General features: G+C 64.8%; 57 protein-coding genes, 3 tRNA genes and 1 pseudogene (1 of these 61 only partly in view). 12 read left to right on the top strand and 49 right to left on the bottom strand.

From position 1 onward, the window contains the following. Window positions 1-41 precede the first annotated feature (41 nt). Both DFO68_RS11555 and DFO68_RS11560 read left to right on the top strand, forming a co-directional pair. The gene (locus DFO68_RS11555; protein ID WP_208107418.1) at window positions 42-1,244 is read left to right on the top strand and encodes an ISL3 family transposase; all 1,203 of its coding nucleotides are present in this window, start codon (window positions 42-44) and stop codon (window positions 1,242-1,244) included. An 18-nt stretch (window positions 1,245-1,262) separates the two neighbouring features. After that, a pseudogene (locus DFO68_RS11560) lies at window positions 1,263-1,682 on the top strand (IS5 family transposase); the annotation flags it as partial. A 92-nt stretch (window positions 1,683-1,774) separates the two neighbouring features. On the opposite strand, the gene DFO68_RS11565 reads toward DFO68_RS11560, so the two are convergent. From DFO68_RS11565 to DFO68_RS11580, 4 genes are all read right to left on the bottom strand, one after another. Further along, window positions 1,775-2,815, bottom strand: coding sequence for a TRAP transporter substrate-binding protein (locus DFO68_RS11565; protein ID WP_133483799.1), 1,041 nt, complete (start codon window positions 2,813-2,815; stop codon window positions 1,775-1,777). Window positions 2,816-2,877: 62 nt separating this feature from the next. Then, the gene (catA, locus tag DFO68_RS11570; protein WP_133483800.1) at window positions 2,878-3,852 is read right to left on the bottom strand and encodes a catechol 1,2-dioxygenase; all 975 of its coding nucleotides are present in this window, start codon (window positions 3,850-3,852) and stop codon (window positions 2,878-2,880) included. A 68-nt stretch (window positions 3,853-3,920) separates the two neighbouring features. Then, the gene (gene catC, locus DFO68_RS11575; RefSeq protein WP_133483801.1) at window positions 3,921-4,211 is read right to left on the bottom strand and encodes a muconolactone Delta-isomerase; all 291 of its coding nucleotides are present in this window, start codon (window positions 4,209-4,211) and stop codon (window positions 3,921-3,923) included. A gap of 63 nt (window positions 4,212-4,274) precedes the next feature. Next, on the bottom strand, window positions 4,275-5,396 hold the full coding sequence (locus DFO68_RS11580; RefSeq protein ID WP_133483802.1) for a muconate/chloromuconate family cycloisomerase: 1,122 nt from the start codon (window positions 5,394-5,396) through the stop codon (window positions 4,275-4,277). Between the two features lie 106 nt (window positions 5,397-5,502). On the opposite strand from DFO68_RS11580, the gene DFO68_RS11585 reads away from it, so the two are divergent. Further along, window positions 5,503-6,384, top strand: a complete 882-nt coding sequence (locus DFO68_RS11585) for a LysR family transcriptional regulator (protein WP_133483803.1) — start codon at window positions 5,503-5,505, stop codon at window positions 6,382-6,384. 20 nt (window positions 6,385-6,404) lie between these two features. On the opposite strand, the gene DFO68_RS11590 is transcribed toward DFO68_RS11585, so the two are convergent. The 22 genes from DFO68_RS11590 to DFO68_RS11690 all read right to left on the bottom strand — a co-directional run bounded on the left by DFO68_RS11590 (window position 6,405) and on the right by DFO68_RS11690 (window position 26,041). Continuing rightward, a complete protein-coding gene (locus DFO68_RS11590; RefSeq protein WP_133483804.1) occupies window positions 6,405-9,323 on the bottom strand; it encodes a conjugative transfer ATPase in 2,919 nt (972 codons plus the stop codon). After that, window positions 9,323-9,790 (bottom strand): TIGR03751 family conjugal transfer lipoprotein, encoded by a 468-nt coding sequence (locus tag DFO68_RS11595; protein ID WP_432206842.1) that lies wholly within the window; start codon window positions 9,788-9,790, stop codon window positions 9,323-9,325. The genes DFO68_RS11590 and DFO68_RS11595 overlap by 1 nt, the downstream gene beginning before the upstream one ends. After that, on the bottom strand, window positions 9,753-11,195 hold the full coding sequence (locus DFO68_RS11600; protein WP_133483805.1) for a TIGR03752 family integrating conjugative element protein: 1,443 nt from the start codon (window positions 11,193-11,195) through the stop codon (window positions 9,753-9,755). The genes DFO68_RS11595 and DFO68_RS11600 overlap by 38 nt, the downstream gene beginning before the upstream one ends. After that, window positions 11,192-12,064 carry a TIGR03749 family integrating conjugative element protein gene (locus DFO68_RS11605; protein ID WP_133483806.1) on the bottom strand — a complete coding sequence of 291 codons (873 nt, stop codon included), beginning with the start codon at window positions 12,062-12,064 and terminating at the stop codon, window positions 11,192-11,194. The genes DFO68_RS11600 and DFO68_RS11605 overlap by 4 nt, the downstream gene beginning before the upstream one ends. Beyond that, window positions 12,061-12,708: a PFL_4703 family integrating conjugative element protein gene (locus DFO68_RS11610; protein WP_133483807.1), complete on the bottom strand. Its 648-nt coding sequence runs from the start codon at window positions 12,706-12,708 to the stop codon at window positions 12,061-12,063. Before DFO68_RS11610 ends, DFO68_RS11605 begins: the two co-directional genes overlap by 4 nt. Beyond that, window positions 12,705-13,088, bottom strand: coding sequence for a TIGR03750 family conjugal transfer protein (locus tag DFO68_RS11615; RefSeq protein WP_095623367.1), 384 nt, complete (start codon window positions 13,086-13,088; stop codon window positions 12,705-12,707). Before DFO68_RS11615 ends, DFO68_RS11610 begins: the two co-directional genes overlap by 4 nt. Further along, complete coding sequence (locus tag DFO68_RS11620) at window positions 13,088-13,450, bottom strand: TIGR03745 family integrating conjugative element membrane protein (protein WP_133483808.1); 363 nt, start codon at window positions 13,448-13,450, stop codon at window positions 13,088-13,090. The genes DFO68_RS11615 and DFO68_RS11620 overlap by 1 nt, the downstream gene beginning before the upstream one ends. A 59-nt stretch (window positions 13,451-13,509) precedes the next feature. After that, window positions 13,510-13,725 carry a TIGR03758 family integrating conjugative element protein gene (locus DFO68_RS11625; RefSeq protein WP_095623369.1) on the bottom strand — a complete coding sequence of 72 codons (216 nt, stop codon included), beginning with the start codon at window positions 13,723-13,725 and terminating at the stop codon, window positions 13,510-13,512. Then, a complete protein-coding gene (locus tag DFO68_RS11630) occupies window positions 13,725-14,087 on the bottom strand; it encodes an RAQPRD family integrative conjugative element protein (protein ID WP_133483809.1) in 363 nt (120 codons plus the stop codon). Before DFO68_RS11630 ends, DFO68_RS11625 begins: the two co-directional genes overlap by 1 nt. A 194-nt stretch (window positions 14,088-14,281) precedes the next feature. After that, window positions 14,282-14,974, bottom strand: coding sequence for a TIGR03747 family integrating conjugative element membrane protein (locus tag DFO68_RS11635; RefSeq protein WP_133483810.1), 693 nt, complete (start codon window positions 14,972-14,974; stop codon window positions 14,282-14,284). 1 nt (window position 14,975) lies between these two features. Then, window positions 14,976-15,266 (bottom strand): hypothetical protein, encoded by a 291-nt coding sequence (locus tag DFO68_RS11640; RefSeq protein ID WP_089689194.1) that lies wholly within the window; start codon window positions 15,264-15,266, stop codon window positions 14,976-14,978. Then, window positions 15,235-17,526 carry a type IV conjugative transfer system coupling protein TraD gene (traD, locus tag DFO68_RS11645; protein ID WP_133483811.1) on the bottom strand — a complete coding sequence of 764 codons (2,292 nt, stop codon included), beginning with the start codon at window positions 17,524-17,526 and terminating at the stop codon, window positions 15,235-15,237. Before traD ends, DFO68_RS11640 begins: the two co-directional genes overlap by 32 nt. 9 nt (window positions 17,527-17,535) lie before the next feature. Beyond that, window positions 17,536-18,105 (bottom strand): integrating conjugative element protein, encoded by a 570-nt coding sequence (locus tag DFO68_RS11650; protein ID WP_133483812.1) that lies wholly within the window; start codon window positions 18,103-18,105, stop codon window positions 17,536-17,538. Continuing rightward, window positions 18,098-18,268 (bottom strand): hypothetical protein, encoded by a 171-nt coding sequence (locus tag DFO68_RS15525; RefSeq protein ID WP_166637563.1) that lies wholly within the window; start codon window positions 18,266-18,268, stop codon window positions 18,098-18,100. Before DFO68_RS15525 ends, DFO68_RS11650 begins: the two co-directional genes overlap by 8 nt. Before the next feature lie 14 nt (window positions 18,269-18,282). Beyond that, window positions 18,283-18,882, bottom strand: coding sequence for a transglycosylase SLT domain-containing protein (locus DFO68_RS11655; protein ID WP_208107416.1), 600 nt, complete (start codon window positions 18,880-18,882; stop codon window positions 18,283-18,285). Continuing rightward, window positions 18,879-19,595: a TIGR03759 family integrating conjugative element protein gene (locus tag DFO68_RS11660; protein ID WP_243726503.1), complete on the bottom strand. Its 717-nt coding sequence runs from the start codon at window positions 19,593-19,595 to the stop codon at window positions 18,879-18,881. The genes DFO68_RS11655 and DFO68_RS11660 overlap by 4 nt, the downstream gene beginning before the upstream one ends. 52 nt (window positions 19,596-19,647) lie before the next feature. After that, window positions 19,648-20,409 carry a hypothetical protein gene (locus DFO68_RS11665; protein WP_133483814.1) on the bottom strand — a complete coding sequence of 254 codons (762 nt, stop codon included), beginning with the start codon at window positions 20,407-20,409 and terminating at the stop codon, window positions 19,648-19,650. Continuing rightward, window positions 20,402-21,046 carry a PilL N-terminal domain-containing protein gene (locus DFO68_RS11670; protein ID WP_166637565.1) on the bottom strand — a complete coding sequence of 215 codons (645 nt, stop codon included), beginning with the start codon at window positions 21,044-21,046 and terminating at the stop codon, window positions 20,402-20,404. The genes DFO68_RS11665 and DFO68_RS11670 overlap by 8 nt, the downstream gene beginning before the upstream one ends. A 207-nt stretch (window positions 21,047-21,253) precedes the next feature. Beyond that, the gene (locus DFO68_RS11675; RefSeq protein WP_133483816.1) at window positions 21,254-21,787 is read right to left on the bottom strand and encodes an STY4534 family ICE replication protein; all 534 of its coding nucleotides are present in this window, start codon (window positions 21,785-21,787) and stop codon (window positions 21,254-21,256) included. A 101-nt stretch (window positions 21,788-21,888) separates the two neighbouring features. Further along, complete coding sequence (locus DFO68_RS11680) at window positions 21,889-22,164, bottom strand: hypothetical protein (protein WP_133483817.1); 276 nt, start codon at window positions 22,162-22,164, stop codon at window positions 21,889-21,891. An 811-nt stretch (window positions 22,165-22,975) separates the two neighbouring features. Further along, complete coding sequence (locus tag DFO68_RS11685; RefSeq protein WP_133483818.1) at window positions 22,976-24,868, bottom strand: DNA topoisomerase III; 1,893 nt, start codon at window positions 24,866-24,868, stop codon at window positions 22,976-22,978. A 252-nt stretch (window positions 24,869-25,120) separates the two neighbouring features. Continuing rightward, window positions 25,121-26,041: a LysR substrate-binding domain-containing protein gene (locus DFO68_RS11690; RefSeq protein WP_133483819.1), complete on the bottom strand. Its 921-nt coding sequence runs from the start codon at window positions 26,039-26,041 to the stop codon at window positions 25,121-25,123. Window positions 26,042-26,156: 115 nt separating this feature from the next. Here DFO68_RS11690 and DFO68_RS11695 point away from each other — a divergent pair, with 115 nt between their 5' ends. The 3 genes from DFO68_RS11695 to DFO68_RS11705 are packed head-to-tail and all read left to right on the top strand — an operon-like array spanning window position 26,157 to window position 29,795. Then, on the top strand, window positions 26,157-27,386 hold the full coding sequence (locus tag DFO68_RS11695; RefSeq protein WP_133483820.1) for a M20 aminoacylase family protein: 1,230 nt from the start codon (window positions 26,157-26,159) through the stop codon (window positions 27,384-27,386). Between the two features lie 53 nt (window positions 27,387-27,439). Further along, window positions 27,440-28,852, top strand: a complete 1,413-nt coding sequence (locus DFO68_RS11700; RefSeq protein WP_243726502.1) for a YfcC family protein — start codon at window positions 27,440-27,442, stop codon at window positions 28,850-28,852. Between the two features lie 4 nt (window positions 28,853-28,856). Next, window positions 28,857-29,795, top strand: coding sequence for a glutaminase (locus DFO68_RS11705; RefSeq protein WP_133483821.1), 939 nt, complete (start codon window positions 28,857-28,859; stop codon window positions 29,793-29,795). 241 nt (window positions 29,796-30,036) lie between these two features. Here the strand turns inward: DFO68_RS11705 and DFO68_RS11710 are convergent, their stop codons facing one another. The 16 genes from DFO68_RS11710 to DFO68_RS11785 all read right to left on the bottom strand — a co-directional run bounded on the left by DFO68_RS11710 (window position 30,037) and on the right by DFO68_RS11785 (window position 43,282). Then, a complete protein-coding gene (locus DFO68_RS11710) occupies window positions 30,037-30,471 on the bottom strand; it encodes a single-stranded DNA-binding protein (RefSeq protein WP_133483822.1) in 435 nt (144 codons plus the stop codon). Between the two features lie 18 nt (window positions 30,472-30,489). Continuing rightward, window positions 30,490-30,945, bottom strand: coding sequence for a DUF3158 family protein (locus tag DFO68_RS11715; RefSeq protein WP_096654986.1), 456 nt, complete (start codon window positions 30,943-30,945; stop codon window positions 30,490-30,492). A gap of 382 nt (window positions 30,946-31,327) precedes the next feature. Then, the gene (locus DFO68_RS11720; RefSeq protein ID WP_133483823.1) at window positions 31,328-32,077 is read right to left on the bottom strand and encodes a PFL_4669 family integrating conjugative element protein; all 750 of its coding nucleotides are present in this window, start codon (window positions 32,075-32,077) and stop codon (window positions 31,328-31,330) included. A gap of 112 nt (window positions 32,078-32,189) precedes the next feature. After that, window positions 32,190-33,518, bottom strand: coding sequence for an STY4528 family pathogenicity island replication protein (locus tag DFO68_RS11725; RefSeq protein WP_133483824.1), 1,329 nt, complete (start codon window positions 33,516-33,518; stop codon window positions 32,190-32,192). Continuing rightward, window positions 33,518-34,120 (bottom strand): DUF2857 domain-containing protein, encoded by a 603-nt coding sequence (locus tag DFO68_RS11730; RefSeq protein WP_133483825.1) that lies wholly within the window; start codon window positions 34,118-34,120, stop codon window positions 33,518-33,520. The genes DFO68_RS11725 and DFO68_RS11730 overlap by 1 nt, the downstream gene beginning before the upstream one ends. Then, a complete protein-coding gene (locus tag DFO68_RS11735; protein ID WP_133483826.1) occupies window positions 34,117-36,021 on the bottom strand; it encodes a ParB family protein in 1,905 nt (634 codons plus the stop codon). The genes DFO68_RS11730 and DFO68_RS11735 overlap by 4 nt, the downstream gene beginning before the upstream one ends. 75 nt (window positions 36,022-36,096) lie before the next feature. Continuing rightward, window positions 36,097-36,333, bottom strand: coding sequence for a hypothetical protein (locus tag DFO68_RS11740; protein ID WP_031217487.1), 237 nt, complete (start codon window positions 36,331-36,333; stop codon window positions 36,097-36,099). Next, the gene (locus DFO68_RS11745) at window positions 36,326-36,706 is read right to left on the bottom strand and encodes a DUF7673 family protein (RefSeq protein ID WP_133483827.1); all 381 of its coding nucleotides are present in this window, start codon (window positions 36,704-36,706) and stop codon (window positions 36,326-36,328) included. Before DFO68_RS11745 ends, DFO68_RS11740 begins: the two co-directional genes overlap by 8 nt. After that, window positions 36,703-38,106, bottom strand: coding sequence for a replicative DNA helicase (gene dnaB / locus DFO68_RS11750; RefSeq protein ID WP_133483828.1), 1,404 nt, complete (start codon window positions 38,104-38,106; stop codon window positions 36,703-36,705). Before dnaB ends, DFO68_RS11745 begins: the two co-directional genes overlap by 4 nt. Next, window positions 38,093-38,959 (bottom strand): ParA family protein, encoded by an 867-nt coding sequence (locus DFO68_RS11755; RefSeq protein WP_133483829.1) that lies wholly within the window; start codon window positions 38,957-38,959, stop codon window positions 38,093-38,095. The genes dnaB and DFO68_RS11755 overlap by 14 nt, the downstream gene beginning before the upstream one ends. 138 nt (window positions 38,960-39,097) lie before the next feature. Next, window positions 39,098-39,173 (bottom strand) — tRNA-Thr (locus tag DFO68_RS11760). Between the two features lie 43 nt (window positions 39,174-39,216). Further along, window positions 39,217-39,291, bottom strand: a tRNA-Gln gene (locus DFO68_RS11765). A 6-nt stretch (window positions 39,292-39,297) separates the two neighbouring features. Next, window positions 39,298-39,373: transfer RNA gene (locus DFO68_RS11770), tRNA-Phe, on the bottom strand. 91 nt (window positions 39,374-39,464) lie between these two features. Continuing rightward, on the bottom strand, window positions 39,465-39,737 hold the full coding sequence (locus DFO68_RS11775; RefSeq protein ID WP_133483830.1) for an oxidative damage protection protein: 273 nt from the start codon (window positions 39,735-39,737) through the stop codon (window positions 39,465-39,467). A gap of 21 nt (window positions 39,738-39,758) precedes the next feature. Next, the gene (gene mutY / locus DFO68_RS11780) at window positions 39,759-40,850 is read right to left on the bottom strand and encodes an A/G-specific adenine glycosylase (RefSeq protein ID WP_133483831.1); all 1,092 of its coding nucleotides are present in this window, start codon (window positions 40,848-40,850) and stop codon (window positions 39,759-39,761) included. 86 nt (window positions 40,851-40,936) lie between these two features. Continuing rightward, a complete protein-coding gene (locus tag DFO68_RS11785) occupies window positions 40,937-43,282 on the bottom strand; it encodes an AsmA family protein (RefSeq protein WP_133483832.1) in 2,346 nt (781 codons plus the stop codon). Between the two features lie 252 nt (window positions 43,283-43,534). Between DFO68_RS11785 and hisB the strand changes: the two genes are divergently transcribed. From hisB to hisF, 4 genes are all read left to right on the top strand, one after another. Next, on the top strand, window positions 43,535-44,128 hold the full coding sequence (gene hisB, locus DFO68_RS11790) for an imidazoleglycerol-phosphate dehydratase HisB (protein WP_133483833.1): 594 nt from the start codon (window positions 43,535-43,537) through the stop codon (window positions 44,126-44,128). A gap of 31 nt (window positions 44,129-44,159) precedes the next feature. Further along, window positions 44,160-44,801, top strand: a complete 642-nt coding sequence (gene hisH / locus DFO68_RS11795; protein WP_133483834.1) for an imidazole glycerol phosphate synthase subunit HisH — start codon at window positions 44,160-44,162, stop codon at window positions 44,799-44,801. A gap of 76 nt (window positions 44,802-44,877) precedes the next feature. Continuing rightward, window positions 44,878-45,639 carry a 1-(5-phosphoribosyl)-5-[(5-phosphoribosylamino)methylideneamino]imidazole-4-carboxamide isomerase gene (hisA, locus tag DFO68_RS11800; protein WP_133483835.1) on the top strand — a complete coding sequence of 254 codons (762 nt, stop codon included), beginning with the start codon at window positions 44,878-44,880 and terminating at the stop codon, window positions 45,637-45,639. Between the two features lie 3 nt (window positions 45,640-45,642). Then, the gene (hisF, locus tag DFO68_RS11805; protein ID WP_133483836.1) at window positions 45,643-46,416 is read left to right on the top strand and encodes an imidazole glycerol phosphate synthase subunit HisF; all 774 of its coding nucleotides are present in this window, start codon (window positions 45,643-45,645) and stop codon (window positions 46,414-46,416) included. Here hisF and DFO68_RS11810 read toward each other — a convergent pair. Together DFO68_RS11810 and DFO68_RS11815 are read right to left on the bottom strand one after the other, a co-directional pair. Beyond that, window positions 46,413-46,994: a YjaG family protein gene (locus tag DFO68_RS11810; protein WP_133483837.1), complete on the bottom strand. Its 582-nt coding sequence runs from the start codon at window positions 46,992-46,994 to the stop codon at window positions 46,413-46,415. The two genes, hisF and DFO68_RS11810, sit on opposite strands and share 4 nt — an antisense overlap. Window positions 46,995-47,020: 26 nt before the next feature. Continuing rightward, window positions 47,021-47,314 carry an MGMT family protein gene (locus tag DFO68_RS11815; protein WP_133483838.1) on the bottom strand — a complete coding sequence of 98 codons (294 nt, stop codon included), beginning with the start codon at window positions 47,312-47,314 and terminating at the stop codon, window positions 47,021-47,023. Between the two features lie 56 nt (window positions 47,315-47,370). On the opposite strand from DFO68_RS11815, the gene DFO68_RS11820 reads away from it, so the two are divergent. Beyond that, window positions 47,371-48,069, top strand: coding sequence for a type 1 glutamine amidotransferase (locus tag DFO68_RS11820; RefSeq protein ID WP_133483839.1), 699 nt, complete (start codon window positions 47,371-47,373; stop codon window positions 48,067-48,069). A gap of 4 nt (window positions 48,070-48,073) precedes the next feature. On the opposite strand, the gene mnmH is transcribed toward DFO68_RS11820, so the two are convergent. From mnmH to DFO68_RS11845, 5 genes are all read right to left on the bottom strand, one after another. Then, window positions 48,074-49,195 (bottom strand): tRNA 2-selenouridine(34) synthase MnmH, encoded by a 1,122-nt coding sequence (gene mnmH / locus DFO68_RS11825; protein WP_133483840.1) that lies wholly within the window; start codon window positions 49,193-49,195, stop codon window positions 48,074-48,076. Then, window positions 49,192-50,229, bottom strand: coding sequence for a selenide, water dikinase SelD (gene selD / locus DFO68_RS11830; protein WP_133483841.1), 1,038 nt, complete (start codon window positions 50,227-50,229; stop codon window positions 49,192-49,194). The genes mnmH and selD overlap by 4 nt, the downstream gene beginning before the upstream one ends. Before the next feature lie 49 nt (window positions 50,230-50,278). Further along, window positions 50,279-51,652, bottom strand: coding sequence for a DNA repair protein RadA (radA, locus tag DFO68_RS11835; protein ID WP_133483842.1), 1,374 nt, complete (start codon window positions 51,650-51,652; stop codon window positions 50,279-50,281). Window positions 51,653-51,774: 122 nt separating this feature from the next. Continuing rightward, window positions 51,775-52,224 carry a copper resistance protein NlpE N-terminal domain-containing protein gene (locus tag DFO68_RS11840; protein ID WP_133483843.1) on the bottom strand — a complete coding sequence of 150 codons (450 nt, stop codon included), beginning with the start codon at window positions 52,222-52,224 and terminating at the stop codon, window positions 51,775-51,777. Window positions 52,225-52,324: 100 nt separating this feature from the next. Further along, window positions 52,325-53,218, bottom strand: a complete 894-nt coding sequence (locus DFO68_RS11845) for an AEC family transporter (protein WP_133483844.1) — start codon at window positions 53,216-53,218, stop codon at window positions 52,325-52,327. A gap of 120 nt (window positions 53,219-53,338) precedes the next feature. Here DFO68_RS11845 and hisC point away from each other — a divergent pair, with 120 nt between their 5' ends. Further along, a protein-coding gene (gene hisC / locus DFO68_RS11850) for a histidinol-phosphate transaminase (RefSeq protein WP_133483845.1) crosses the window boundary here: on the top strand, window positions 53,339-53,913 show its 5' portion. It continues 481 nt past the right edge of the window; only the first 575 of its 1,056 coding nucleotides appear in the window; it begins with the start codon at window positions 53,339-53,341; its stop codon lies off the right edge, out of view.

Raw genomic sequence — 53,913 nt, forward strand, 5'->3', positions numbered from 1 at the left:
ATGTTCACCACAAACGTCTGCTCACGGATACCGCCGTTGCCATGGATGCTACCCCGCTCTGCCTGTTCTGGAAAGGTTTCACCGTCGCCCATCACAAATTCCTGGATGAGCAAACGCTACGGCTCCAGTTGACGCCTGATGACCGAGTCCCGCCGGTCTGCAGCGGCTGTGACCATGCCTGCTTTCTCGTCCATGACGTGCATCACCGCCGCGTCCGAGAGGCCCCGTTGCTGATCTACCGGGTGGAGCTGGAGGTGCCGGTACGTCGCCTTCGCTGCCCCGTCTGTGGCCCGACACGCGAGCGCATTGACTGGTTGCCGGGCCGTTCACCAGTGACCACCACGTTGCGCCAGTGGGTGGAGCGGTTGGTCACGTTGCTGCCGATCCGGCATGTCGCCGACCTGGTCGGCCTGCACTGGCATACCGTCAAGACCATCGACAAGCAGCGCCTTCAGCGTGACTTGCCGGCGCCGGATCCGACACGGCTGCGCCGCCTGATGATGGACGAGTTCGCCCTCCACAAGGGACACCGCTACGCCACGGTGATTGCTTGTGCCGACACCCAGCAGGTGGTGTGGGTCGGCGAGGGCCGCTCCCGTGAGGCGATCCGCCCGTTCTTCGAATGGTTGGGTGATGCGCGACAGCAGATCGAGGCCGTCGCCATGGACATGAACGCGTCATTCGATCTCGAAGTGAAGGCCCAGTGTCCCAACGCCGAGGTGGTCTACGACCGCTTCCATGTGGTGGCCAAGTACGGGCGTGAGGTGATGGACCGGGTGCGCGTCGATCAGGCCAATCAGCTACGCGACGACAAGGCGGCCCGCAAGGTGATCAAGGGCAGCCGCTGGCTGCTGCTGCGCAACCAGGACAATCTCAAGCCTGAGCAGGCGGTGAAGCTGGAGGAGCTGCTGGCTGCCAATGCCTCACTGACCAAGGTCTATCTGCTCAAGGACCAGCTCAAGACACTGTGGTTTGCCGAGGACGAGGCGACGGCACGCAGCGGTTGGCAAGAGTGGGCCGGTATGGCGTTGAGCAGCGGCATCGACGCCCTGGTGCGCTTCACCAAGAAGCTGGAGCCCTACCTGGATGGCATCGTGTCCAGTGCTCGCCACCACCTGAACACCAGCGTGCTGGAAGGTATGAACAACCGAATCAAGGTCATCAAACGGATGGCTTATGGGTACCGCGACACGGAATATTTCTTCCTGAAGATCCGTGCCGCATTTCCCGGCAAAATGCGATGAACCAAAAAAACGACTCAGAGCACCGAAGCCATGGGGAAATCGCGTGGGGGATTGAGCACCAAGATCCACGCGGCGGTCGATGCCCTCGGCAACCCGGTACGGCTAATCCTCACACCGGGCCAAGCGTCTGAGTACGGAGCCGCCCCAGCGTTACTGGCGGGCTTTTCTCCAGCGGCGGTGCTTGGCGACAAGGGGTATGATTCCACCGCTTTGAGGGACATCATTCGAGCGGTGGGCGCCGAGCCGGTGATTCCGCCGAGAAAGAATCGCTTGGAATGCCCCGAGATAGATTGGCACTGTTACAAGGATCGCAATCTGGTAGAAAGGTTCTTCCAGAAAATCAAGCAGTTCAGGCGGCTGGCAACACGCTATGAGCGATTGGCGAGAAACTACCAGTCGCTACTCAACCTTGTATCCGCCGTCATATGGCTAGCCTAATTGTTAACGCTCCCTAGGGTATTGCACATCACTGCTCCTCGGCGATTCCATGAGGGCAGGTTGCTATGCATAACTAAGTCCTATCGATATAATTATCTGACAGACGGAAGTGATTGGAGATCATACCACTCTTCAATCATGGCAGCATGGTTCATGAGCGAGTCATATGCTTCCCCAAAAGTTGGATTCTCATTCCTTTCCTCCTCTACCACTGCCTGCCAGGCCTCGTGCATTTCAGAAAGAATTTCATCTGAAAAGCGCTCAACATTAACCCCTTGAGCTCTCAGATCATCCAGCACTTCCATCTGCCTCGGAATAACACTGCTAAACTCCCGCTGGATATTCGCACGACAGGCTGTTTCAAATTGTGCCTGCTGAACATCGCTATAACCATCCCAAACAGACTGATTAATCAGAAGCGCCAGCCAGCCAGCACCTTGGTGCCATCCAGGGAAATAGTAGTTTTCAGCTATTTCACTAAGCCCAAGGGCATTGTCAACTTCTGGGATGGAGAATTCGGCAGCATCAACTCGCCCCCTCTCCAGTGCAAGATACACTTCATCACCAGCGATTAGCTGGGTGGAAGCTCCAAACTCATTAAGCACCCTGGCACCTAAGCCAGATATCCTCATCGACAATCCCTGGAAGTCTTCTGTAGAGTTAATTTCCTTGTTAAACCATCCGCCAGGCTCCTGTGGTATATAAGAGCAAGGTAAAACTTTTATCCCATACTGATCGAGTGAGCTTTGAAGCAACTCTCGCCCGTCACCATCAAATGTCCACGAGAAAACAGCTTCTGCGGTTGGGCTAAATGGCAGAGCACCATAAAGGTTAGCAACAGGAATGGTGCCACCGAAATATGCAATAGTGGACCATCCTGCAGGAACAGCACCAGAGGATACTGAACTGAGAATGTCAAATGCCGGGATCAGCTCGCCAGGATCATACACCCGCATTGACACATTTCCGTCACTCATTGCCTCTAGATCACCGGACACATTCTGGGCACTCTTTCCAAAGAACGTTTGAGTGGAAAATGCACTCGCAACATCTAGTTGCACAGCTTCACTTGCAACTACAGCACTCGAAAATGCCGTCACAGAGATCGCCAGGAGGGTTTTTTGGAATTTCATATTTTTAACTCCGAACACTATTAAAAGTTACTTATTTTTTAACATTTTCAATATATGATTTCTTATACCTTAGCGGTTCCGGCCAGCTGGCTGGCCTGGTCCTGCTCGTCTTCCTTGGCACGCGGGCGGGCGTGGCGAGTCTGCAGCTCGGGCTTGTCGGTCTTCGACAGCTCGACGTCGAACACTACCTCGGAGAAGGGGCCATCCAGCTCGCGCTTGGCGATCTCGCCCTGATCCTCGATGCGGTTGGCCGGCACCACCAGCTCCTCGCGGGTAGCGAAGGCGAAGTCATCGAAGGTGTAGGGGTCGCCCGCCAGGTTGATCTGGGTGGTCAGGTGCTGGTGACCCGGCGCGGAGACGAAGTAATGGATGTGCGCCGGACGCCAGCCATGGCGGCCCAGGGACTTGAGAATCACGTCGGTGGGGGCGCCTTCCGGCACGCCATAGCCGGAGGGGATGATGCTGCGTGCGGTGTAGCGCCCGTCACTGTCCGCGTAGATGGTGCGGCGCATGTTGTATTCGCTCTGGGTCTGGTCGAAGAAGGAGTAACCGCCCTTGGAGTTGCAGTGCCAGATCTCGACCTTGGCCCCGGCGATCGGGTTGCCATCGACGTCACGCACCTGGCCGGTCAGCCACATCACCTCGGCATCCGGGTCGCTGCCGTCGTCCATCCGCGCGAAGCCCTCGGCTTCCGGGGCACCGGCCACGTAGAGCGGACCCTCGATGGTGCGCGGCGTACCCCCGGTGCGCTGGGCCTCGGCATCGGCCGCGTCCTGGCGCATGTCGAGGAAGTGGTCGAAACCCAGGCCCGGCGAGAGCAGGCCGAACTGGGTCTGGCTGCCCAGGGCGTTGAGCAGGTTGACGGCGGACCAGTACTCCTCCTCGCTGACGTCGAAATCGTCAATCAGCTTGAACAGGTCGGAGAGCAGGCGATGGACGATCTGCTTGCTACGCTCGTTGCCGCCCTCCTGGTCGAAGCCGGCAACGGTCTTCAGAAAATCCTGCACTTCGGGAGTATCGAAAATCTTCACGGTCATGGTCGGTTATCCTCGTTCGTTGTCTGGTGCTGACCCGCGGGCGGGAACTGGCGTGCTTCTACCGCGACTCAGGTGTCGTCATCACGGATGGAGGACGGGTGACGGCACAGCGGCTTGACGCTGATCTCCATGTAGGGAAAGAGCGGCAGGTTGCTGACCAGCTCCTGCAGCTCGGCATTGTCCTCGACGTCGAAGATGCTGACGTTCGAGTAGCTGCCGGCCACGCGCCACAGGTGACGCCACTTGCCGGAGCGCTGCAGCTCCTGTGAGTAGGCCTTCTCGGTCGCCTTGATCTCGGCGGCCTGCTCGGCCGGCATGGACGTCGGCAGCTTGACGGTCATTTCCACCTGAAACAGCATCTCGTTCTCCTCAAATCAGCGCTGGCACACCTCGGTGCTGGCGCGTCTCGGTGATGGCGCGACTCAGTGCTTGCGAGCGTAGTGCGCCAGCTTGTCTTCATCCAGAGTGATACCCAATCCCGGGCCCTTGGGAAGCGCTACCCCGAACTCACTGTAGTTCAGTGGCTCGACGACGATGTCGTCCTTGAGCAGCAGCGGGCCGAACATCTCGGTGCCCCAGGCCATCTCGGGCAGGGTCGCCCAGGCGTGCAGGGAGGCGGCGGTGCCGATGGTGCCCTCGAGCAGGGTGCCGCCATACAGGCCGATGCCCGCGGCCTGGGCCACGTGGGCCAGCTCCAGCACGCCCTGCAGACCGCCTGACTTGGCGATCTTGAGGGCGAAGGCGCCGCTGAAACCGCCGCGGACCAGGTCGAGGCCGTCGCGGGCGTCCTGCACCGCTTCGTCGGCCAGCATCGGCACGTTGAAGCGGTCGGCCAGGCGGATCAGGCCGGCGTGCTCGCGGGCGGGAATGGCCTGCTCGATCAGCTCGATGCCGGCGTCCTGCAGGGCCTGGATGCCGTAGACGGCGGTAGACTCGTCCCAGGCCTGGTTGACGTCGACGCGCACGCTGGCGCGATCGCCCAGGGCCTCCTTGATGGCGGCCACGTGGCGCACGTCCTGTTTCACCGGGTTGGCGCCGATCTTCAGCTTGAAGTCGCAGTGGCGGCGCTGCTCGAGACGCAGCCGCGCCTCCTCGATATCCTTGGCGGTATCGCCGCTGGCCAGGGTCCAGAGCACCGGCAGGTGGGCCTGGCGGGCGCCGCCCAAAAGCTCGGCCACGGAGAGGCCCAGGCGCTTGCCCTGGGCGTCGAGCAGCGCGGTCTCCAGCGCCGACTTGGCGATCATGTTGCCGCGGGCGTGGCGGTTGAGCAGGGCGCGCAGGGCGTTGACGTTGCCGGAGGGCTGGCCGATCAGCAGCGGCGCCAGGTAGGCGTCGATGTTGCACTTGATGCTCTCGGGGCTCTCGGGGCCGTAGGCCAATCCACCGATGGTGGTGCCCTCCCCCAGGCCCTCGATGCCGTCGCTGTGGCGCATCCGCACGATGACCATGGTCTGACAGGCCATGGTGGTCATGGAGAGCTTGTGGGGACGGATGGTCGGCAGGTCGACCAGCAGCGTCTCGATGGACTGGATAGTGGCGGTCACGGGCAGTATCCGGTTCGGGTATGTGGTAATACCGTGACAGTCTTAACTGCGCCGCAACCTACGAACCAATGTTGTTTGCTCACACTGCCATACCCTGGGAGGTATGATGGACCTGCACGAGCTACGTACTTTTTGTGTGGTCGCTGAGGAGCTGAATATGACTCATGCAGCTAAACGTCTACATATGACGCAGCCACCACTTTCAAGGAAAATCAAAAGCTTAGAGAACAGCTTAGGCTCTCGCCTGTTTGAACGCAGCCCCCGAGGGCTAGCCCTAACAGCTACTGGCCAGTTCCTCTACCAGCAGGCACAACAGCTACTGGACAAGGTAGAAAGCACTGCTGCCACTATTCAGCGCATGGAGCGCCATCAACGCCCACTGCTCGGCATCGGCTTTGTGCCCTCGGTTTTCTACGATCAGCTGCCGCTGTTGGTGCGCGAGCTACGACAAAAGGATGAGATGGAGCTGAATCTGGTTGAAATGACCACGATACAGCAGGTTCAGGCACTGAAGGCGGGGCGCATCGACATTGGTTTTGGCCGCCTGAAGATAGATGACCCTGATATTGAGCAAATAAAACTATTCGACGAGCCACTGCTTGCTGCCTTACCCACCGGTCACTGTTTGGAGGGCTCTACTCCCACACTCGAGCAATTAGCCCACCATCCATTGATACTTTTCCCTGCTCGGCCACGCCCCAGCTTTGCAGATTTAGTCCAAGGGTTTTTTCATCGCCGAAGCATCAAGACACGAGTCGTTCAAGAAACCAACGAACTTCAGACTGCGCTTGGACTTGTAGCGTCTGGACTTGGAATTACTCTTGTTCCCGAGCAGGTCATGAACGTACAGCGCAGTGGTATCACCTATGCCCGACTAGCGGATGGAAGCATTTTCACACAGGTAATTTGCAGTCGTCGAAAGGGGGACCCCAACACTCCTTTGACGAAAGAAATAAATAGAATTATGACAAGGCAAATCGAAACATAGTATCTCCATCTTCCAAGGCATCAGAATATCCCACGATTATGATCAAGGATTTCAGAGAGTTTTATTACCGCCTCGAGCTCCGAGCAGCCCTGCTCGCGCATCACGCGCATGCGCTCGGCCTTCTCCTCGCCCTCGGTGCCGGCTAGGGCCAGGTAGAGGCTGGGGGGCACCACCCGGAACAGCGCCTCCAGGCGTCCTGACAGCACCACCCCCTCGGTATATTTCTTGGAGACCTTGGTGGCGGAGGCCATCAGCTTGCGCTGGGTGGCGGTGAGTTCCTTGAAGCGGCTGACCTGCTCGATCTCGTCAGGCGGCATGTAGAGACACAGCCAGAACTCGATCATGTTGAGTAGCTTGCGGGCTGCGTCCGGGAAGTCCTCGAGGTTCTGGGTAGCCATCCAAATCCAGTGGGAGAGCTTGCGGCCCATCTTGCCCACCTTGACCAGATAGGGGCTGAGTAGCGGGTTGACGGTGAGCAGGTGGCACTCGTCGATGACCTGGACGATGGGCCGCCCGCTGTACTGGTCGCGCTCGGCCAGGTTGGTGATCATGTTGGTCACGCTGATCACCGCCAGGGCTAGCTGGGCCTCGTAGCCCTCTCGGGCGAAGTGGGCCAAGTCGATGATGGTCACGTCGCACTCGGGCCAGGCGGTGCCGGGGCGGTTGAAGACCTCGCCGTCGAAGCCGTCGCAGAACAGCCCCATGGCTTCGCCCATGTCATAGGCGCGGCGCTGCCGCTCCTCCGGGATCTCGGTATCGCGTGAGATCGCATAGAGCGCCTCTCGTACGTCCTGGGTCATGCAGTCGCGGCCCTCTTCCCGACAGCGCTCCGCCGCACGGTAGATGGCGTCGCGCACCATACGCCGGTCGGCGCGGCGAAACTCCCGCTCCTCCTTGGGATCCCCGCCGGTGATCATCAGCCGGGCGGTGATCTCCATCTCGCCCAGCAGGTCGCGCTCCTCGTCGGGCTGCTCCTCGTCCTCCTCCAGGGGCGCCTCCTCGAAGGGGTTGACGTCCTCGGCATCCCGGGCCAGGCGGCGCTCCTCCACCTCATTCTCCAGCAGCCGCGTGGCCGCTGCGAACGGCGGCAGCCTGGCCCCGCAGCCCGGCGACAGCTTGACCTGGTTGACGTTCATCCCCTTGCGCTCGAAATACTGGCCCAGCAGCCCGAAGCTGTTGCCCACCTCGATAATGAACAGCCGCGGGCGGTGCATAGCCATGACCTGGCTCAGCACGCCGTTCAGAGTGGCCGACTTGCCGGCCCCGGTGGGGCCGAACACCAGCATGTGGGCGTTGGCCGAGCGATCCTCGAGGTTCAGCGGGTCGAAGCTGAAGGTCTCGCCGCCACGGTTGAAGAAGGTCATCCCCGGCCGGCCGGTACCGCGGCCGCGCCCGAACACCGGCGCCAGATTGGCCAAGTGGTGGACGTAGTTGAACTGGGTGTACCAGCGGTTCTTGCGATCCTGCTCCGGGTCGAAGTTCATCGGCAGCCAGCGCAGGTAGGTGTTCAGGCCGGCGACTTCATCTTCAGGATCCACCGGCGAGAGGTTGACCTGCAGAAGCTGAGTGGCCAGCGCCATGCTGCGCTGCTGGAGGTCCTGCTCGTTCTCACCCATCAGGAAGAAAGCCAGGGTGCTCTGGTAGAGCTTGTGGTTCTGACCCAGGTAGCGGCGGGCGGTCTCGCAGTCCTCGCGGACCTGTCGGGCTAGCACGCTGTCGCCTACCGCCTTGCTGTGCAGGCGGTTGATATGGTCCTCCAGGGGCTCCTGGGGTGTCGCCACAATGGTCAGCACCGCCTCGGTGCCCTCGGGCAGCTTGTCCATCAGGGCATTGCTCGCCTGCCCGTCGGAGCGGCGCACCTCGCCGGTGAGGTGGCCCACCACCGGCGCCCGGCGCATCTCCTCCACCACCACACAGCACTGGGGTCGCCCATCGAACCACCAGAGCCCCGTCTCCACATCGCCCCGGGGCGAGTTGAAGAGCATTCCCTCGGCCAGGTCGTAGTTCCAGGCCACGTCACCGGCGTCCTCGGGGTAGTCGCACAGGGCGTAGAAGCGCGCCGGGTCATCGGGGGCCAGCCGCGGCCGCGGGTTGAAGCGCGGCAGCAGCCAGCGGTGAAAGGCGCGCCCGTCGTAGCGCTCCAGGCGCAGGCCCGCGCCGTGCAGCGCGGCGGCCAGCCGGTCGTAGACCTGATTGGCGGCCTGCTCGGGGGAGAGCCCCCGCTGACGCTCTCCCGCCTGGCGCTTCTTGCCGAGCCAGCGGTAGAGCACCAGGCGCGTGCGACGGGTCTGGCCCCGCCAGCGGGTCTGGGTCACGCCGTCATCCTGGAACAGCCCACCCGGTTTGGAGATCGCCTTGAGGTGAGCGCCCATGCTCGCCAACCAGTCCTGGGTGAACTCGGTCTCCCGGGCCCGCGGCCGCACATAGTCCCGCATGCGCTCCAGGTCGGGGCGGGCGTCGACTTCATCTTTGACGAAGAGCTGCACCACCCAGGGGTGCTGCTCATACTCCGGCAGGCTGTCCTGAAAGGCGGCCTCGATCTGGTCGCGAATCGCCTCCAGAGACTCCGGAGCGCGGCCCTCGGTGGCGATAGGGAAGACCTCGGCCACTACCCCCACCGAAACCCCATCCTCGAGCAGAAAGCAGCCCGACTCGGGTAGGAACTCCACCCAGGGCAGGTAGTTGCTGAAGGACGGCGCCCGACGGAAGTGCGAGCGTAGCTCGGCCACGGAGGGCGCCTTGCCCCGGGGCAGAGCCAAAGGCCGCCCCTGGATATCATGGCTCAGGGCAGCGAGGGCATCTGGCTCGATCGACTGGGCTTCAGGGTCTCGCGCACAAGGCGACGCCGATAGCAGCTCATCCAGTCCTTGTCCTTGGTCGCTATCATCGGCCTTGGCACTGCCGAAGAGGCGATTCATCAGCGCATCGAACTGCGACATCAGAGAGCCCTCCCGTCGACCCAGTCCGCAGTGGCTCGCGCACTCTCACCGGGCATGGCGTACTGAACGCGTTGATAGAGGGGAAACACCGTCGAGTAGCCGGGTACCGGCACCTGCTCAGTTCCTGCCAGGTGGGGAAAGACGTACATCACCAGGTCCGGGTTGGGCAGGCGGCGGAACTGGCTGTAGATCTCGTTGCCTACATCGCGGCTGTAGCGCAGGTGCTCCGTTACCATGTCGTCACTCTTCAGCGGACGGCGAAGCTCGCTGCGCACATCCAGCGGGCGGCGCTCACCAGTACTTTGGCCGGCCTGGTTCTGCCAAATCTCCATCATGGTGGTGTCACCCACCGGCATCAGCTCTTCCTGAGAGGTCGCACACCCGGTCATCGTCAGGCTCGTGAACATGACCGCCATCGACATGGTGGCGCTACGGCAGATCGAGATTGGCCGCACTCGAGCGGTCATATCGCACCCTCCTTCCTTGGGTTTCATAGTCGATGGGCAGCTCACGCTCGATATGGATGGCGACCGGCTGACCCGGGGGAACATAGACAGCATCAAAGGTCTGGCCGAAGCGCTCCTGCACCCACTGGCGCACGCCGGAGACGCCGCCGGCCAGGGCCTGGCTGGCGGCATAGCGACCCGAGTCACCGGTCAGGCCGCTGACCACGCCACCGCTGTCCACACTGGTGGTGACTTCGTTCATGGCCATGGCATCGGCGCCGGCCTCGGCGGCGCCCAGGATGAAGCTGGTGAGCAGGAACTGCTGAGCATTGGTCTTGCGATCCCCGGGGATGCAGGGCAGGCCCCGCGGGTCGGAGAGCCAGCCGAGGATGGTGCGGTTCGAGCCGTCTCCCGAGTTGACGTCATCGGGAGCCGGCAGGGTGCGCACAGTGCCGTCCTCGAAGACGAAGGTCATCGAGTTGACCTGGCCACGCACGCAGGAGAGCGTCCAATCACCGGTGGCGGTGCCGCTGACGATGGCGCTCTCCACCTCGGGCAGGGTGACGCCGTTGGCGGTAAGGTTCTCGCGGCCGATCACTACCTTGAACGGATAGGGGTCGTTGACGGTGCCATCGATGGGCACCCGGCCCAGCAGCGCCGTCATCGCCACCGAGCCCATCAGGGTGGAATTCTCCGGCAGCGTATAGACGGGCTCCACGCTGGATTCATCGGGACGTCCGGTCACCCGGCTTTCTGCCGCGCTGGAAGCATGCTGGGCCGCTTCGCCCAGTTCCTCGGCGGCCTCACGGAAGCCGGTCGGGAAGGTAGTCTCGCCACGCCCACGCTCATCCTCCTGGGCGTCCAGGGGCTCGACCCAGGTCAGCGCATGCTCCGAGCCAGGGCCCGAGTAGGATGTCCCATCAGGGCCACCACCTCCCTCAAGCCCCAGGCCGATGGGCAGGTCATCATCACGTTGCCCATCCACCTGGCGGCGCAGCTGATCCAGCTGACGCTGCAAGGTGCCCAGCATGGAGCTGTCCGGCTTGGACCGCGCGATCTCCTGACGTAGCCGTTCGCGCTCACGGCGCAGTGCTTCATCGATGGCACCGTCCACATCCTGGTGGCGGCTCATCAGCTGCTCGTTCTGGTCGCGCAGCGCCTGTGTTTCCGCCTGGGCTTGCTCCAAGTCGCGACGCATGGCCTGCACGTGGCCGACCAAGGTGGCCACGGTATCCCGCGGGGTATCCCCCTCGATGCCCAGCGCCTGCAGCTCGTCATCGGTCAGGCTTAGCGTCGGGTCAGTCTCGGCGATTTCTGCCTCAGAGTCGGCTTCGCCTCCGCTCAGGCTGCGCACCAGGATCAGCAACACGATCACCAACAGCCCAGGCACCAGAATCTTCAGCAGGGTATTGCTACGCAGGGTCATGAGGTGCCCTCCTCGACCTTATCCTTCTCCTCCAGCGGGATCAGGGCCCTGTCCAGGCCGCCGCGCTGAGTGACCAGAAAGACCGTGGTGGTGTCCTCCATGGAGCCTCGCGGCGCCAGATAGGGGTGCATGAAGGTCGCGGAATAGAACTCCCCCTGCAGCCAGCGCGGATCCATCTCGAAGGCGCGCTGCCGATCGTTGTTCTCGAGCTTCACCGCGGTGACCGTCCAGCCATCGAGCCGCCAGGCGCTCAGGGGCGTGGCGGTCACCGGCAGCGACGGCAGCAGAGTGCTCAGCGACTCGGGCAGCCGCATGGGCACGCGAGAGACGCCGCGCAGGGGCTCGATGGTGCGCTGCGGCGCATAGAGGGACTGGGCGGCATGCCGGGTCAGTAGCACCGGCACAGGAGTGGTGGACGCGCGCTGTGCAGCACTGCCTGACGCTTGAGCCGACGATGGCGGGGTCGACACTGTGTTCGCACCGCCGCTGTCCGAGGAAGAACTGGCCGTGGATGACTCTCGGCTATCCACCACCAGGATCTCCTCGCTACTAACGCCCTCCCCGGCCGACAGGTCCAGCAGCAGCACATCCCCGCTCTCCACGTCTTGCACGCGAACACGCTGGGTTTCGAAGGTCTCGAAGGCCTTCAGATAGAGTACGCCCCCGGCGCTTTGTACGCGCAGTACCTCGGGATTGGCCAATGCCGGTGGCAGGCCCACGCGAACGTTGCGGTCCAGGGTGACAATCCGCTCCTCATCCACCGGCAGCGGTATCGCCAGCGGTCGACGTTCCCAGTGCATGACCTCCACAGCCAGCGCCTCACCGACGAACACGGCGGTGACCAACCAGGCCAGCATCACACGCTTCATGAGGAGCCTCCTTGCTTCTCTGCATCTGGTACCGACAGCCGCTGAGGAATGCCATCGAAGCAGTCCACCTGCAGGCCCCAGGGGTTGCGCTGAGGGTCCACGTCGGCCTTCACCACCCGCAGCGGGTAGCGAATGAACAGATCGCGAACCGGCGTGCCGGCGTACTGTTCGTCGATGGCCATATCCAGGGTAACCACCCAAGCATCACGACTAAGGATCTCCACGGAATCGGCGCGATAACCTCGCCCGGGAATTTCGTAGATGCCGCGTACCCGGCCGGAAAGCTCCTGGCGGCGATCGCGGTCCTCGTAGTCCTTGGCCAAGTAGCGCTGACAGGAGGGGGTAAGAAAGGGTGAATAGGCCCTCAGGTTGCGGCGGTAATCGGCTTGACCATCCGCGGGCCAGCGGTTGATCTGCTGCCAGACGTAAAACCCGAAAGCGTAGACGCTCGATGGGTCGACCTCCCACCAGGCGCGGGTGCTGCCTGAGCGCAGGTCGGGCGGGTTGTGGATGGTCAAGTTCTCGGGAGCCGACTTCCAGCCCCACCACAGACCAGCGCATAACAAGGCCAACACCAAGATGACCAGGCGCAGGGTGGTGATATGGGCATCCCGTGCGCTAAGGGCGTGACGAAAGCGGCTCATGGGCGTCCTCCCGGTTGGTAGCGCATCCGCCGCCGTGAGAAGGGACCGGAACGGGTGATCAAGGCGTCGGCTCCCCTGAGACGGATGCCCTGCCGAGCGAGACGAAACTGTAGGCTGCGGTAGAGCCAGGAGGCGGGACGGCCGCGACGTAGCCGCCGCATCACGGCGCCACCGACGTAGAGCGCCATGCCGGCACAGGCAAACGCCACGGTCGGCACCATGGCGATGGCTCCCAGCAGCCAGGCGCCGATCGCGCCCGGAAGCAATCCCGCGGCTACTCCGCCCAGAGCCATCATCCCAACCTCGTGCCCGGTCATGCCCCGAAACACCACCGGTGCGGCATTCAGGCGAGTCGGCAGAAAGTCGAGACGGTTAACCATCAGAGGATCTCCGCGGCCTTGGTCGCCAGCCAGATAATGGCTACGATCAGCACTACCCCCACGACGACCACTACGCCGAACTTCGACCACTCGCCGCGAACCCGTGCCTCGTTGAAGGTGGCAATGGCGGCAATCGCGACGATCAGGAACGCCACCGTGGCCAGTATCAGGCCGCCCAGGGCGCCGAAGTCATAGAGATAATTCTGTAGCGTGGTGAGAAGGCCATCGCCCTCCCCCCGTGACGGCGCCTCCATGGTGGGAAGCCCCTGCGCCATGGCCTGAGCCGGCACAAGTCCTGCCGCGGCCATCATGGCGAGGCCTCGGGTACGAACACGGGAGCAGAGTGAACGCACGGTAGTCATAACGAGCTCCTTCTTGAGTAACGAATTGTTGAATGACGCAGAGTGCGAGGCCGGCGACCTCAGAGGAAAACCCAGAACATCACCACGACCAGGAAGACGGCGCGCAGCGCGGCAAAGCCGAAGTCATCGCCGCTGACGCGCCCCTTGGCGTAGCCTCGATAGGAGGAGATGGCGCTCCAACACGCCCAGAGCAGCACCACGGTGCAGCCCACCCCGGCAATAAGGACTCCCAGGGGTGGCGCCTCGAAGCCGGCACCGGCGGCGAAGGCCTCCATTAGCGCAACTCCCGCAGGTAGTCCCCGGCGAGGGGCACCGGCTGGCGGGGCGGCAATCGAGGCGGTTCGAGTACGTCATCGATGCCCTTGTCCACGGCTTGGATATCCCGGCGCAGGCGCGGCACATCCAGGAAGACGCGGGTGGTCTCAGGGTCGAACTCCCCAACGCGGATCTCGAGCCGATCCACAATGCGCTGGATCTGGGCCAGCTGATCCTGGATCAGCGCCAGGTCCTGGCGGGCGATCTCATCGCGCACGCCGTCGCGGTCGTTGGCATAGGCGGAGTAGGTAGCGCCGAACTGAGCGGTCAGCAGCGTCAGAAGCAGGGGCGACAGGGCTCGTGGCAAGCGGCGAAACGTCATGACAAGACAGTCCATCCGTTGGCTGGCATTGTCCTCATCCTGTCGCCCGCCAGGGTGCAGCGCAGCAGGAAACCATAAGCGCCGCACACGACGTTTATCTTCGCCTGCTCAATACCCTAGACACGCAAGCACCGGAGCCCGCACCGGCTCCGGACGATAGCGGCGAGGCCGCGGAAGGCCTGCGATGTGGAGTTTCAGAGGTACTTCTTGAAGCTTCCCGTGGCGATGCTGATCAGCAAGCCAAATAGGGCCGCGCAGGGCAGCAGGAAGGCGTTGGGATGAATAGCGAAGGGCACGCTCAGGTAGAACAGCCAGCCCACCACGAAGACCGGCGTGATGGCCCGCTTGGCATGGTGGTAGATGAAAGCGGACTCTCGCCCCGCACCGAAGCGGCGCAGGTCGCGTCGCACCAAGCCGTCGACGAAACCAACCAGGGCCGCCAGAGCAAAGAGCGGCGAGGTCAGCAGCAGAATGACCACACGGGTCAGGGTCATCAGCGTGACGTAGAGCGCCGCCTGCACGTAGACATGCAGGGTGCCGAGCCAACCCCCGTGATGGGCGCTGTTCTCAAGCCAGTCCGCTATCCCGCTCCTCACGAACAGCCACTCGTGGGCGCTGGTGACGGCTCGGGTCGCCAGGGCGACCGGGTCCGAGACCAGCAGCGAGCGCGTGAAGTGGGTATCCAGTCGGGCCACTTCGGTTTCCAGGGTCTCCAGCGCATGCTGGGCCCCGGGCTGGCTCCACCACTGCCAGTGGATTCCCGCCCACTCGACCAGCACCGACATCAGGAGCGACACGACCAGCACCGCAATAATCTGAAATGGAAGGCCGAATAGCGTGGAGAACCAGCCGCGTCGAGTTTCCTGGGCACGTTCCGCCGTGGCCATCTCAGTGCACCCTGACTGGCGTCAGCGAGCAGAGCAGCGACCAGCGGCGATCGTGGTAGTGCAGGATCAGCCGCCCCTCATGAGGGTGCTCGCCCTGCTCCCATACTGGCGAAAGCCCCTTGCGATAGGCGTGCTGGGTCAGCTCGACGCGGTCGATCCCGATGACCACGTAGTCGAGTAGCCCGAACAGGGCCTGAGGCAGCTCACTCAGGGAGCCGCTCTCCAGGGCAACACTGGAGACGATGGCGGTTGCCGCGGTATCAGGCGTCATGGGCGTTGTCTCGATGTTCATCACGGTTCTCCATCTCTTGGGCCAGCGGCCACTCGTTGAGCAGCTGATCCTCAGCCTCCTCCCCCTGCCGGCGCGCCTTGGCCTCGTCTTCCCGCGCCTCCGCTCGAGCTTCTGTCCGCGCAGGCGGCGGCTCCTGGGCATCGCGGGCCCGCATCGGGAGTTCAGCCCCTAGCTCGCCCAGATCCAGGTTCACCGGCGGCGGCATCACCGCGGTCCACCACTGCTCGCCGGTGGTGTAGTCGCGCTTCATGCGCTCGGCGAGCTCGGCGATGCTGCCGGGGATGTCCTCACCCTTATCGGGTAACGGTAGCGGCATGCGCACCTTCCAGAGCTGGCCGCCCTCGAGCAGGGCGAAGGCCTGCCCCTTGGGCAGCGAGACCACGTCCGCCGGCTCGATCATCGGCACTTGCACGGTGCTGATGCGGTCGCCGCCGGAGCTGGTGAAGTCGATATCGTTGGCGATGTCGCTGGAGTCGGAGGCCATGCTGACCAGCATGCGAGTGGCCACGTTGACCTGGCGCAGCTGTCGGGTCAGCAGCTCGGCGGTCTTCTCCTCGCGTACCCGCAGCATCACCAGGTTGTTGAAGTTGCCGACCACCTGACCGGCCTTGGCGGCGTTGCCGATGCGCGCCTCGATGTCGGAGAGGGTCTGGGTATAGGCGGTGACCTGGATGCCGGCGCCGCCCCCCTTGTTGATGAGCGGGATGAACTCGTCGCCCATCAGCTCGTTGAACTCGTCGCAGTGCAGGTTGATCGGCACCTTGCCCATGCGCTTGCCGTTCACCGCCGGCAGGCCGTCATCGATGCCGTGCTTGTAGATATGGCCGGCCACCGAGACCAGGTCGGCGAACATCGAATTACCCACCGCCTGGGCCACCTCGAAATCAGACATGGCATCCAGGCCTACGTAGACGATGCCCCGTTTGCGGATGATCTGCTGCCAGTCGATGATCGGCCGGGGGTCTTCGATATCGTCGTAGTCCGGCGAGAGCAACTCGGCGATACGCCCGGTGGTCAGCTTCTCCAGCAGCGGCAGAAGGCTCGCCACGATCTTGTCGAAGTAGGTTTTGTCGTAGCGCACGGCGCTGCGCAGCCCCTCGAGCACGGCGTCCACCACCTTGACCTGCTGCAGATACTGCTCGATGGCCACCACCCGCTTGTCACGCCCCTGAAACTGGCGGGGGATGTTCTTGTCGTTGAGCTTGCCCTCGATGGTGGTGATGCGCTCCCAGGCGTGCTGGTCATGGCGCGTCAGGGTCTGCTGGGCGTACTCGATCATCAGGCCATCGATGTTCACCACATCCGAGAGGATCTGATCGTAGGTGGGGCGCTGCCCCAGTGCATGACGGGCCCGGGCCACGATATTGACGAAGCGCCAGGCGAACTCGCGGAAGGCGGCGCTGTTGCCCTCGCCGGAGAGCTGGCCGGCAAGCCGGGTGGCCACTTCCGAGATGCGCCCGAAGCGGCCCACGGCGTTGTAGCGCGCCGAGATATCTGGCCAGCCCAGATGAAAGACGTAGAAGGCGTCGCCGCGGCCCGCCCGCTGTGCCTCGGCATACATGCGGATCATCAGGTCTGCATCGCCCTTGGGGTCGAAGGCAATCACCACGTCACCGCGATGGATGTCCTGGGTGATCAGGATCTCGGCGAGCCGGGTCTTGCCAACCCGGGTGGTGCCCTCCACCAGGGTGTGACCCACCCGCTCCCCGAGGGGCAAGTAGACATCGCGCTCCTTCCACTCCACGGCATGCAGTGCTGCCATGCCGCCCACCGGCGGCAGCGGGCGCACCGGATTCCAGGGCACATCCGACGCGAACAGCTTCACCAGCGGCCGACCGGCAGCATGGCACTCCAGCCGGTTTTCCATCTCACGGGCCAGGCGGTAGGCCGGCCCCGGGCGCAGATAGCGCTGCACGTGGGGCTGCTGGCTCTCATGCAGCCGCTGGGTGTGGCGCGCTTCCCACTTGAAGCCCTTGCCCATCCACAGCAGCCGCTGGCTAACCGGAATCTGCCGGCTGCGCAGCGCGAAGCGCGGCAGGCGCTTCATGTTGCGACGGTAGCGCAGCACCACCCAGGCCTGCCGAGCCCGCCACAGCCCAAAGGCAGCAAAGCCTGCGGCCATGCCGTAGCCCACGCTGGGCGACAGGGCCAGAGACCAGGGCGCCATGATGCAGAGTACCGCGCAGGCCAGGCAGACCAGGGCGGTGTTGAGCTCTACCGACGGGCGCAGCAGCGCCTCCAGGGGGTGTGTCTGGTTCATTGCGCGCTCCTACTGCTCCAGCCCCTGAGACGTCACCAGCACCGGGTAGTGGGCCAGGCCCAGCCGACCGGCCAGGTCGTCCCCCGGCGTGGGGCGCAGCTCAAGCCCCGGCACCGCATCGCGCAGGCGCTCAAGCCCCTCGGGCGTGGCCACTTCGACGATCAATCCCACCGCGTTGAGCTCACGCAGGGCCTCCCCGCGGGCCTCCAGCCAGCGCAGCGACAGCGCATCGTCACCGACCAGGAAGAAGGGCGTCATGCGGCTAGGCAGCTCCAGCGGGCGGAAGCGCACCTCGCCGGGCGATAGCTGCTCGCTGGTCACCGGCAGCATATCCGCCTCGCTGAACGGCACCGGCGCACGCGTATCCGGGGCATAGCCCTCCTCCTCCGGCACGTCGGCCATGCCGATGGCGACGAAGTAGGGGCGGGCCGGCTCGCCGCCATGATCGGCGAGCACCTCCAGGGCAGGCCGCTCGGCCAGGGACATGCTCGGCATCGTCTCCGCCTGGGCGCCGGCGGCAAGCAACGCGAAGAGCCCACTGACCAAGGCGGGTAAAGCTCGGCAGCGACCGTCACGCATCAGGCACCTCCCCCGACGTATCTTCACCGTACTCCCCCAGGTACTCCTCCCAGGAGCCATGGGCCTCTTCATGGCAGTAGTCGATTGGCGGCTCGATCTCGTGGGGCTCGCGCCAGGCCGTTGCCCCGCAGTAAGGGCAACGATAGGGGGCAGAGTGAATCATCGATGGAACCTCCCTTAGTTAGCCGCCAGCTGCCGCTGGCGAGACGTTTTCAGCCGCTCGAGCTCAGTGGCAACGATGCGGCGGTAGCGGGCCGCCGGCTCTCCCCCAGCAGGACGGTGGTAGCGCCCGGCCGCCTGCACCCAGTCGCCAGTGGCATCGAAGTGGCCGCGCAGCAGGCGGGCCGCCTCCTCCAGGTTGGCGTAGGGATTCAGGGCATCACAGGGATGGGAAAAGCGCTTGCCGGCGCCGAACAGCTGCGGCTGCCAGCGCACGTTAAGCTGGGTGATCCCCACGTCTACGAGGCGGGTCTCCTCGAGAGCCAGCAGCAAGGCGTCGCAGGCGGCCTCGCGGGTCGCGAACTGGAAGCCCTCCCCCGCCACGTTCAGGGTCCAGGGCCAGGGCCGGCGCCCCACCTTCAAGCTGACTACCGATTCCGCCGTGGCCACTGCATAGAGCACTTCTGGCGGGACCTGGTGCAGGCTTGCGGCGTCGAAGTACGCAGGCGGTACTACGGTGGCATTCGCCAGCGATGACAACACCGCCAGGCTGCAGCCGAAGGCACAGCCCATCACCATGCGCCGATACGCTTTCAGCCCCCATATCGTCGCCCTCATCTCGGGTAGACCTGAGGCAGCGACCCCACGGCGATGCCACGCTCGGGGTCCGACTGTCCGTGATTCAGGGTAATGTCGCGTGCGCGCACGCGGTCGGCCGGCACACCCACACGTCGCGCCCAATCACGTATCACCGAATCGTCGCCGTCACTGTCGAGCACGAAGATGTCCATCTGCGTGCCCTGGGCCAACAGCTCGCGGACGGTGCTGTCACAACGCTCGCAGTCGTTCACTGCCACATGCACCGTCAAGCGCGCCTGAAGTGCACCTTCATCGGTGAAGTGAAAGGCATTGCGTGGCCTAAGCGTGAACTCATCCACCGGCATCTCGTTGGGGTAGAGGCGCTGCCAAGCCGCGTCATAGGCCCGCTGGAACGCCAGCTCGCGCTCGGTGCGGGCGCGCTCCACCTGTACCAGCAGCTCCGCATAGCGGCGGCGCTCCTCGGCGCTGCGCGCCTCTACGCCGAGTGCGGTGATGGGATCCAGGTTGGGCGACCAGACGCCCCGTGGCCCCTCCATCAGCGCCTCGTAGCGCTCCCAATCGCGCTCGGTCAGCCTCCAGGCTTCGGCCTGCTCCGTGCGCGTGCGAGTACGCTCGCTCTCGAGCATCCGCTGCGCCTCCTGAATCACGGCGGAGGCATCGGGGCGGCTCTCCGGGGTGGTCTGGGCAGCGGCCTGGCTGGCCAGCAGCGTCATGGCAAGGGTCATTGTCACAACCGGCAAGACAGCAGGTTTCTTGGTGATCATCGCGAGATCTCCGGTGGCCTCAAGGAATCTGGACGTCGACCGAACGGCCATGGCGACTGAAGACGGCATGAGTGCCTCGGATCCTCGTCAGTTCCCAGCCATCCTGACGATCCCCGACTCCCAGCAGATGGACATCACGCAGGCTGGACAGACCGTTGGGCGAAATGCCCACGTAGGGGCGCCCGCCCCGGGACTCGACGCCAGTAACCTGGAACGAGGGCGACGGCGGAGCCGCTGGCCGCGGCGCCTGGCGCGCAGGTGCCGGGCGTGACGCCGCCTGTTGGCTCTGCTCAAGGCGCTCCTCCAGCGTCTGGATCTGCTCGTTCTGGGCGGTAACGCGCAGGTTGAGCTCGCTATCCAGGTGGCTCAGCGCCTTGCCCAGCTCGGCCAGGCGGGGCTCAAGCGGATCCCGCTGTTCCAGCTGCGCCTGTGCGGCGGTGATGGCGGCGGCATTCTCCTGCTCTCGCTGCTCGGCTCGCTCGAGACGCTGATCCAGCTCCGCCAGGCGCTGCTCCAGTGCCGCCTGCTGCGATGCCACTCGGGCGAGTGCCTCCTCCAGCGGCACCACCGCCTGCTGCACCTGGGACTGCACCAGAGATTCCATTGGCACCTCCCCGGGCGTCGGCTTCAACAGCAGCGCCCCTGACACCACGGCGCCGGCCAGGCTGACCGCCAGCAGGCCGTAGAGGGCCTTCCTGCTGCCCTTCCCTGCCCCACGCTTGCGGCGATGCTGCGGCTCCGTCGGCTTGTGGTCGGGCGACAGCTCGGTAGGCTCACTCATCGCTCACCTCCGCCACCGCTGCAGCGCTCTCGTCACGGCTGTCGTCGCCGTGCCCCGGCGCATAGCGGATATCCCGCACCTGGTAGCAGACCTCTCTGGCCACCGGGTCGACCTCCAGCTCCCAGGCATCGCCGCCCAGCACCTGGAGGGCTTCGCGCAGCGGCATGGGGCCCAGCCGGTAGTGGGCCGCCGGCAGCGGCTTGCGATAGAGGGTGCGCTGGGCGGGACCGGGCGCGGGGCAGAGCGAAAAGCCGGTATGACGCAGGGTGTGATGCAGCGCATCTTCCACGGTAGTGGTCATGGATGCCGGAATATGCACGTCGATGGTCTGCTCCAGGAGGTAGCGCTGACCCAGTGAGGCCTGAGTGGCCACCAGCTGGTAACGCCCGGTGCGAATGACCTCGACGGAGGGCAGTTCGTCGCTGTAAATGTCCGGGGTCACGGCCTCGGTCGTCGGCGGGTTGGGGCCGGTGACCACGGCCCGATGCCGCTCGCCGTCTACGTCGAAGTACGGCAGCGAAAGCACCAGAGAGTCGGCGTTCGAGGGTTCGGGAGCCTGTTGCGGCTGATGCGCACAGCCCGCCAGCAGCGTAGTGGCGATCAGCGCAACGGTCGAGAGGGTGGAAAGGTTGAGCATGCGTTGCCTCAGGGAGTCCATTCAATGGCGTTGAGGCAGGAGGTTCTCGGGTTTGCGGGGGCGGGTCGATTGGAAAGCGTAATCAGGCGGGGAAAGGAAAAACGCCCCGGGGTGAGGCGTTCTTCGCAGGTTAGGAATCGTCAGTGCCGAGGCATGACGTGGCGGGGTCACTCCCCGCCAGGGTAGGGTCGATCGAAGCGCTGTGGATCAGTGCATGGCCGGCGAATCGAAGGAGCCGGCCGCTTCTCCCGCGTGGGCAGCGGCGTAGCCGTTGTCTGCTTCAGGCGGCTCCGCTGAGGCAGCGGATCTGACGTTGCTGGCACCTTGCTCGTCGCGGGGAGGCGCCTGGTAAACCATCTCGCCGTTCACCTTGATCCAGCTGATGAACAGCAGGCGGGCCTTGAGACTAACGCCGGTCTGGCCAGCCTTGTCGCCCTTGGAGTAGACGAAGGTGTCCGTCCAGAGGTCGCCCAGCTTGAAGCCCACCAGCACCTTGCGGCCCTGGTACACCGCCTGACGGCAGCGTTTGACGAGTACTTCGGCATCGCGGCCGCTGATTCGGCAGTCGAAGCGAGTGTAGCCCACATCGTCTGCGGGGCCATTCAGGGCCGCGATATCGCATGCCCAGAACGCTTCCCCACGCTTCGGTTTCACCTGCCGGATTCGGTTGAGGTAGCCCAGGCCGGTGATATGCAGGTCGAAGAAGCCAGTGGTGGCACTCTGGTGAGTGGTGGTCTTCATGTGTGTCTCCTCGGTGGATACAAATGAGCCCCAGGGAAACACTTCGCCCCCTCAGGGAAGTCGAATGGATTCCCCGATGGGCGGTAGATTCAGGCGTTGGCTCAGGTCATCAGCACGCAGTGGTGCCGAGAGCCGGCCAGAGTAGTTTTGCAGCAGTCGCAGGACGCCGTTGAGAACTCTTCGTCTCGCTCGCTATCGCCGACGACTATGTAACTCTCGTCGCGCTGCGCTGCCGCAATGGAGAGACGCACCTCCCGCTCGCGGGCGGCTGCGCTCTCTTCATCCAGGAAGTGATCCAGCCCGGTGGCATCGTCATTAGCGATGATCATCAGGCAGTCGGCGCAGACCATGAAGTGGTCGTCAACAATCGTGGCCATGGGGCATTCCTCCAGATTCCAGGGGTCCGCCCCCCTGGGGAGGCATCTCCCCGAATGGGTGGTAGCAGTGGCATCCAGCCCTGGCGGGCGGCCTCGTCTCGGGATGCTCGAGGCCTTGGGAAATGGCGTGCCGCCAAGCGGCGCACCCTTGAAACGCCTGGGTGCCTGGGGTGTCTCGGTTGGAGCCGGTCGAGACCACCGGGCCGCCAGCGGCGGCACTTGCACACTGGGAGGCTGCCCGTCAGCTCGGCAGCATCTCCTCGATATCCTCACTCGCAAGACGCGGCACGCCACGTCTTGGGATTGAAGACCATAGAGGGCATCAACAGGGTCGTCGCCGTATCGACAAGTATCAGGATGTCCGCCATGCAACTGGAGCCAAGGCATGTCCCTCGTTGCCATGCTTCGCTCACGGTGGCACCCGAATCTCTTCGCGGACGCATTCGGTCGATCAAGCACAGATCCCTGTACAAAGGGCTCCCGTTGGTGATGCGGCGGGCTCCGCAGAAGGGCAGGCGTTTCCAGCATGGAAACGTCAACCGGCCTGCCCACTACCCTGGATCAAGGTAGCCGGCAGGCCGGTCGTCGTATGAGATAGGTGGCCAACCAACCAAGCTGGCCTGGGACTAATGAACCTCGAACCCCGACTGTTGATGATGCAGTGTGAGCCGTATAGGCGGGATGGGGCGTACTCGTCTCGCGAGGTGCGAATACTTTGGGGGATTGAGCGTTGGCGCTCAAAGGGCGTTGCGTGATGACCGTCAGCAACCAACGGGGTACGGCTTCATTATTGAGCCTACCCCTCTTAGGGTCAAGATGATGACGCCTTGCGCCGGCTACCGACGTCTTTTCCTGGCGTCTTTCTCTTCGGCTGAGGCATCGTCACCGTGGACGCTCGCGCATGCTGCACCAGCTTCTCCACCATGCCGGCCTGACGGCCCATGAACTCCTGCAGCGCCCGGCGTCCTGCCGCAACGTCATCCAGCGCCTGCTCCCAGAGCGCCGTCATGCCGGGGTTGGTGATGACGGAAGGCAGCACATCGATCAGCTGCTGTCCGGTCGGCGTCGAGACCAGGGCACGCTTCTGCCGCTTGATGAAGCCCCGCTTCAGCAGCGTCTCGATGATACCCGCCCGCGTTGCCTCGGTGCCGATCCCGGCCGTCTCCTTGAGACGCACCTTCAGGCGCTCGTCGGTCACGAACCGAGCGGCATGCTTCATGGCAGCGATCAGGGTACCCTCGGTGAAGGGCTTGGGTGGTGTCGTCTGCTTGTCCAGCACTTCAAGCTGCCGGGCCTGGCAGCACTCCCCTTCGCTAAGCGACGGCAGCGGAGGCGCTTCCCGCTCCTCCTCACCCTCCTCTCCAACCGCCGCCCGGGGAAAGAGTTCGCGCCACCCTTCCACACGCACCTGCCGCCCTGAGGCCACAAACGCTTCGCCCTCCAGGTCCACTCGCAGATCGGTCCGATCATACTCGTGATCCGGCAGAAACTGGGCCAGGTAGTGGCGACGAATCAGGTCGTAGACGTTGCGCTCAGCATCATTCAGCTTGGTCAGGTCGCAGGCTGACGTCGGGATGATGCCGTGGTGTGCGGTAATCTTGCTGTCGTTCCAGACACGGCTCTTGCGGCTCGTGTCCAGGCGCTGGCGAAGCGCCGACAGCGCCTCGTCCGAGTGCAGAAGCAACGTCACGATGCGCTCGACATCCTCGTACTGCGACTCCGGCAGATACCGGCAGTCGGTTCGAGGGTAGCTGGTCGCCTTGTGGACTTCGTAGAGCGCCTGGGCGATATCCAGTACCTGCTGGGCACCGTAACCAAAGCGGCGCGAAGCCTCCTGCTGCAGCGATGACAGGTCCATCACCAGTGGCGCCGCCTCCTTCTTGCGGCTCGTCTCGAGGTGGCTGACACGCCCCTGCTGCCCGGTGACTCGCTGAGCCAGCGACCGGGCGGCTTCCTCGCTGATGCAGCGCCCCACGGCGTCGTGGATCGAGGCATCACTCGGCCGCCACTTCGCCTGAAAGGTCCCGCTCGACGCCTGCAGATGCGCCACGACTTCCCAGAAGGGCTGGGGAACGAAGTTGGCAATCTCCCGGTCGCGATCCACAACCAGGCGCAGTGCAGGCGTCTGCACACGTCCCACCGAGAGTATTCCCTGATGGCCCTGTCGCTGGGCCAGTACCGTATAGGCCCGGGTCAGGTTCATCCCGACCAGCCAATCGGCCCGGCTACGCCCAAGGCCAGCCAGATATAGCGGGTAAGTCGCCTCGCCGGGCCTGATGCCGGCCAGGGCCTTGCGGATCGAGGCATCATCCAGGGCCGAGAGCCACAAGCGGGTGACCTTCCCCCGATAGCCGCAGTGATCCAAGATTTCGCGGGCGATGGTTTCCCCTTCCCGGTCGGCATCGGTGGCCACTACCACCTCGGTCGCCTGGCCCAGCAGCTTCTTCACCACCCCGAACTGCTTGCGGCCGCTCTTCTTGATCTCCATCTTCCAAGTCGAAGGCAGAATCGGCAGCGCCTCCAGCGACCAGCGCTTGAGCGCCTGGTCGTACTGCTCCGGCGGGGCCTGCTCGAGCAGATGCCCGAACCCCCAGGTCACGACACACCCCTCGCCCTTCAGAAAGCCCTCGCTGCGCTGGCCGGCACCGATCACGCGGGCAATATCTCGGGCCTGCGAAGGCTTCTCGCATAGGAATAGACGCACCGGCTCAACTCCCTCATGAATTTGAAGGCAGCATGGCAAGGCGATGGGTGCAAACGAAGAGAGAAAGGGAACGTCGGCAACGAGGCTTTGCGATAACGGAACGCCCTGCGGAAACGCTGCTCGAGAGCCGCGCTCATGGCACCACCCTAGTGCCCGGCATTGGGTTGAACGTACCGGCGTTCTCGGAGACCCGTTGGTTTGCGTCAGGCTACCAGCCCGTGGGGCGGGGATTAGCCCGCTGAGCCAACTCTCTCATTGACTCGATGGCCGGCGCGATAGATTCAGCGAGGAGATATGGCGTCTGAACAGGGTCGCGAGCCGCTCGGCACCGGGGTGGAGGGGCACGCCGCGCAGCTTGAGCAGGCCGATAGTATAGGCCGGAAAGGTGGCCAGGGTGTCGAAGCAGGCCAACCCACGGCCGGAAAGCGGATCGTCGACAAAGAACCGCGGGCCGAAGCCGATCAGATCAGTGCGTCGCATCAGCTCGACCATCATGATTGGAGAATCGCACTTTACCACTCGCTGCGAGATCGAGATGTCTTGAGCCTCGAGCCAGTCGATCAGCCGCTGTGCCGAGCTGCCGACCGCCAGGTTCAGCACCCAGCGCGCCTCAGCCATCTGCGACCAGTCGGTGGCACCCAGCAATGCGTGACCTTCACGCGCCATGGGTTCCGAGAGCAGCTCGGTCAGCGGTTCGAAGGTGATCTCGTGGGGTAGCTGATCCGCCTCGGCCACGGCGATGGCGAAGTCGATGCGTCCCTCCATTAGGCCCGGTAGCACCGTGCTCATCATGCCTTCCTCCAGGCTGAGGCTAGCATCAGGCTGCTCGCGCTCGAACTCCCGAAGGACGGCGGGCAGAGACGTGGTCGCGATTGCGGTGGTCACCGCCACCGTGACCTGCAAGCCCGAGCCGCCTCGCAGCCAACGTATTTCGTCCCTGGCCTTGTCCAGGGTGGAGAACGCCAGGCGCGCCCGTTTCAGTAGCACCTTGCCCGACGGTGTGAACTCGACGCCGCGGTAGCTGCGTATCAGCAGCTCCGATCCAAGGTCGGCCTCCAGTTCGCGCAGCGCGCGGGTCAGGGCGCTCTGACTCAGGTGCAGCGCCCTGGCGGCTCCTCGAATCGACCCTTCTTCGGCCACCTTCAGCAGGGCCCTCAAATGGTGATTTTTCATCTCAAGTGAACACCTATGCGTGTCATCAAGTAGATTTTATCGTCTTTTCGATATCAGTCACCACTGACAACATCGGTTTTATTGACGCAAATTCCAATGCTAAGAGGCGAAGCCGATGACAGCCCATTCGACGATCACGCCAGATATCGACCAGATGCAGGCCTGCCGCCGCCATATCCATCAGCACCCTGAGCTCGGTTTCGAGGAGTTTGCCACCAGCCAGCTAGTGGCAGAGCGGCTGGAGGAGTGGGGCTATGAGGTTCACACCGGCATCGCCACTACCGGCGTGGTCGGCGTGCTGCGCTGGGGCGACAATTCGGGCCCGCGACTCGGCCTGCGCGCCGATATGGATGCCCTGCCCATCCAGGAGGAGACGGGCTTGCCCTGGGCCAGCCAGGTACCCGGCAAGATGCACGCCTGCGGCCATGACGGCCACACCGCCATCCTACTGGGTGCTGCCGAGGCCCTGGCCCGCCAGCATCGCGAGCAGGGGCTGCCCGGCAGCGGCACCCTGAACCTGATCTTCCAGCCCGCTGAGGAGCTGGGTGGCGGCGGCGGCGCCAAGTGCATGATCGAAGACGGCCTCTTCGAGCGCTTCCCCTGCGACGCCCTCTTTGCGCTACACAACTTCCCCGGCAAGCCCGTGGGCCACCTGTGTTTCCGGGAGGGTGCCTTCATGGCTTCCTCGGACACGGTCACGCTGACCTTCATTGGCAAGGGCGGCCACGGGGCCCTGCCGCAGCTGGCCGCCGACCCCACTCTGCCAGCGGCTGCCACCGTGCTGGCACTGCAGAGCATCGTCGGGCGCAACGTCGATCCCAACCTCGTCTCTGTGATCAGCGTAGGTCGGATGCAGGCCGGCACCAGCGCCAACATCATTCCCAACAGCGCTGAGCTAGAACTCAGCGTGCGTACCCTGGACCCCGAGGTACGCGATACCCTGGAGCGCCGCATTCACACCCTGGCCGAGTCCCAGGCAGAGTCCTTCGACTGCCGCTGCGAGATCGACTACGTGCGCGGATATCCCGTGCTGATTAACGCCCCGGCCGAGACCCAGCTTGCCATCGACACCGCCCGAGAGATGTTCGGCGACGAGCGAGTCGAAGCGCCCACCGCGCCTCTTACCGGCAGCGAGGACTGCGCCTACTTCCTCGAGGAGGTGCCTGGCTGCTACTTCATCGTCGGCAACGGCGATAACGGCCACGACGAAGGGCTGCCCCTGGGACCATGCAGCGTGCACAACCCGCACTACGACTTCAACGATGACTGCATGGGACCCGCCGCCACCTTCGTGATGGGCCTGGTGTCCCGCTACTTCTCACAGGGGACTTCCCGCTCCGAGTGATCCACAACCCACGACAACTCCAACGAGATCGCATAGCGATCCAAAGGGTGACCATGAGCCAACAACAGTCCGATGACCGCAAGCCTGCCGCTTCCCGCAAACGTCAGTGGTTCCGAGAGTTTCCAGACCCCATGGTCCTGATCTTCATGGTGCTGGTGGTCGTCTATGCGATGACCTTCTTCGTGCCCGCCGGCGAATTCGCGCGGGAAGTGGTGAATGGCCGGAGCAGGGTAATTCCAGGCTCCTTCGAGTACCTGTCCGATATTGCCAATTTGCACTTCTTCCGTGTCTTCGTGGCCATTCCCGAGGGCATGATCAACGCCGCCCAGTTCCTGTTCATCGTGTTCATCGCCGGCGGACTCTTCCACATCCTCAAGGGCACCGGGGCGCTGGAAAACGCCATAGGCATTGCTGCCTACAGGATGGGCGCGGGCAACAGCATCAAAAGCCGCAACCTGATTATCACCGCAGGCACCTTCATCTATGGCTTCTTTGGCATGGCCGTAGGCGCCGAGAACAACATTGCCCTGGTGCCCGTCGGTGTGCTGATCGCCGCGGCCATCGGCTGCTCGCGCCTGGTCGGTGTGACCATGGCCGTGGGCGGTATCGCCATCGGCTTTGCGCTTTCTCCCATCAACCCCTACACCGTGGGGGTGGCACAGAGCATTGGCGAACTGCCGCTGTTTTCCGGCTGGTGGCTGCGCAGCCTGATGATGCTGACCTGCCTGGCGACGCTTGCCGCCTATATCTGCCTGCGCGTGGTCAACATCGAGTTCAAGGACGACCAACCGGTGGAGATGAGTCGGAAGCTCAAGGACTACGCCCTGTCGCGCAACAACCTTGCCGTCCTCGGCATCTTCCTGGCCGGCCTGGTGATCATGCTCTTCGGCGTCTTCACCCGCGGCTGGTACATCAAGGAGATCGCCGGCAACTTCCTGCTCATGGCCATCCTGATCGGGCTGGCCAGCGGTCTCAGCGCCAATCAATTGGTACAGCGGATGATGGAGGGCGCCTCCTCCGTGACCGCCGGGGCGCTGGTGATTGGCCTTGCCGCTTCGATCCAGGTCATCCTCAGCGATGCCCACATCATCGACACTATTGTTCACTCGCTGAGCGCCATCGTGGGGGACATGCCGGTGGCACTGGCCGCGGTGGTGGCCAGCGTCATCCAGGGTGTGATCAACCTGTTCATCCCCAGTGGCTCGGCCCAGGCGCTAGTGACCATGCCGATCCTAATCCCGCTGGCCGACCTCGTTGACATGAGCCGGCAGCTGATGATTACTGCCTTCCAGGTGGGCGACGGGCTGACCAACCTGTTCACTCCTACTGCCGGTGGCATCCTGGCCATGCTGGCCCTGGGCCGTGTTTCCTATGCCCAGTGGCTGCCCGTGATCCTGCCGATCATGGTGCCACTCTACGCCATGTGCTGGATTGCCCTGATCGTGGCTCACTACATCGGTTACTGAGGCCATGCAATTTCTTGCCGACGCCGACCTCTCGCTTTCCCAGGCCCTTCGGGATATTCACCGGCGGGCCGTGGAGCAGCCTATCGAGGGCCGGGTAGCCGACTACATCCCAGCCCTGGCCACGGTCGACCCTATACGCTGCGGCATCGCCTTCGCCACCCTGGATGGGGAGGTCCATACCGCCGGCGATGCCGAGCTTCCCTTCTCGATCCAGAGCATCTCCAAGGTGTTCGGTCTGGTGCTGGCGATGCAGCGGATGGGCGACGGTCTGTGGCGCCGGGTCGGCATGGAGCCATCCGGTCAGCCGTTCAACTCCATCGTCCAACTGGAGTGGGAGCACGGTATTCCCCGTAATCCCTTCATCAATGCCGGCGCCATTCTGGTGGCCGATACCCTGGTCTCGCATTTTTCGTCCTCTCGCCAGGCCTTTCTTAGCTTCGTGAGACGCCTGGCAGGCAGCGAGTACTGCGACGTAAATGACGAGGTGCTGGCCTCGGAAACCCGCCACGGCAGCCGCAACGCCGCCCTGGCTTACCTGATGAAGAGCTTCGGCAACCTCGAGGCCGAGGTGGACGAGGTGCTGGCCCACTACTTCTTCCAGTGCTCGGTGGAGATGAGCTGCAAGGAGCTGGCCACCAGCCTACTGTTCCTCGCCAACCAAGGTATGCATCCGATCACCGGCGAAAAGGTAACCTCGCCGCGCGATGCCCATCGCGTCAATGCCATCCTTTCCACTAGCGGTATGTACGACCAGTCCGGCCAGTTCGCCTTTGCTGTGGGTCTGCCAGCCAAGAGCGGCGTCGGCGGCGGCATCGTGGCCATCGTGCCGGGCCATGGCGTTATCGCCGCCTGGAGCCCGCCCCTCAACAGGCATGGCAACTCCACCCGCGGGCTCTCGATGATCACCGAGCTGGCGAGCCGTCTGGGGCTGTCGATCTTCTAATCACACAATTAGGGCCAGCGCATATAGAGACTGATTTTCACTGCAGGCCAAAGTGGATCACTCGGGCCGCCTTGCGCGAGTGAATATATGCTCAGTCTTACGAAAGTTCGGATCAGCGAGACCAGCATCTGCCGACCTGGCTGCATTAGTACAACTGGGATCGTCCGCATATCAGATCGAATTATCGGCCTCTGGTCAGTCAGCTGGGCTTTTCCGTGAACCAACTGGTGGCTTTACACAGCTAGCTCCCTGAGCCTTCCTGGCGCTCCTCCGGGGTGCTGGCATGTTGCTCCACAAGCTGCTGATGGCTATGAGGGGCATCCATGATTACCTGAGCCACCCGGTGAGGTAAGATAGCGACCCGGTCTGCCTGCACCTTGAACGCCGTGCGCGTCTCGCCGTTCTGCTCCCAGCTGTCCTGAACCATCTTGCCCACTACTACAATCCGCATGCCCCGCTGGTACAGTCGCGACCAGCGCTCGGCATCACGGTGCCACCACTCCACATCGGCCCAGAAGCCACCACGATCCACGATCTCTCCGTCCTTGGGGACCAGGTTATCGAATCGCACATTGAGCCTGAGCAGCGTGCGGGGCGGCTGGTTCTCACGCACGGGGAAGGTCCGCACCTCCGGATCGCTGCCGATATTCCCCTCACCGTAGAAGCGTGTGCCCATAAGTCTCCTCCTTGGTCGTTATCGCTGAAATGAGACGGCATGCTCGATATCGGCCAGCGCCTTGCCGATTCGCTTGATCGACCAGTTGATCGTGGCCGCCTTGGCATTGAACACGCAGCGCTGCACCTCGAGATCGATGACGGACTGCCGCATCGCCTCGGATATGTCGTCGCGAGCCAGGAACGTTTCCAGCAGCCAAAGCCCCATGCTTCTCTGCCTGTTATCGCGCCACTGCAGTGTTCTGGCAGGGACGCCTGATTTACCCCATGGGGTCAGCCAGAGGTCGGTCGACTTCAGCAAGCCCCCATTCGCCTGCGAGGCTATATCGATCGCCTCTTGCCGCGCCGCTCTTGCTGACTCCTCCAGCTCGTCACGGAGCCGAATCAGCTCCCCCTTACCCTTAAAGGGTTTTAAAAAACCCTTTGCGTAGCTGTTGAATGCGTCGTTGCCATAGCTATTCGATGCGGTATCCAAACTGCCCCCTCACGCACTTGCCGTGATGCCACTGGCATCACCTCGAAGCCCCCTCCTGAACCTCCGCCCAAATGATTCCAGTGGAATCACCCCCAGAGCCCCTTCGGCACCGCCGCCCAAGTGATGCCACTGGCATCACCTCGAAGCCCCCTCCTGAACCTCCGCCCAAGTGATTCCAGTGGAATCACCCCCAGAGCCCCCTTCGGCACCGCCGCCCAAGTGATGCCACTGGCATCACCTCGAAGTCCTCCTCGGCACCGCCGCCCAAGTGATTCCAGTGGAATCACCCCGGAGACCTCATCGGCACCACAGCCCAGGTGATTCCACTGGAATCACCCTCGGAGCTCTCCCCGGCACCGCCGATCAAGTGATTCCAGTGGAATCAGGTCGAGGGAGCGTCTCCTGGCTCCCCAGCGGAAGGCGGTGAGTCTCCTTTCGACTCGCCGTCGCTGCCGGCCCTCGCGGCCTCAGCCGGCTTGGCAATCGGCGGTGCAAACTCGCTGCGCCGTTTGCCGGAGAGCACATCGTCAGGCAGTGCACCGAACTTCTCGATGGCATTTCGGGCCTTGGCATTGTTGGCGGCAAAGTCGTCCCGGGTGGCGCCGCTGAAGCCGGGGTACTTCTGAGTGCTCGCGCAAAGGCTGCGCAGGAGGTGACCACCCACCCGGACGTACTCCTCCATCTGTCGACGGCCAATCAGGGCGATATGGTGGGCAAGCATGACGCGCCTGACGAAGCGGTCGAAGTCGATCAGCAGGCGCAGGGCGAGCCAGCCGTGCTGACCGCCGGTATAGACGGGAATCTTGAGGGGCTGCTGGTTGAGGTTCTCTTCCACGTCCAGCTCTGGCGGCAGCTGAGCCAGCAGGCCATCCAGCTCCTGGAGGCGCTGATCCAGCTGAGTTCGCGTCTCGGCAAGCTTGGCATCCAGCTGCAGCAGCCAGTGATCCGCGTATGGGTCATCCTTGGCGGCGTTCTGCTTGATCGCGCCGCAGATCAGCAGGAACTGCCGCATACCGATTATCTGCGGACGTCCTGTCTCGACGCCTCGTCCCTTCCAGATCCGTGCGGCGTGGTGGGTATGAAGCGTCAGCTCGATCTTGCTGCGCAGTGCTCCCAAGCGATCAACGGCCATGTCGCGTTGCCCTCATGCTGATGTGTGTCCGCGGTACGGCAGGCACTGTCAATCAGTTGATGTGGGCAAGACAGGGGAATCGTTAATGGCCGCTGAGTGGGTTTTCCCCGCCTTATGGCCACAAACCCAGCGAGCGCAGACACTGCTCTCGGGCTGCTTGGGCTACCTCGGGCGAGGTGGTACTCGGCTCGGTACTCGACGGCTCCGCTGTCTGGTAAGAGGACGGTGACACGCTTCGAGCTGCCGGCCGCTTGGTGGCAGGGGGAATCCCCTGTGGTGCCCTTCCCGCCCGACGCTCCGCCTGAGCCTGGGCATAGCCGGTCGCCACGAACTCGCCGCCGATGGCTCGCTTGATCAGCCCTCGCAGGAAGCCCTTGGGGTTTCGCACCGAGCCACCGCTCATGCGCCCTGCCGCTTCGTCGAGAATCGCCTGCTGGGTGTCTCCGGCCAGGTCCGCCATGAGGAGCTGAGTGGCCTGACGCTCGCTCTCATCCATCGCGAGACATGCCGGCCAGTGCAGGTTCACGGCTGGGTTACCTGTAGGTTTTACACAGTGTGAAGTACGTACTGTACGGGAAGAACTGCCCGAGTTTTCATCGAGAACCGCCTCGACAGCCCGGTAAGCCTTTGATTCCATACTTAGTTCTCTCTGGAAACCAGGGGAGTTCTCTCGGCGCACTCGGCCGGGTTCTCGCTGAGAACTCGGCTGCCTGCCCTGGTTCTTCTGGTCAGTCACGGTAGAGAACTGGGCAGCGTCATGCCTGTCAGGCGACCGGCGCTGGGCCTGCCTGGGCCGAGAGGCCATGGTATCGAGACGCGTCGGCAGCTCATGCAGGGCTCCCGCCTCCTGGAGCTCCTCGAGCACCATGGCAGCAACGGCCTTGACCACCTTGTTCTGGTGATCCAGGCAGCGACACACATACTCCACGTAGTCGGCATCCAGCACCGAAGCTTCCGCGGGCGAGAGCGGCTCGTCGTGCAGGATATAGACGTTGCCGATAATGCGGCCGTTCTGCGCGTTGCGCGCCCGGTGCCCGAGGCTGACCCATCGGGTCAGGCGAAGCACAGCGATAACGCGGGCGACCGTGGCCCTCGACGCCTTCTGGCCCGGCGCCCCCCGCAGCAAGGGCTGCAGCTCGTCGTAGGTCGGCACCGCGGTGGTTCGGTCCGGATTGACCAGCATGCGCATCATCTGCCAGCCAAGCTTGTCGACGTGCCCGAGGCGCGGATCCAGCAGCAACGACCGCGGCACGGTCTCATGGGGGTTCCCGAAGAACAGCAGGCCATCGAGGCCCGAGGATGCGGCTTCTCCAGACTGCCCAACCTCACCGTTCACAACGGAGGACGCCGGGGACTCGCCCCGGCGCTGGGTCAGCTCGGAAGCCGCCTGGCCAATCAGGCGATCCAGCCCCTTCCGAGTGGCATCGCGTAACTGCACCATCACCACTCTCCTTCAGGTGACGCCCACTCTTCGGCCGGCGGCGCCGTGCGCGGTTGGCCGGGGTCGACCCACTGCTTGACCAGGTGCCACACCACCGCCAGCGGGATATCGGTCTCCTCGGCGAGGGTCACCATACCCTGCAGGTCATCGGTCGCCTTGGGATCCAGGGCAATATGCTGCCAGCGCTCCCAGGCATCGTGCTCAGCCTGCTCCGACGGCATCGCCAGCCGCCCCTGGCGAGGTGCGATGCCCAATAGCTGACGGCGCGTCGAGCAGTCGTTGCCGGTCAGCCCGAAGAAGGCGCCCATCATGCTGACGCTGGCCCCCAGCCTCAGGCAGCGGTCAATCAGGGTCTCACGGTCCTGATCACGATCGATGCGCGCCAGGACGCCGCGCAGTGCGGCATGATCCACCGAGAAGCGCGCTACCACTGGTCCTGCGCAGGCCAGCGAGTCGATATCGCTCGCTCTCAGTCGCCGCAGGGTGCGCAGCTCATCCTCACTGAAGCCGAGGGCCAGCGCACGGCGCATATTGCCCTCACGAAGAAACCCCATGACCTGGCTGAGCAGCGCCTGATTCAGGTTGGCGGATGAAGAGCTCATGACTGGGCCTCCTGTTGTTCCTGCAGGTGTTCACGAAGGCGGCGAATCAGCCGCACCAGACGGAAGAAACGAAGCAGTACCGCGTCGTCCCAGGCGTTCTCAGCGCCCTCTTCCCGATGAGTACCCAGCAACGCTCCCCACAGGGTGGCATCGGCGGGGTACTCGGGATTGAGCTCGCCGCGCAGGCTGGCCAGCGCCTGCCAGGCGAAGCGGGCACGGCGGTCGGCCGACTCGGGCAGCGGGTTGAGGTCGAAACCGATGCCATCGTCATCGGCGATCACCACGTCGCTGCCGCCGAAGCCGCCCCAGCGGGCGATGACCTGCACCAGTTCACGGATACGAATACGCAGTGAGCGAGGCTCATCCTCGACGCCTTCGATAAACCAGACGTCGGCAATGGGCGGGGTGGTCTCACCGGAGAGCACCGGTGCTGCCAGGGGGGCCAGCTGCTCGAAGTCGAAGCTGGGCACGCCGAGCTCGCTGGCCAGGTGGTGACGGTAGCCGCGCTTCCCTGGAGTCTCTTCCCAGCGGGACTGGGTCAGCCCTTCAAGGCGGGCAGCACGCTCGGCCTCCGTCCGCGCTGCGCCCTCTGGCCAGTCACCCTCCTCTTCTGCGGGTGCAACCATGGGCCCTGGGTCAGCCTCCGATGCCGACTCGCTGAATACCGGCACCGAGGGAGACGGTGACTCGTTCAGCTGCTGCTTTTCGCGCTCCAGCGCGGCTACTTGCTCACGTAGCCGAAGCAGCTCGGTGCTCTCTGCTCTCTCATCGTCGGTAGGCGCGTCTCTGCTGAGGGTCCGAGGCGATGGCAGCTGCTCGGCCTGGGGGGCGGATTGAGGCTGAGATTGAGGTTCACGGTCAGGATCTGAAGCGGGCACCTTCAACACCGGCGCACCGCCCGTGGCGGGCTCGGGCAGCGGTGGATAGAGCGAGGGTGGCTGGGCGTTAGGGTCGCGCATCTGCTGCAGCTCCACGTCCAGGGCTTCGAAGGCCTGATGCTCTTCCAGGTCCCAGCGTCGCTTGCGGTAGGTGACGATGTTATCGAGGGTCAGCTCGCAGACGTTGAAGTGCACTCCGGTGTGGTCCGCTAGCATGCCGCACAGCCGGTCCACCACTATGCTCCAGTTCATCTCGGTCTGGCCCTCATCATCGAACCAGGCCATGGTCTGGTGCCAGGCCTCGCCAAAGCCCTCGGGCGTGACCTCCTCGGTGCAGCGCTCCCAGAGCAGCCGGCAGGCTTCACGGTAGCTGATCAACTTCTCGACCTGTGGCCGGCCAAGGCCGCTGTAGAGGGTGTTGGGCAGGGTAGGCAGCAGGTGCTCGACAGTGTAGAGCATCTTGCTGATATGGCTCTGAGCAACCTGGTAGCCGTCCTCGGCCAGACGCTTGATCAGTTCCCGCTGCGAGAGCGTGTTGCCGCTCTCCTCTTCATACATTGCCCTGGCGTCCACCACACCCTTGGCGCGCTCGATCCAGAGCAGCTGGCCGCGGTTGTCGTTCTCGCTGAGGTGTCCCGTCAGCATCTTCACTTCCGACTGCCAGGGTCGGTACAGGGCATAGAAGGCATGGAAGCGCGACTCACCGGTCTCTTCATAGAGCTCGCGCAGGATCTGCAGGCGGGTATTGCCACCGTCGCAGATGGTGTAGTGCTTCTCGCCCGGCCGTTGGGTGACCGGGGGCTTGTGCTTGAGGCCCGCGGCACGGATCGACGCCTTGATCTCCTCGTACTTGGGGTTCTGGACCTGCCGGGGGTTGTGCTCGTAGGGCTTGAGCACGTCCAGGGTGACCCAGACGGCCATCTCCTGATCGGGCGGAGTCACTGCATCCACAGGCTGCCCCTGACGCTTGGGGCCGGGCTGCATCAGGCGCTCGCGAAGCTGCTGGTCGGTCGGGCGTTTCATCGGCGGTATTCCTCGGTGACGAAGCGGGCAGAGAGAGCGCCGGCTAGCGGCGCCTGGGTGCTGATGACAGTGGCATCACTCGTCATGGCGGAACCTCTGCTGCCACTCCGCGCGGCGCAGCTGGGCGCGTGCATTGAGCTCGGCGCGGCGGTCCTTGGTGGTGAATGAGGTGAAGACCGGCGCACAGCCGGGCTTACTGAACCTCAGGTGCCCGCCGCTGGTTCGCTGCACCTCCCACCCCCGGGTGGCGGCATAGCGCACCAGGCGCTGCATCCCCTTGCACCCTCGTGCTGCCGACAGCGACTTACTCATCGTTGGCCTCCTCGATCTCCCAGAAGCGTGTCAGCAAGGCATCACCACCCTCGATGAAGGTGTGGATCTCGTGGCCGCTATAGGTGGCCATCTGGATCACCGCGAGAGCATCCGCTTGTAGCGACGCGTCGAGCCCGCGGAGCCGCTGCATCTCGAAGGGCCAGCGGTAGCCGTTGTAGAGCGCGAGGAGGAGGCGGCGCAGGTGGTGGGACTGGCCGCTGTGGCCCTGTGCCACACGGATCAGATGCTCGAGGGATAAGAGCCCCTGCTGCTCAGCCTCAAGCTGACGCTGGCGAGTCTCGTTCATGACCTGAGCCAGCGCCTTTGAAAGTCGGGAGCGGGGCTCGGGTGTGCGCACGCGATACTGGCTCATGGGGTCACCTCCTGATGCTGCCAGGCCAACGGCTTGAAGCGCGCCGACGCTCCCTGGAACGCCAGGTGCACGGTGCCGGTGGGCCCATTGCGCTGCTTGCCCAGAATCAGCTCGGCCAGGCCGTGGCTATCTTCGTTATCGGGGTGATACACCTCGTCGCGGTAGATGAAGGCGATGAGGTCGGCATCCTGTTCCAGCGCGCCGCTGTCGCGCAGATCAGCCATGCAGGGGCGCTTGTTGGGGCGGGTCTCCAGGGAGCGGTTGAGCTGCGACAGCGCAATCACTGGGGTGCGCAACTCCTTGGCGGTCTCCTTGAGGATGCGGCTGACCTTGCCCACCTCGAGGGTGCGGTTCTCGCTGCCCGGCTCCTGCAGCAGCTGCAGGTAGTCCACCAGGATCATTGAGGGGCGGCCGAAGCGGCGGGTCATGCGGCGAGCGCGGGCCTTCAGGCTGGAAGCGGTGATGCCCGAGGCATCATCGATCAAGAGCTTCCCGTCCAGCTGGGTGAGTCGACTGACCGCGGCGGTTACCTTGGGCCAATCCTCGTCTTCCATCTTTCCGGTGCGCAGCTTCTGCAGGGAGACATTGCCCAGGCTGGCGATCAGCCGCAGCATCAGCTGCGACTCGGGCATCTCCAGGGAGAAGATAAAGACCGGACCGGTAGCCTCCTCTGCCATCAGGGCATGCTCCGCGAAGCCGAGCCCCATGGCGGTCTTGCCCATGGAGGGGCGGCCGGCCAGGATGATGAGGTCTCCGGGCTGCCAGCCCGCGGTCATGGCGTCCAGCTCGCTCAGGCCACTCGGGACCCCTGTCACCCCACCCTGTGCATTGAAGGCCTGATCGATGACGTTGATGGCCTCCCCCAGCATCTCCTTCATGGAGCTCAGCCGGTCGTGGCGCTCCTCCGTCAGGGCGAAGAGCTTCTGCTCGGCCTCCTCGATCAGCTCGGCGGCCGTGCGGCCCTGAGCGTTCAGGGCCTGCTGGTTCAGCGTGAAGCAGGTGTGGATCAGCTGCCGCAGCGCATGGCGGTCCTTCACGATCTCGGCATAGGCCGCCACATTGGCCGCGCTGGGCGTATTGCGGGCCAGCTCAGCCAGAAACGCGAGCCCTCCCACCTGCTCCAGCTGGTGGGCTTCCTCCAGCGCTTCGGAGACGGTCACCACATCCATCGGCTGGTCGCGATCTGCCAGCTCCCGGATCGCCTGAAACACCAGACGGTGGGCCTGCTGATAGAACATGGCAGGGGCCAGGCGGTCGGCCACCTCGTCCCACATGGCGTTATCCAGCAAGAGACCGCCCAGCACCGACTGCTCTGCTTCCAGGCTATGGGGTGGCAGATAACCGGCTTCCGGGCGCTCCTCGGCCACCCGGAGCTCGACCAGGTTCTCAATGGCACTCATCGTGGCAACCTCCCTGCATGGCGGTGGTGCTGACCATGGCGTCGATCAACGGCTGCCAGTCTGGGTTGAGCTCACAGGCCATCGCCTTGACCTGGTCGGCAGCGGCGGGCGACTTGCGGCCGACGGGCTTGCGCGGCTCGAACTGGTGAGCCGGCAACCCGGCACTGGCCGCCTGTCGGAAGGCGACACCGGCGCGGATGGTGCTCTGCATGACGGTGACGCCCTGCTCGCCGGCGGCGAACATCTCTGCCAGCGTCTGGTGGATGCCCCGCGCATCGGCGGTTTCATCCAGGCGATTCACGAGTACGGAAACGGGGGGAACGGAAAGGTGGGTGAACTGGCTGAGCGCCTCGAGATCGCGCAGCAGGCCAACGGTGCCACGCACGAACTCACGGGCAGAGAGCAGCTCGGGAGTGATGGGAGAGAGAGCGTGATCGGAAGCCAGGACCGCCATCTCCAGCGTGATGGAGCGCGCCCCCTGGGTGTCGATCAGGATGAGGTCATAGCCCGACAGATTGGAGAGCAGCTGGGCAAGCCGGAAACGGCCGTCCGGGGCGTTGAGCAGCAGCTGAGGAAGCTGGCCGGCATGATCGTTGGAGATCACTACATCCAGATTGGGATGGGCCGTCTGCGATATGACGCGGTCGGGAGCCGTGTCGCTAAGCGCGATCAGCTCATAGGTGCCGCCGGGGGCTTCGGTGCGAAGGGGGTAGTAGCTAGAGAGGGTCGGCTGGCTGTCCAGGTCGATGAAGAGGACCTTGAGGCCCGCATCGGCCAGAAGGCCGCCCAGATTTGCTGTGACGGTGGTCTTGCCGACCCCGCCCTTGGTCGAAATAACAGATACAACGCGCATAACCTCACCTCGGTTCCAGATGGAAACAAGTGTGAGGCTGATGATCTGTCTCTATTTCACGAAGCTGTCAGGTCTACTGACACGCCAGGTGGGGATTCCACTCTTGCTCGTAAGTAGCTGATTTCGCACTGCTTGAGATGGTGCCGGCACCAGGAGTCGAACCCGGGACCTACTGATTACAAGTCAGTTGCTCTACCAACTGAGCTATGCCGGCTCGGGAACCGACTCGATTCACAGAATCGGAAACAGGGTTGGCGTGGCTGGGGTACCAGGATTCGAACCTGGGAATGCCGATACCAAAAACCGGTGCCTTACCACTTGGCTATACCCCAGCAGATTGGTGGCCAGAGACGGAATCGAACCGCCGACACGGGGATTTTCAATCCCCTGCTCTACCGACTGAGCTATCTGGCCGCTGCCAACGGGGCGTATTAAACCCCAGCGGGCCGTTTCCGTCAACCCCTTCCGTTTCAGAAACATGGCCGGAGATCGACGCCCCCGAGGGCTACTCGCCACGGGGCACGTAGCCCTCCGCCTGATCGGTCTCGCGGTTGTCGAAGAAGCGCTCCATCTGCTCCATCAGGTACTCTCGCGAGGCGGAATCAAGCATGTTGAGGTGCTTCTCGTTGATCAGGCGGGTCTGCAGCGCCTGCCACTCCTCCCAGGCCTGGCGCGAGACGCTGGCCTGGATCTCCTGACCCTTCTTGCCCGGCAGCGGTGGGAACGGCAGGGCGTCCATTTCCTTCTGGTACTTGCGACAGAATACGGTCTGGCTCATCGAAGTCTCTCCTCACGGGGCTCATGGCCCCACGCTGGTGGTCAGTGAAAAGGGCGCCAGGGATGCCAGCAGCGCCTTGACCGGCGCCGCCAGGCCGATGCTGGCGGGATCGCGGGGATCGTACCAGCAGCGCGCCTCGCCCACCGCGTCCAGCCGCTCGATGCGCGCAGGCTGCGGAGTAATCTCGAGACGAAAGTGGCTGAATACATGGGTGAAGGGCGTCCAGGCGGGCGCGAGCTCGCCGCCCGGCGCATGGACGTCCAGCCACGCCTGAAGCGCCTCGACATCGTCGAACTGGGGCAGGCTCCAGAGCCCGCCCCACAGCCCGCTCGAGGGGCGCTGCTCGAGCAGCACGCGCCCCTCGCGGTCCTGCAGCAACAGCATGGTGGTGGCGCGGGTCGGCACGGCATTCTTCGGCTTCGACTCGGGAAATTGCTTCTCCTCGCCGCGGGCATGGGCCACGCAGACATCGGCGAAGGGGCAGCGAGCGCAGTCTGGCCTGCCGCGCCGGCAGAGGGTCGCGCCCAGGTCCATCATCGCCTGGGTGAAGTCGACCAGCCGCGCCTCGGGGGTGTAATGCTCGGCCAGGGCCCAGAGGCGACGCTCTACTGCCGGCCGCCCCGGCCAGCCCTGCACGGCGTGCAGGCGCGTGAGGATGCGCTTGACGTTGCCGTCGAGGATCACCGCGCGTCGCCCGGTGCTCTGGGCGATGATCGCCCCGGCCGTGGAGCGGCCGATGCCAGGCAGCGCCGCCATCGCCTCGAGGCTGTGGACGGGAAACTCGCCGCCATGCTCCTCGACCACCACCCGGGCGGCCTTGTGAAGGTTGCGCCCCCGGGCGTAGTAGCCGAGCCCGGTCCACAGATGCAGCACCTCGTCCTGGTCGGCCGCCGCCAGCGACGTCACATCCGGAAAGCGCGCCATGAAGCGCGTGAAGTAGGGGATCACGGTGGCCACCTGGGTCTGCTGCAGCATGATCTCGGAGACCCACACCCGGTAGGGACTGCGCTCCTGCTGCCAGGGCAGGTCGTGGCGGCCGTGGGCATCGAACCAGGCGAGCAGGCGCTGCTGGAAGCGCTCCGGCGACAGGATGGCTGGCGGCATGTCCATCATGGGGCTCTCCCGTCACGAAGATCTTACGGCGCACCAAAAAAGCGCCGACTGGGGAAGTCGGCGCAGGGACTGGTCGTACGTGTTGCTCAATCAAATAGACCCTTCAGGGCATCGCGAAGTTCCTTGCCGGCCTCCTCGCCCAGGCGCTCGTCGATCTTGCCGGCGGTCTCCTCGAGGCGCTTCTCGACCGCCTGGCCGGCGCGCTGGGTGACCGCGTCGCGCAGCAACTCGGCCAGCGTGTCCTGGAAGGCCTGACGGTCGAAGCGGCACCACTCGGAGCTCACGCCGCTCAGGGTTCCCTTGCAGCGCACCGGCAATGGCACCCGCTCCAGACGCGGATTGACCTCGCAGGGGGCGTTGTCGGCATTGACCAGACGGACCTCGGCGCGCAGATCGAACTGCTCGCTGACCAAGTCCAATTCGCCCTTGCCGTCCACTTCCATGCCAGGCAGCGTGACCAGCAGGTCATTGCTGCTGGCGGTTCCCTCGTCCAGCATCAGGGTGGCACGCATGTGCTCGAAGCGGGTCTCGTCGCGCCACTCGCGGTCGAGCTGCTCACCTTCCAGGGCGGCCGCCGCGGTGCATAGTTGCTTGGAGATGTTGGTGCCGGGAATCGCCCCCTCCTCGACGCGGGTGGCGAACCTGCCGCCCAGATGGCGCCTGAGCTCCATCAGGGTATTGCCTCGGGTGGCGAGCTCGCCCTCACCGCTCAAGCGTCCGCTCAGCGGCGCGGGCGGGTTGCCGAGGGCCTCGAGCAGCGACTCCAGGCGCACCCGCTCGACCTTCGGCGTCAACTGCCAGCGGGCCGGTGTCTCGCGCAGGTCGAGAGCACCCTCGGCGGCCAGGCGACCGTCGTGGAAGCGTGAATCGAAGGTGACCAGGCGATGCCGACCGTCGCGCCCTTCCAGGTTCAGGTCGACGTCCTGGAAATCGAGCCCCGCTAGGCGCAGCTCGGCCAGAGCCAGGTGTGCGTCGAGGGTGAGCGCGGACAGCCACTGCGTCGGCAACAGCCCCTGCGACTCGGCAGCGAGGGCCTGGCGGATGCCCGGCAGGCGCCACAACCAGGTGCCAGCGTCCTCCACCCCCGGTGGCGGCAGGTAGCCATCCAGATCGAGTCGGTCGCCCTGCAGGTCGGCGGCGAGCTGTGTGCCGTCATACTCTCCCGCCAGCTGACCGGTGAAGGTACTGCCGTCCAGCAGCAGCGTCAGGCCGGCGAGCTCGACGTGCTCGAGGTCACCGCTGACGGGGCTGGTCAGTGCCACATCGGAGAGCGCCTCGCCATCGGCCATGGCCGGCATCATGTCGAGTCGCGCCAGCCAGGGGCGCAGCGATAGCGGTGTCAGGCGCAACTGGCCGGTATAGGCCGGCGCCTCGGCGAGCTGGCTGAGGTTGAGGTTGCCGTTAAGCACCAGGCCATCAGGGCCGGTGAGGGCCAGGTCACGCAGGCGGGCGCTCTGCTCGCCGAGGTCGGCGTCCAGAGTGAAGGCCAGTGAGAGCGGCAGCGCTTTCTCCCCCAGGCGCGGATGCTGGAGGTTGGCGTCGAGCTGCCCCTCCTCCCACTGCACGCTGCCTTCGGCGACATCCAACACCAGTTGGCTACCCTTGAGGTTGACCTTCTGCACATTTTCCAAGCCCGCGAGGCGGTTGACCGTCTCCAGATTCAGTCCTTCCAGCACATGCCGGCCATCGGCCAGGCCCAGGGCCACCTGGCTCTGCAGCGAAATGTCGCTGACCAGGCGTGCCTCACGCTCCTCCTGCCGCCCCTCGAGGCCGTCGTAGGCCGACAGTCGAAAGGAGGTGGTGACCGGGAAGGCCCGCCGGGGATTGACGTTGCTGCCGCTGATCTGGAGCTTTTCGAAACGCAGCTCACGGTCGTTCAGGGCATCGCGAAAGCGAACCTCAGCCTCCCGAACCTTGACGCTGGCGACGTTGAGCGCCACCGTCAGGCCGGCATCGATCGCCGGGGCGGGCCCGGCACTGGCCGGTGCCAGGGCGGCTTCGGCCTGCTCGCCGCGCTCGCCCAGCCGCTCGAGCAGCACCTCCCAGTTGCCCTGCCCCTGGGCGTCGCGCTTGAGGTCCAGATAGAGGCCATCGAGGGTCAGGCCATCGATAGCGATCTCGCCACGCAGCAGCGGCGTGAAGGCCAGGCTGACCTCGGCATGAGAAAAAGCGGCGAAGGGCGTCGAGTCCTGTGCCTGGTTCGGCAAGCGGGCCTCAGCCTCCTCCACGCTGACCCCCAGGCGCGGATAGAAGGACCAGGTGAGGGGCCCCTCCAGGCTCAGCTCGAGCCCGCTGTGATCGCGCACTACGTCGACCAAACGGGGTTTGAGATCGTTGGGGTCCAAGAAGGTGGTGACATAGACCACCGCACCGACCATTACCAGGCCGAGCACACCAATGGTCGCAAGCAGGGTCCGCAGCAGTCGCTTCATTGCTGGCCTCTTCGCGGGGGTAGGTCGAGTTCGAAGTAGTCGCCACCCTGGGTGAGTCGGGGCGGCGGGGTTGCCACCCCTGTCACGGGGTTACCACCACGGTCATGAGCCGCATTGTAGCGGATGGGGCGGGCGATTCACTATAATGGCAGGCTGGTGGCGTCAGGCACAGTTCCCGGCGTCCTTCGTCTTGCCGGCCGCTATCACCAACCGGCCCCCCCTCGACACGCGCCCCGGCGCTGGAGACCCGACATGTCCGAGCGTATCGCCACGGTCACCCGCAACACCCGGGAAACCCAGATCACGGTGACCCTCAATCTCGACGGCAAGGGGCGCTTGGCCTGCGAGACCAGCGTGCCGTTCCTCGACCACATGCTCGACCAGGTGGTCCGCCATGGCCTGATCGACCTAGACATCCAGGCGCTAGGCGATCTACACATCGATGATCACCATACCGTCGAGGATCTTGGCATCACTCTGGGGCAGGCCTTCCACCAGGCGATCGGCGACAAGCGCGGCATCCAGCGTTACGGCCATGCCTACGTGCCCCTGGACGAGGCACTGTCGCGGGTGGTGGTGGACTTCTCCGGGCGCCCGGGACTATTCATGGACGTCGATTTCACCCGCGCCAGCATCGGCCGCCTGGATACCCAGCTGTTCTGGGAGTTCTTCCAGGGCTTCGTCAATCATGCCCGGATGACCCTGCACATCGACAACCTGAAGGGCTTCAACGCCCACCACCAGGCAGAAACCATCTTCAAGGCCTTCGGCCGCGCGCTGCGCATGGCCGTGGCGCCGGACCCGCGCATGGCGGGCCAGATGCCGTCTACCAAGGGTAGCCTCTGAGGCCGCCGCACGATCACACGAGGAGCGCTCCATGACCATTGCCGTCATCGACTACGGGATGGGCAACCTGCATTCCGTCGCCAAGGCACTGGAACACGTCACCCACGAGCATGTGGTCATCACCCGGGATCCGCGCCGCATCCGCGGCGCCACCCGCCTGGTGCTGCCCGGCCAGGGCGCCATCCGCGACTGCATGGGCGAGCTCGAGAAGACCGAACTGCGTGGACTGGTCGAGGAACTGCTCGCCCGCCAGGCCAAGCCACTGCTGGGCATCTGCGTCGGCCAGCAGATGCTGCTCGACCACAGTGAGGAGAACGGCGGGATCGACTGCCTGGGCTTCCTGCGCGGCGAGGTGAGGAAGTTCCCGGTCGACATGCGCGATGACCGGGGCAACCGCCTCAAGGTGCCCCACATGGGCTGGAACCTGGTGCATCAGCACCACGACCACCCGCTGTGGGCAGGCATCGACCAGGACGAGCACTTCTACTTCGTGCATAGCTACTACGTCGACGCCGCGGACGACGCCACGGTGTTCGGCACCACCGATTACGGCCAGATTAGTGCCCACGTGGCCATCGGCCGCGATGCCATCTTCGCCGTGCAGTTCCACCCGGAGAAGAGCTCTCGGGCTGGCCTCAAGCTGCTGGAAAACTTCGTTCAGTGGATGCCCTGAGCGGTGCCACACTACAGGCGCCCGCCGCCGCGCCACACTCCAGGCGCCCGCGGCTGCGCCAACCGAGGACATTGACATGCTGGTAATTCCCGCCATCGACCTCAAGGACGGCAAGTGCGTGCGTCTCAGGCAGGGCCACATGGACGACGCCACCACCTATGGCGACGACCCGGTGGCCATGGCCGCCCGCTGGGTCGAGGCCGGCGCCCGTCGCCTGCACCTGGTCGACCTCAACGGCGCCTTCGAGGGTGCGCCGGTCAACTTTGATGCAGTCACCGCTATCGCCCGCGCCTGGCCCGACCTGCCCATCCAGATCGGCGGCGGCATCCGCTCGGCCTCGACCATCGAGCACTACCTCGAGGCCGGAGTCTCCTACGTGATCATCGGCACCCGGGCGGTCAAGGAGCCGGTCTTCGTCGGCGAGATGTGCCAGGCCTTCCCCGGCCACGTGATCGTCGGCCTGGACGCTCGAGATGGCTTCGTGGCCACCGACGGCTGGGCCAAGGTCTCCACGGTCAAGGCCACCGACCTGGCCAAGCGCTTCGCCGACGACGGCGTCTCCAGCATCGTCTACACCGACATCGCCCGCGACGGCATGCTGTCCGGCGTCAATGTCGAGGCCACCGCGGCCCTGGCCCGCGAGGGGGGCCTGCCGGTGATCGCCTCCGGCGGAGTGACCGACTTCGACGACCTGCGCGCCCTGATGGCGGCCGGCGAACCTGGGATCCTGGGCGCCATCACCGGGCGCGCCATCTACGAGGGCAGCCTCGACTTCGCCGAGGCGCAGCGGCTGTGCGACGCACTCAGCCAGGACGAACTCAGCCACAAGGGGAACTGAGCCATGGGACTCGCCAAGCGCATTATTCCGTGCCTGGACGTCGACGCCGGCCGTGTGGTCAAGGGTGTCAACTTCATCGGCATCCGCGACGCGGGTGACCCGGTAGAGATCGCCCAGCGCTATAATCAACAGGGCGCCGACGAGATCACCTTCCTCGACATCACGGCGAGCCACGAGGACCGCGACACCACGGTGGAGATGGTCGAACGCATCGCCGGTGAGGTGTTCATCCCGCTCACCGTGGGCGGCGGCATCCGCACCTGCGACGACATCCGCACCATGCTCAACGCCGGCGCCGACAAGGTGTCGATCAACACCGCCGCGGTCACCAATCCCGACTTCGTGCATGAGGCCGCCGAGCGCTTCGGCAGCCAGTGCATCGTGGTGGCCATCGACGCCAAGAAGGTCTCCGCGGAAGGCGAGCCGGAGCGCTGGGAGATCTTCACCCACGGCGGACGCCGCCCCACCGGGCGGGATGCCGTGGAGTGGGCGAAGAAGATGGTGGCCTACGGTGCCGGCGAGCTGCTGCTAACCAGCATGGACCGCGACGGCACCAAGGCCGGCTTCGACCTGGGGGTGACCCGCGCCATTGCGGAGGCGGTGAGCGTGCCGGTGATCGCTTCCGGCGGGGTCGGCACCCTCGACCACCTGATCGAGGGCGTCATCGAGGGCGGCGCCGACGCGGTGCTGGCGGCCAGCATCTTCCACTTCGGCGAATACACCATCCCCGAGGCCAAGCGCTACATGGCCGAGAGAGGGATCGAGATGCGTCTCTAGTCGGCAGAGAGCCCCAGATTGCTGACGCCATCGTTGCGCCCCAGCCAGCGCAGCGCCTTGAGCGCCTCGCGATCCAGCGCTCCCGTCTCCACGGCCTCGAGCACCGCGTCCTGGAAGTCGTTCTCGTCCGCCATCAGCGGATGGTCGCGCACCAGCTCACCCAGCCGCGCGGCGTCTTCTTCGCCCTCGGTGAGCTCGATATAGGCGCGCACCCCGCTGCGGGAGGTACGGCTGACCTCGAGCACCGCCTCGGGGGCCTCGCCGCGCAGGGTGTCGAGCAGCGCCGAGAGCGCCACCACCGTCTCCAGTGCCCGCCGGGCCCCGAAGCTATCGTCCTCGGCGGGGGGCTCCAGTTCGGCCAGCTTCTCGGCCTGACGGTCGAAGTCGATGCGCGCCGCCTTCACCACCAGCCGTTCCCAGACCAGGTCCAGGGTCACCTTGATGCCATGCGGGTCCCCCTGGCCGGTAGTCTCGGCGTAGAGGCGGTAGTTGGGCAGCAGCCGCTCGCAGAGTGCCGCCATGAAGGCCTGCTGGCGACGCGGGTCGAGTTGCTGGAGGCGCTGGAAGAAGCCGCTCATGGAGTCTCCTCAGGATATGGGTTGTCTCAGGGCCAGAGGTACTCTTTCGCTACCCGCCCGCGGGTATCGAAGAGCACGCCCTCGGCCATCAGCCGCCGACGCTGCTCCTCGGCCCCGCCGTGATCGGCCAGCTTGCGCGAGGCGGTGATGACCCGGAACCAGGGCAGGCCGTGGCCGGCGGGCAGATCGCGCAGGGCCCGGGCCACCAGGCGCGGCGTAGCGCCTTCGGTCATCGCGGCGATGCGCCCGTAGCTGGTCACCCGACCGGGCGGGATCTCGGCCAGGATGGTCAGTATCTGTTCGCGAAGCTGCGGCTTCATGTACCCTGGCGCTCCGTCCCGTCCGTCACTCGGCATTCCACCAAGGCGAGGCTCGCATGCACGTTCATGTCCTTCAGCACAGTCCCCACCAGGGACCGGCCCGCATCGCCGACTGGCTTACCAGCATGGGCCACAGCCATACCGTCTTCCACCTCGATGTGGGGGAGCTGCCATTGCGGCTGGCTGACGGCGATGCCCTGATCGTACTCGACGGCCCCGAAGGCATTGCCGACGAGGCCGAGCGCCCCTGGCTCAGGGCCGAGCGCAAGCTGATCCACCGGGCGCTGGACGCCAACAAGCCCCTGCTGGGGATCGGCTACGGCGCTCGGCTGATCGCCGAGGCGCTGGGGGCGATGGTGGCCCGCGGCACCGTGGCCGAAACCGGCTGGCACCGGGTGGACCTTGCCCCGTTGAGCCCTGTCGACCTGCCCGACACCTTCGAGGCCTTCATGTGGCACCGCGAGGTCTTCGCGCTGCCCGACTATGCCCTGGCGCTGGGACGCAGCACGGCCAGCCCGCTGCAGGGCTTCACCTGGGACGACGGCCGGGTAGTCGGCCTGCTCTGCCACCTGGAGACCACCCTGGCGAGCGTCACTGAACTGCTCGATCATCAGCCACCCCCCGAGGGCAGCGAGACCAGTCCCCATGCCCAGGATCGGGCGGCAATACTCGACGACCCGAGGCGCTTCGACCGGCTAGCGCCGCTGCTCGACCGCCTGCTCAGCCAGTGGCTCGCCAGTACCAACAGCAGATAATGGCTCAGGCCGACTGACGCGGCGACCGGCCGTCCTGACGCACCTCGGCCGACCACTCCCTGGCGACCTGCAGGCAGCTTTCCCAGTCGCCGACATGGAGGAAGTGGCGCTCGGGATGCTTCTCCAGCTGATGGCGATAGAGCGGGTCGTAGTATTCGGTCAGTAGCGGGGCCAGCCAGGCCTCATGGGCCTGGCGATTGCCTCGTTCATGCTCGCGGAAAGCCAGCGACTGGAGTCGCCGCAGGCGCGCCAGGCGTTCGCTGCCCAGGCGCTTGCGCAGACGCCCCAGAGCCGTGGTGAGCTGCTTGCGCATCAGCGCCCAGCCCAGCCAGTCACCGAACTGATGTCGATGGATCTCCCACAGGTCATCGATGTAGTCCTTGCGGATCTGCGCCAGCCGCCAGTCCAGCGGCATCTCGATGCGGATGCGCGGCGCCGACACCATGCCTTCCCAGAAACGCAGCGGGATGTTGGCCGCCCCGATACGTCGCGACTCATCCTCCACCACCAGCGGCCCGGGCAGCTCCAGCAGGCGCCGTCCCATGGCATGCTCGAAGTCGATCTGGCTGGGCGCCGGCAGTGGATGGCGCCCGAAGGCCGAGCCCTTGTGGCGGGCACACCCCTCCAGGTCGAGGCCATTGTCCAGTGCCAGGATCAGCGGCGTCTTGGCACAGCCGGTGAGGCCGCCCACCACCAGCAGCGGCTGCTCGGCCGCGGCGTCGATGCGCGCACAGAGGGCCTGGCGCATCGCCTTCCAGCCGCCACGGATACGCGGACGCAGGATACCGGCATCCGCCAGCCACTGCTGAGCGACCTGGGAGCGCAGCCCACCACGGAAACAGTAGAGGATGGCATCAGGATGTGCGGCGAGCAGCCGCTGCCAGGCGGCGACCCGTGCGGCCTTAATACCACCGCTGACCAGCCGCTCGCCCAGGGCGATGGCCGCGTCCTGGCCCTGCGTCTTGTAGGCGATTCCCACCTGGCGACGCTCTTCGTCGTCCATCAGCGGCAGGTTCACCGCCCGGGGCAGGGCACCCTGGGCGAACTCCACCGGGGCGCGGACATCGATCAGCACGCGCCCTTCCCGCAGCAGAGCGAGGTCGGGCTCGACCAGCGGCAGGCTCATCCACGCACCTCGATCAGCGCCGGCCCGCTGGCCTTGACGACCTCACCGAAGGGCGTGAGCTCGATGCCGTGGTCACGGCCGATGCGCTCCACATCGTCCTCCCAGGAAGGGTGCACCGAGAGCAGCAGGCCACCGGAGGTCTGCGGGTCGCAGAGCCACTGCCAGTGGGCCTCGTCCATCTGCGGCAGGCTTTCGCCCAGCGCCTCGCGGTTGCGCTCGGTGCCGCCGGGCACCGCACCCTGGCGGCGATAGGCCTCGGCCTCGGCGAGCCGTGGCAGGCGGCGAAAGTTAACCCGGGCGGCCACGCCACTTGCCGCGCACATCTCGGCCAGATGGCCGGCCAGGCCGAAGCCGGTGACGTCGGTCATGGCATGCACGCCCTGGACCTTGGCCAGCGCCATGCCGATGGCATTGGTCTTGAGCATGGTCTCGCGCGCCAGTCTCTGGTGCCCAGGCTCGATCAACCCCTGCTTCTCGGCGGTGGTCAGCAAGCCAACTCCCAGCGGCTTGGTAAGGAACAGCAGGTCGCCAGGCTTGGCACCCTTGTTGAGCTTGAGATGCTCGAGGTCGACAAAGCCATTGACCGCCAGGCCGAAGAGTGGCTCGGGGGCGTCGATGGAGTGACCGCCGGCCAGCGCCAGACCCAGCTCGCGGCACACCGCCTGGGCACCGGACACCACATCGCCGGCAATGTCGGCGCCGAGCGTGCCCAGTGGCCAGCCAAGGATGCCCAGTGCCAACACCGGCTTGCCGCCCATGGCATAGACGTCGCTGATGGCGTTGATCGCCGCGATGCGGCCAAAGTCGAAGGGGTCGTCGACGATGGGCATGAAGAAGTCCGTGGTGGCGATCAGGCCGCGACCGTCGCCCAGATCGTAGACAGCAGCGTCCTCGCGCCCCTGGTTGCCGACGATCAGCCGCGAATGGCTGGCTCCGGGACCAGCCTTGGCAAGGATGGCGTCGAGCACGTCGGGGGCGATCTTGCAGCCGCAGCCAGCGCCGTGGCTGTATTGGGTCAGGCGGATGGCGCTCATCTCGTTCTCCTTGGCTTGGACTCCCCCATTCTACATCAGAGCCTCCCTCTTAGAGGACGTCGAGGGCCTCGGCGAGCTTGCTCACGGCGACCACCTCCATGCCCTCGGGCGAGCGTTTGGGGGCATTGCCGCGGGGCACGATGGCTCGCGTGAAGCCGTGCTTGGCCGCCTCGACGATGCGCTCCTGGCCGCTGGGTACCGGGCGGATCTCGCCGGAGAGTCCCACCTCGCCGAACACCACCAGCTCCCGCGGGAGCGAGCGGTTCTGCAGGCTGGAGACCACCGCCAGCAGCACCGCCAGGTCGGCGCTGGTCTCCAGCACCTTGACCCCGCCGACCACGTTGAGAAAAACGTCCTGGTCCCCGGTGAACAGCCCACCATGGCGATGCAGCACCGCCAGCAGCATCGCCAGGCGGTTCGGGTCGAGGCCCACGGCGACGCGGCGCGGGTTGCCTAGCGCCGACTCGTCGACCAGCGCCTGGACCTCCACAAGGATCGGCCGGGTGCCCTCCCACACCACCATCACCAGGCTGCCGGCACTCTGCTCCTCGTTGCGCGAGAGGAAGATGGCGCTGGGGTTCTTCACTTCCTTGAGGCCATGCTCGAGCATGGCGAACACACCGAGTTCGTTGACTGCGCCGAAGCGGTTCTTCTGACCGCGCAAGGTTCGAAAGCGCGAATCCGCCTCGCCCTCGAGCAGCAGCGAGGCATCGATCATGTGCTCCAGCACCTTGGGGCCGGCCAGGCTGCCGTCCTTGGTGACGTGCCCCACCAGCATCAGCACGGTATTGCTCTGCTTGGCGAAGCGGGTCAGGGCCGCGGCGGACTCGCGCACCTGGGCGACGCCGCCGGGGGCCGAGGCGATATCCTCCAGGTGCATGGTCTGGATGGAGTCGATGATTAGAACCTCAGGGCGCTCGCGCTCGGCCACCGCGAGGATGGTCTCGATGCTGGTCTCGGCCAGCATCTTCAGACCCTGTACCGGCAGCTGCAGGCGGTGGGCGCGCATCGCTACCTGAGAAAGCGACTCCTCGCCGGTGATGTAGACCACCCTGCGGGACTGGGCCAGCTTGCAGGCCGTCTGCAGCAGCAGGGTCGACTTGCCGGCCCCGGGGTTCCCCCCGAGCAGCACCGCCGACCCCGGCACCAGGCCTCCGCCCAGCACCCGATCAAACTCGGCGAAGGTGGAGGAGAGTCTGGGCACCTCGCTGAGATCAACGCTGGCCAGGTCGACTACCTCGCGGGACAGGTCGCCGGCGTAACCACTTCGCGCGGAGGCGGCGGCGCCTGCACCGGGGCGCACCGCCGAAAGACGCACCTCGCTCAAGGTATTCCACTCCTGGCAGCTGCTGCACTGCCCCTGCCACTTGCGGTACTCGGCACCACACTCGGTGCAGACGAAGGCGCTCTTCGCTTTGGCCATGCGGTACGTTCTCCCAGGTTCAGTATCCTCCTTCCAGCAGGCACCAGCCAACAGCCGATGGCACGCCCACAACGACAAGGGGCGACCCTCAAGGGCCGCCCCGGGACTGCGCATTCAGAGGCTTACTGGCGCTTGAGTCGCAGCATCTCGCTATTCTGGAAACGACGCAGGTTGGGATCGATCAGTTCCAGCGTCTGTGGGTCGATGCGCAGAAAGTAGTAGGTTTGCCCTTCGCCATCGGGCGTCAGCTCGTAAACAGTGGCGGTGGGATCCTGCTCGGTCCCTTGGAGGACTTCCCAGTTGCCTGTGTAGTTCTCGTCCGGCGGATTCTGTGGGTGTGCGCGGTAGGAGGCCTCCAGCTCGAAGTTACGCTGCTCGGCGGCGCCCTGCGCCTCGCCGTTCAGGGTCACGCTCAGATCGATACCGTCGCAGTTTCGACACGGCAAGGTTCCCTCATAGGTCGCCGTAGTTGCTTCTCTTCCGGGGGCGGCAGTCTGATCAGCGGGTCCGGTGGCGCAGCCGACCAACAGGGCGACCATCGCAGTGCCGGCCAGCAAGCTCCTGATTTGCATTTGTGTCCTCCTAACCAATGAGCATGACGCCGTGATACACGGCAGCCTGAGCGACAGCATAACCTCTCGTGCCCTCAGCGGACAGCTTCGTACCATGCTGTCAGGCCGGCGGATGGACATGGGTGAAGATCAGTGCCAGCACCAGCGGCATGACCACCAGGCTGCCCAGGTTGCCGATCAGCACCAGCGAAGCCACCTTGTGGGGCTCCTGGCGATACTGCTCCGCCACCAGGTAGTTCAACACGGCCGGCGGCAGGGCGGCAAACACCCAGAGGGCCGCCGCCTGCAGGCCCGAGAGGTCAAGCCACCAGATCAACGGCACGGCGAGCACCAGGCCCGATAACGGGCAGAGCACCGCACCAAGGATGCCGGTCCTCCAGTCGCCGAAGTCGATGTCCAGCATCCGCACGCCTAGGGCGAAGAGCATCAGCGGGATGCAGACCCCGCCCAGCATGTGCAGTGCCTCGAGGAACCAGCCCGGCAGGGGCACGCCGCCTAGATTGACGGCGAGCCCCGCCAGGCTCGCCAGCACGATGGGCATGCGCAGCAGACGCCACAACGGGGTGTGCGGGCTTAGCATGTAGAGCCCCACCGAGAAGTGCAGCAGCATCTCGATGATGAACAGCACCACCGCCGCCGGCAGGGCCTGCTCACCGAAGGCCAGTACCAGCAGAGGGATTCCCATATTGCCAGAGTTGTTGAACATCATCGGCGGCAGGAAGGTCTTGGTCTCGAGCTTCAACCACTTTGCCACCGGCCAGAGCACCAGCCCCGAGCCTAGCACCACCACCGCCCCGGCGAGCGCCAGGCTCGTGTAGTCCGCCAATGGCGCCTGTCGGTCGGCGAGCACGGCGAACACCAGCATGGGCACGAAGAGTTCCATGTTGAGGGTATTCAGACTGCGGATATCCGGCGTGCGGAAGCGACCATAAAGGGCACCGCAGCCGGCGATCAGGAAGACGGGCAGCAGGGTAGCGAGGATCTGGGCGGTCATTGCAGGGTTCCGTAGGCAGCGAATGATCGATGGCGGCCCCCGAGACTAGCATGGCCGCGGCTTGCGCGGTCAGGCCGCTCGGGTCACCATGACCAAAGTCCACCCCCCGAGCGAGTGACCATGAGCAAGTTCTGGAGCCCCGCCGTTCGCGAGCTAACCCCCTATGTCCCCGGTGAGCAGCCCCGCGAGCGCCTGATCAAGCTGAACACCAACGAGAACCCCTATCCGCCCGCCCCCGGGATCGAGGCCGCGCTACGCGAGTTTTCCGCTGATCATTTGCGGCGCTACCCGGACCCGCAGTCCATCGCCCTGCGCGAGGCGCTGGCCGAGGTGCTCGGGGTGACGACAGAACAGGTGTTCGTCGGCAACGGCTCCGACGAAGTGCTGGCCCTGGCCTTCCAGGCCTTCTTCCGCCAGGGGCGGCCACTGGAGATGCCGAGCATCTCCTACAGCTTCTACCCAGTCTACTGTCGCCTCTACGACGTGGAGCGCCGCGCTCTGCCACTGGACGATGAATGGCGGGTTGACCTGGACGCCTTCACACTCGAGTCCGCCGGAGTGATCTTCGCCAACCCCAATGCCCCGACCGGCCATGGTCACAGCCGTGCGGCCATCGCCGGACTGCTCGAGCGCATCACCGAGTCGGTAGTGCTGGTCGACGAGGCCTACGTGGATTTCGGCGGCGAGAGTGCCGT

Source organism: Halomonas ventosae (assembly GCF_004361885.1).
Taxonomy (GTDB): Bacteria; Pseudomonadota; Gammaproteobacteria; order Pseudomonadales; family Halomonadaceae; genus Halomonas; species Halomonas ventosae_C.

What these genes read in the sequence shown, in the direction of transcription:
- DFO68_RS11555 (WP_208107418.1), top strand. Translation starts at nt 42, where the DNA reads ATGGATGCTACCCCGCTCTGCCTGTTCTGGAAAGGTTTCACCGTCGCC.
- DFO68_RS11565 (WP_133483799.1), bottom strand. Translation starts at nt 2,815, where the DNA reads ATGAAATTCCAAAAAACCCTCCTGGCGATCTCTGTGACGGCATTTTCG.
- catA (WP_133483800.1), bottom strand. Translation starts at nt 3,852, where the DNA reads ATGACCGTGAAGATTTTCGATACTCCCGAAGTGCAGGATTTTCTGAAG.
- catC (WP_133483801.1), bottom strand. Translation starts at nt 4,211, where the DNA reads ATGCTGTTTCAGGTGGAAATGACCGTCAAGCTGCCGACGTCCATGCCG.
- DFO68_RS11585 (WP_133483803.1), top strand. Translation starts at nt 5,503, where the DNA reads ATGGACCTGCACGAGCTACGTACTTTTTGTGTGGTCGCTGAGGAGCTG.
- DFO68_RS11590 (WP_133483804.1), bottom strand. Translation starts at nt 9,323, where the DNA reads ATGTCGCAGTTCGATGCGCTGATGAATCGCCTCTTCGGCAGTGCCAAG.
- DFO68_RS11595 (WP_432206842.1), bottom strand. Translation starts at nt 9,790, where the DNA reads ATGACCGCTCGAGTGCGGCCAATCTCGATCTGCCGTAGCGCCACCATG.
- DFO68_RS11600 (WP_133483805.1), bottom strand. Translation starts at nt 11,195, where the DNA reads ATGACCCTGCGTAGCAATACCCTGCTGAAGATTCTGGTGCCTGGGCTG.
- DFO68_RS11605 (WP_133483806.1), bottom strand. Translation starts at nt 12,064, where the DNA reads ATGAAGCGTGTGATGCTGGCCTGGTTGGTCACCGCCGTGTTCGTCGGT.
- DFO68_RS11610 (WP_133483807.1), bottom strand. Translation starts at nt 12,708, where the DNA reads ATGAGCCGCTTTCGTCACGCCCTTAGCGCACGGGATGCCCATATCACC.
- DFO68_RS11615 (WP_095623367.1), bottom strand. Translation starts at nt 13,088, where the DNA reads ATGGTTAACCGTCTCGACTTTCTGCCGACTCGCCTGAATGCCGCACCG.
- DFO68_RS11620 (WP_133483808.1), bottom strand. Translation starts at nt 13,450, where the DNA reads ATGACTACCGTGCGTTCACTCTGCTCCCGTGTTCGTACCCGAGGCCTC.
- DFO68_RS11625 (WP_095623369.1), bottom strand. Translation starts at nt 13,725, where the DNA reads ATGGAGGCCTTCGCCGCCGGTGCCGGCTTCGAGGCGCCACCCCTGGGA.
- DFO68_RS11630 (WP_133483809.1), bottom strand. Translation starts at nt 14,087, where the DNA reads ATGACGTTTCGCCGCTTGCCACGAGCCCTGTCGCCCCTGCTTCTGACG.
- DFO68_RS11635 (WP_133483810.1), bottom strand. Translation starts at nt 14,974, where the DNA reads ATGGCCACGGCGGAACGTGCCCAGGAAACTCGACGCGGCTGGTTCTCC.
- DFO68_RS11640 (WP_089689194.1), bottom strand. Translation starts at nt 15,266, where the DNA reads ATGAACATCGAGACAACGCCCATGACGCCTGATACCGCGGCAACCGCC.
- traD (WP_133483811.1), bottom strand. Translation starts at nt 17,526, where the DNA reads ATGAACCAGACACACCCCCTGGAGGCGCTGCTGCGCCCGTCGGTAGAG.
- DFO68_RS11650 (WP_133483812.1), bottom strand. Translation starts at nt 18,105, where the DNA reads ATGCGTGACGGTCGCTGCCGAGCTTTACCCGCCTTGGTCAGTGGGCTC.
- DFO68_RS15525 (WP_166637563.1), bottom strand. Translation starts at nt 18,268, where the DNA reads ATGATTCACTCTGCCCCCTATCGTTGCCCTTACTGCGGGGCAACGGCC.
- DFO68_RS11655 (WP_208107416.1), bottom strand. Translation starts at nt 18,882, where the DNA reads ATGAGGGCGACGATATGGGGGCTGAAAGCGTATCGGCGCATGGTGATG.
- DFO68_RS11665 (WP_133483814.1), bottom strand. Translation starts at nt 20,409, where the DNA reads ATGAGTGAGCCTACCGAGCTGTCGCCCGACCACAAGCCGACGGAGCCG.
- DFO68_RS11670 (WP_166637565.1), bottom strand. Translation starts at nt 21,046, where the DNA reads ATGCTCAACCTTTCCACCCTCTCGACCGTTGCGCTGATCGCCACTACG.
- DFO68_RS11675 (WP_133483816.1), bottom strand. Translation starts at nt 21,787, where the DNA reads ATGAAGACCACCACTCACCAGAGTGCCACCACTGGCTTCTTCGACCTG.
- DFO68_RS11680 (WP_133483817.1), bottom strand. Translation starts at nt 22,164, where the DNA reads ATGGCCACGATTGTTGACGACCACTTCATGGTCTGCGCCGACTGCCTG.
- DFO68_RS11690 (WP_133483819.1), bottom strand. Translation starts at nt 26,041, where the DNA reads ATGAAAAATCACCATTTGAGGGCCCTGCTGAAGGTGGCCGAAGAAGGG.
- DFO68_RS11695 (WP_133483820.1), top strand. Translation starts at nt 26,157, where the DNA reads ATGACAGCCCATTCGACGATCACGCCAGATATCGACCAGATGCAGGCC.
- DFO68_RS11700 (WP_243726502.1), top strand. Translation starts at nt 27,440, where the DNA reads ATGAGCCAACAACAGTCCGATGACCGCAAGCCTGCCGCTTCCCGCAAA.
- DFO68_RS11705 (WP_133483821.1), top strand. Translation starts at nt 28,857, where the DNA reads ATGCAATTTCTTGCCGACGCCGACCTCTCGCTTTCCCAGGCCCTTCGG.
- DFO68_RS11710 (WP_133483822.1), bottom strand. Translation starts at nt 30,471, where the DNA reads ATGGGCACACGCTTCTACGGTGAGGGGAATATCGGCAGCGATCCGGAG.
- DFO68_RS11720 (WP_133483823.1), bottom strand. Translation starts at nt 32,077, where the DNA reads ATGGCCGTTGATCGCTTGGGAGCACTGCGCAGCAAGATCGAGCTGACG.
- DFO68_RS11725 (WP_133483824.1), bottom strand. Translation starts at nt 33,518, where the DNA reads ATGGTGCAGTTACGCGATGCCACTCGGAAGGGGCTGGATCGCCTGATT.
- DFO68_RS11730 (WP_133483825.1), bottom strand. Translation starts at nt 34,120, where the DNA reads ATGAGCTCTTCATCCGCCAACCTGAATCAGGCGCTGCTCAGCCAGGTC.
- DFO68_RS11735 (WP_133483826.1), bottom strand. Translation starts at nt 36,021, where the DNA reads ATGAAACGCCCGACCGACCAGCAGCTTCGCGAGCGCCTGATGCAGCCC.
- DFO68_RS11740 (WP_031217487.1), bottom strand. Translation starts at nt 36,333, where the DNA reads ATGAGTAAGTCGCTGTCGGCAGCACGAGGGTGCAAGGGGATGCAGCGC.
- DFO68_RS11745 (WP_133483827.1), bottom strand. Translation starts at nt 36,706, where the DNA reads ATGAGCCAGTATCGCGTGCGCACACCCGAGCCCCGCTCCCGACTTTCA.
- dnaB (WP_133483828.1), bottom strand. Translation starts at nt 38,106, where the DNA reads ATGAGTGCCATTGAGAACCTGGTCGAGCTCCGGGTGGCCGAGGAGCGC.
- DFO68_RS11755 (WP_133483829.1), bottom strand. Translation starts at nt 38,959, where the DNA reads ATGCGCGTTGTATCTGTTATTTCGACCAAGGGCGGGGTCGGCAAGACC.
- DFO68_RS11775 (WP_133483830.1), bottom strand. Translation starts at nt 39,737, where the DNA reads ATGAGCCAGACCGTATTCTGTCGCAAGTACCAGAAGGAAATGGACGCC.
- mutY (WP_133483831.1), bottom strand. Translation starts at nt 40,850, where the DNA reads ATGATGGACATGCCGCCAGCCATCCTGTCGCCGGAGCGCTTCCAGCAG.
- DFO68_RS11785 (WP_133483832.1), bottom strand. Translation starts at nt 43,282, where the DNA reads ATGAAGCGACTGCTGCGGACCCTGCTTGCGACCATTGGTGTGCTCGGC.
- hisB (WP_133483833.1), top strand. Translation starts at nt 43,535, where the DNA reads ATGTCCGAGCGTATCGCCACGGTCACCCGCAACACCCGGGAAACCCAG.
- hisH (WP_133483834.1), top strand. Translation starts at nt 44,160, where the DNA reads ATGACCATTGCCGTCATCGACTACGGGATGGGCAACCTGCATTCCGTC.
- hisA (WP_133483835.1), top strand. Translation starts at nt 44,878, where the DNA reads ATGCTGGTAATTCCCGCCATCGACCTCAAGGACGGCAAGTGCGTGCGT.
- hisF (WP_133483836.1), top strand. Translation starts at nt 45,643, where the DNA reads ATGGGACTCGCCAAGCGCATTATTCCGTGCCTGGACGTCGACGCCGGC.
- DFO68_RS11810 (WP_133483837.1), bottom strand. Translation starts at nt 46,994, where the DNA reads ATGAGCGGCTTCTTCCAGCGCCTCCAGCAACTCGACCCGCGTCGCCAG.
- DFO68_RS11815 (WP_133483838.1), bottom strand. Translation starts at nt 47,314, where the DNA reads ATGAAGCCGCAGCTTCGCGAACAGATACTGACCATCCTGGCCGAGATC.
- DFO68_RS11820 (WP_133483839.1), top strand. Translation starts at nt 47,371, where the DNA reads ATGCACGTTCATGTCCTTCAGCACAGTCCCCACCAGGGACCGGCCCGC.
- mnmH (WP_133483840.1), bottom strand. Translation starts at nt 49,195, where the DNA reads ATGAGCCTGCCGCTGGTCGAGCCCGACCTCGCTCTGCTGCGGGAAGGG.
- selD (WP_133483841.1), bottom strand. Translation starts at nt 50,229, where the DNA reads ATGAGCGCCATCCGCCTGACCCAATACAGCCACGGCGCTGGCTGCGGC.
- radA (WP_133483842.1), bottom strand. Translation starts at nt 51,652, where the DNA reads ATGGCCAAAGCGAAGAGCGCCTTCGTCTGCACCGAGTGTGGTGCCGAG.
- DFO68_RS11840 (WP_133483843.1), bottom strand. Translation starts at nt 52,224, where the DNA reads ATGCAAATCAGGAGCTTGCTGGCCGGCACTGCGATGGTCGCCCTGTTG.
- DFO68_RS11845 (WP_133483844.1), bottom strand. Translation starts at nt 53,218, where the DNA reads ATGACCGCCCAGATCCTCGCTACCCTGCTGCCCGTCTTCCTGATCGCC.